The organism is Pantoea leporis (assembly GCF_028048155.1).
GTDB lineage: Bacteria > Pseudomonadota > Gammaproteobacteria > Enterobacterales > Enterobacteriaceae > Pantoea > Pantoea leporis.
In genome coordinates this window covers 918,284-975,954 of sequence record NZ_JALMEU010000001.1, presented here as the reverse complement: position 1 = coordinate 975,954, position 57,671 = coordinate 918,284, and the positions used below count along the sequence as shown (strand labels likewise).

Below are 57,671 nucleotides of genomic sequence, written 5' to 3'. Positions count from 1 at the left end.
CTTCAATTTCAAAGTCTACCGCTAGACCATCTTCATCACGGATGGTTTTCACTTTGGCGTATTTGATGGCAGAAAGTGAGTCAGCCGCAACAGACAGACCCGCGATACCACAGGCCATGGTGCGATAAACGTCACGATCGTGCAGCGCCATCAGTGAAGCTTCGTAGCTGTACTTATCGTGCATGTAGTGAATGATATTCAGGGAGGTGACGTACTGCTTAGCCAGCCAATCCATGAAGTGATCCAGGCGCTCCATCACGATGTCGTAATCAAGAATCTCGTCAGTGATTGGTGCTTCTTTCGGACCCACCTGCATTTTCAGTTTTTCATCAACGCCACCGTTGATTGCGTACAGCAGGGTTTTTGCCAGGTTGGCACGCGCACCGAAGAACTGCATCTGCTTACCGACAATCATTGGGCTAACGCAGCAGGCGATAGCATAGTCATCGTTGTCGAAGTCAGGACGCATCAGGTCATCATTCTCATACTGCAATGAGGATGTATCGATAGACACTTTTGCGGCGTATTTCTTAAAGTTAACCGGCAGTTTTTCTGACCACAGGATGGTCATATTTGGCTCCGGAGATGGCCCCATGGTGTAAAGCGTATTCAGGAAACGGAAGGTGCTTTTAGTCACCAGAGTACGGCCATCGACGCCCATACCCGCCAGTGATTCTGTTGCCCAGATTGGGTCACCGGAGAACAGCTCATCGTATTCAGGCGTACGCAGGAAGCGCACCATACGCAGTTTCATCACCAGATGGTCAATCAGTTCCTGTGCTTCTTCTTCAGTCAGTTTTCCGGCCTGAATATCGCGCTCGATATACACATCAAGGAAGGTGGATACGCGACCAAAGGACATTGCCGCACCGTTCTGAGATTTCACCGCCGCGAGATAGCCATAGTAAGTCCACTGAACGGCTTCTTGAGCATTGGTAGCGGGCAGCGAGATATCTGAACCATACTTCGCAGCCATCTCTTTGATCTGACCCAGTGCGCGGTGCTGTTCAGAGATCTCTTCACGCAGGCGAATGGTGGCTTCGAGGTCAACGCCATTCTCCATATCGCTCTGCAGAGAATTGAACTGCGCAACTTTGTCTTTCATCAGAAAATCGATGCCGTACAGCGCAACGCGGCGATAGTCACCGATGATACGACCGCGGCCATAGGCATCCGGTAAACCCGTCAACACGCCTGATTTACGGCAGCGCATGATGTCAGGGGTGTAAACATCGAACACGCCCTGGTTATGGGTTTTGCGGTAATCAGTGAAGACTTTTTTCAGCGCGGGATCAAGTTCGCGGCCATAAACCTTGCAAGAACCCTCAACCATTTTGATGCCGCCAAACGGGATGATGGCACGTTTCAAAGGTGCTTCAGTTTGCAGGCCAACGATTTTTTCCAGCGATTTGCTGATGTAGCCGGCATCGTGAGAGGTGATGGTTGAAGCCAGATCGGTGTCAAAATCTACCGGCGCGTGGGTGCGGTTCTCGATTTTGATGCCTTCAAGTACGCTGTCCCACAGCTTAGTTGTGGCCGGCGTCGCGCCAGCGAGGAAGGATTCGTCGCCTTCATACGGTGTGTAGTTTTTCTGGATAAAGTCACGGACGTTGACGCTGTTCTGCCATTCGCCGGCGCTAAATCCTTCCCAGGCTGACGCCATTTTTTCATTCAGTTCGGACATGATATACCTGCCTTATTTAGGGAGACTTTGACGTATGGCGCGCTGACTCAGCACGCCCGTACCAATTCATTAATGCACCGGCTCATCGCCACGCAGATAGATTACCCAGTAGGTCAAACCGACTAATAATCCGCCGCCAATAATGTTGCCGATGGTCACGGGAATCAGGTTGTTAACAATAAAGTCACTAACGCTTAGTGATGGGAACTGTGCTGCGCTTGCACCAGCCATTTGCCAGAATTCCGGGCTGGAAAAATCACGGATAACGATGGCCATCGGGATAAGGAACATGTTGGCAATACTATGTTCAAAACCGCAGGCAACAAACATCGCCACCGGTAGGATCATCGCAAACATTTTGTCCATCAGACTGCGGCCGGAATAACTCATCCATACCGCCAGGCAAACCATCAGGTTGGCGAGCGTGCCGAGACTCACTGCTTCAATAAAGGTGTGATGCATTTTATGGTCAGCGGTTTGCAGGACATTCAAACCCCAGGCACCATTCGCCACCATGTGTTCACCGGCTAACCAGATCAGCGCGACAAAGAACAGCGCACCAAACAGGTTACCGATATAGACCGTCAACCAGTGTCGACCGAGTTGCAGCCAGGTGATACGGCCGCTGGCTTTTGCCACCACGATCAAAACAGTTGAGGTGAACAGGTCAGCACCGCACACCACGACTAACATTAAACCGAGCGAGAAACAGATACCGCCGATCAGTTTTGCTATGCCGTAGGGCATTGCTCCACTTCCGGTGGTCGCAGTGATATAGAAGACAAATGCGATTGAGATAAATACGCCAGCAGTGATGGCAAGGAAGAAGGTGGTTAAAGGACGTTTAGTAGCTTTATATATGCCGGCTTCTTCTGCAACTTTCGCCATTGCCGCCGGTAATAATGAATTAAAAGGGTTGTCAGCTTTCACACTAACGCTCTCCAAAAATTGCCTGTAAAGATATTAACAAAGGAGTATAGGTCAGAAATTGATGTGGATCATATTTGACCGGAAGGTCGCTGATAAGCGAAGCGTAAATGCGTCTGAGTGCTGCTTAAATTATTGAATTTATTGTAATAAATAATTTTTAATTTATGCAAAATAAGTTGAAGGTGGCTGCGGGCAAGACTAGATTTTGTTAAATATCATTAACGATTAAAGCTGAATTGTTATTTAATAATGCACTTAAATCTCTTTGTATGATCAATATAAAAAAATGGCACTGATTTTTTCAGTGCCATTGACCAATACCCTAATTTCTATAAATGGAAATTTAAGCGTTAAGGCTATTTTTGTGACCAATAACGACGTTTAGCTGTCTGCAGCTTTTCATAGGCAGCGAGTAATGATTGATGCGCAGGGAAAGCTTTCAGATCCAGATCGACCGCTTGCAATCCATAGAAGGGCGCTTCGCCACTGATTGCCGCTGAAGCAGCCTCAACAGCAGCCTGGCCGTACATACGAATAAAGGCGCGATGATATTGTAGCGGATCGCGTTCCTCTTCCATTGCCAGCAGCAGCAAGGTTTGCAGACAGCGGTAGTAGTTTGCGCGCTCTTCACTAAAGATGGACTGATTAAACTCCATCGTCCATTCAGTCCAGATCAGAGCCTGATCCAGGTCGCCGCCGGCCAGCGCCAGCATAGCTTTCAGCTCGCCAATACGTAGCGTGTACCAGCCATTATCTTTGCCTGATGCCAGACCCAGCAGCTCGCGCACGCGAGTAAAGTCATCATGACCTTCCTCATCCAGTTGCACAATCAGCTCGAGATAGGCTTCGGGTTCCCATTGGCTGTCTGGCAGCGCCAGCAGGGTTTTGCGCAGTGGTGCGCCCATGCTGTTATTTGCCAGCAGCAGATCTTCTGCTGGATAAATATCAGACATGCCCGGCACGATAATGCGGCAAGCGTAAACACTCAGATGTTCATAGTCAGCGATATAGACTTCTTTATCTTCCGCACGGAAGATCGCCATTAGCGTATCAAACTCTTCGTGAGTGGTACCCGCAAAGCTCCAGTCGACGAAAGGATAATCGGCATCGTCTTTAAACATATCCCATGAAATCAGACCGCTTGAATCGATGAAATGCGTTTCCAGGTTAGCGTGTTCCGCTACCTCTTCATCATCGAACGTCGGCGGTGTGAACACGTCGAGATCTTTCAGACCACGGCCCTGCAGCAGTTCAGTAACGGTTCGCTCAAGTGCGACGCCAAAGTCCGGATGTGCGCCAAACGAAGCGAAGCAGGTACCATTTGCTGGATTGAACAGCACAACGCAGATAACCGGGTATTTGCCGCCGAGTGACGCATCGTATGAGAAGATTGGGAAACCTTCTGCTTCCAGACGTTCAATTGCTTCAATTACGCCAGGATAACGCTGCATCACCTCTGCTGGAATTTCTGGCAGGCTGATGGATTCGGCGATGATGCGATTCTTAATATGACGCTCAAATACTTCAGAAAGACCCTGTACACGCGCTTCGTTCGCGGTGTTACCGGCAGACATACCATTCGAAACGTACAGATTACCGATGATGTTCATCGGGATATACACTGTTTGCTGGTCAGATTGACGGGTAAATGGCAGGCCACAAATTCCACGCTCGTCATTGCCGGATTGCAGATCAATCAGCTCAGAAGCACCCAGGCTCTCATCAGCATCATAGAACTTGCGCAGGCGCGCATCCAAAATGCCTTCTGGCAGGCTGTCGTCCTCAGTGAGCGGGAACCATTTTTCATTCGGATAGTGAACAAAATCACCATTAGCGATGGATTCACCCAACCAGAAATCGGCGAAGAAATAGTTAGTAGAGAGGCGCTCAAAATATTCGCCCAGCGCTGAAGCCAGAGCGGCTTTTTTGCTAGCACCTTTGCCATTTGTAAAGCACAGCGGGCAGTCGCGATCGCGAATGTGTACTGACCAGACGTGTGGCACCGGATTCAGCCAGGAAGCTTCTTCAATGTTGAAACCAAGGTCTTGCAGTTTCTGCTGAAAGCGAGCAATGGAATCTTCCAGTGCGGCGTCTTTTCCGGGGATAAACGTTTGCGTCATGGTGGCGCTCTCTTAAGTCAATGGGGTGGGCGTAAAGCGCGCAATAATACGGGTTTTATGCGTGCTTCGCTATTCAGTCAGCCAAATTTATCTCAGACTGGTTAAGGTTGTTACGCCATTCCGCTTGCCGATTTTTCTTTCTGGAACAACCTCACAAAATTCCATGGCTTAATGCATTTATGACATAAGCTGCGGTGAAGCTGGCTCTGGAAATGTGATCGCTGCCGGATTAATGATTGCAGCCATCTGGAGGCAATGATAAAACCGGTTGGGTATTCATAACCGTTCGATATGACAGTGGTGAGGGGAAATGACTCAGGTTTATAATTTTAGCTCTGGCCCGGCTATGCTGCCGGTAGAAGTGCTCCGTCGCGCAGAACAAGAACTGACAAACTGGCACGGATTAGGCACCTCGGTGATGGAGATCAGTCACCGCAGTAAAGAGTTTATTGCTGTTGCAGAAGCGGCAGAACAAGATTTTCGCGATCTGCTGAAGATCCCAGCCAACTACAAAGTTTTATTCTGCCATGGCGGTGCGCGTGCGCAGTTCGCGGCCATTCCCGGCAACTTGCTGGGTGATGCAAAAAACGCGGATTATATTGACGGCGGTTACTGGGCTCACAGCGCAATTAAAGAAGCCGAGAAATTCTGCTCGCCAAATACCATTGATATTAAAACTACGCGTGATGGTAAGCGTGCTTTATTACCAATGCGTGAATGGCAGTTAAATGATGATGCGGCTTATGTCCATTTCTGCCCGAACGAAACGATTGATGGTATTGCTATCGATGAAGAGCCGGATTTTGGCGATAAAGTCGTAGTTGCCGATCTCTCTTCTACTATTCTGTCTCGTCCAATCGATGTGAGTCGCTATGGCGTGATCTACGCTGGCGCGCAAAAAAATATCGGCCCGGCGGGCTTAACCTTAGTGGTTGTGCGCGAAGATCTGCTAGGCAAAGCACAACGTTATGTGCCTTCTATCCTTGATTACAAGGTGCTGGCCGAAAATGAATCGATGTTTAACACTCCGCCGACTTTCGCATGGTATCTCTCTGGCCTGGTATTCAAATGGCTGAAAGAGAAGGGCGGCGTGGCTGAGATGGACAAGCTGAATCAGGCAAAAGCCGACTTATTGTATGGCGTGATTGATAACAGTGCGTTTTATCGCAACGATGTCGCAAGCGAAAACCGTTCACGTATGAACGTGCCATTCCAGTTAGCCGATTCCTCATTGGACAAAGTGTTCCTGGAAGAGTCTCTCAAGGCTGGGCTGCACGCGTTGAAAGGCCATCGCGTGGTTGGCGGTATGCGTGCATCGATCTACAATGCGATGCCGCTGGAAGGGGTTAAAACGCTCACTGAGTTCATGGTCGACTTCGAACGTCGCCACGGCTAATTGCTTTTTCATGCCAGCTTGTCTGGTATCAGACCCCGTCACATGATGGGGTCTCGTATTTTCTGGAGATTTGGTTTCACATGCAGGACTCCCTGACTCTACAACCGATTGCTCGCGTTGACGGCACGGTAAACTTACCGGGTTCAAAAAGCGTCTCGAACCGCGCACTCTTGCTGGCCGCGCTGGCAAAGGGCACCACCCGCCTGACTAACTTGCTTGATAGCGATGACGTTAAGCACATGCTGAATGCCCTCAAAGCGCTGGGTGTCAGCTATACGCTCTCAGACGATCGCACCGTATGCGAAGTAGTAGGTAACGCGGGCCCTTTACATGCTGAAAAACCGCTTGAGCTGTTTCTCGGTAACGCAGGTACAGCGATGCGACCTTTGGCTGCCGCGCTCTGTTTGGGCGAGCAGTCAATCGTTCTGACTGGCGAGCCACGCATGAAAGAGCGTCCGATTGGTCATCTGGTTGATGCACTGCGTCAGGGCGGAGCAAAGATTGACTATCTCGAACAGACCGATTACCCGCCAGTGCGTCTTAATGGTGGTTTTGTTGGTGGGGAAGTCAGCGTCGATGGCAGTGTATCCAGCCAGTTCCTCACGGCATTGCTAATGACCGCGCCACTGGCGCAGCAAGACACCATCATCACCATAAAAGGCGATCTGGTTTCTAAGCCTTACATTGATATCACCTTGTACCTGATGCGTTGCTTTGGTGTGGATGTTGATAATCAGGACTATCAGCGTTTTGTGGTTAAAGGGCAGCAACAGTACCAGTCTCCGGGCGATTATCTGGTGGAAGGTGATGCGTCTTCTGCATCATACTTCCTCGCTGCCGCTGCCATTAAAGGGGGTACCGTACGTGTAACCGGTATTGGCCGCAACAGCGTGCAGGGCGACATCCGTTTTGCTGATGTGCTGGAAAAGATGGGCGCAGTGATTGAGTGGGGAGATGACTATATCTCTTGCACACGCGGATCGCTGACGGCAATCGATATGGATATGAACCATATTCCCGATGCGGCAATGACAATTGCAACTACTGCACTCTTCGCTCAAGGCACCACGTTGATGCGCAACATCTATAACTGGCGCGTAAAAGAGACCGACCGCCTTGCTGCGATGGCGACTGAGTTACGCAAAGTGGGGGCGGAAGTAGAAGAAGGGCAAGACTTTATTCGTGTCACACCGCCGGCTCAGTTGCAACATGCGGACATCGGTACTTACAACGATCACCGTATGGCAATGTGCTTCGCACTGGTGGCTCTGTCCGATACGCCGGTAACCATCCTTGATCCAGGCTGCACTGCGAAAACCTTCCCGAGCTATTTCCAGCAGTTGGCGAAAATCAGTCATACTTCCTGATCGTCTAACCCGGTGCACAGCGCCGGGTTTCTTTGCTCTCTTCTGGCCTTATCAGGCGGAAATTCTTCTGAATCTGTCTATATTTCTAGCGCTGTCTACGCTAAAGGGTACTAACCCGACGCAGGCAGCGTATAATGCCGCGCAATCCAGGCGGCCTGGAAGGGCTGACAATAAGCACGCAGCAACAGGAGAGAACAATGACGGCAATCGCCCCGGTTATTACCATCGATGGGCCAAGTGGCGCGGGTAAAGGGACTTTATGTAAAGCGATGGCGGAGTCGTTGCAGTGGCACTTACTGGATTCTGGCGCTATTTATCGCGTTTTAGCATTGGCCGCACTTCACCATCAGGTGGATATTGAGTCCGAGGAAGCATTAGTACCGATGGCTGCGCATCTTGATGTGCGTTTTCTATCGGTTGACGGTGAAATGCAGGTGGTTCTTGAAGGTGAAGATGTCACCGGTGAAATCCGCACGCAAGAAGTCAGCAACACCGCATCGCGCGTTGCCGCTTTTCCGCGGGTGCGTGAGGCATTGCTTCGACGCCAACGCGCATTCCGCGAAGAGCCCGGTTTAATCGCCGATGGACGCGATATGGGAACCGTGGTTTTCCCTGATGCGCCAGTGAAAATATTCCTCGACGCTAGCTCGGAAGAGCGTGCGCATCGCCGTATGCTACAGTTGCAGGAGAAAGGCTTTAATGTTAACTTTGATCGCCTTTTATCCGAGATAAAGGAACGCGACGACCGCGATCGTAATCGTGCCATCGCCCCTTTAGTGCCTGCCACAGATGCTCTGGTACTGGATTCAACCAGTATGTCGATTGAGCAAGTGATTGAAAAGGCGCTTGATTATGCTAAGCGTAAGTTGGGCATTTAATCTTTCGGCAACCGAATTGCTGTAACCCTGTACCAAGGACCCGGTGCAGGGCATGTGAAACAACCCCATCCGACAATGAAGTCAGGTGGACGTTAAATTGAAGAATCCTAAGATTATCAATATGACTGAATCTTTTGCTCAACTCTTTGAAGAGTCCCTGAAAGAAATCGAAACCCGTCCGGGTTCCATCGTTCGTGGCGTTGTTGTCTCTATCGACAAAGACGTAGTTCTGGTTGATGCGGGTCTGAAATCTGAATCTGCAATTCCTGCAGAGCAGTTCAAGAACGCAGCCGGCGAACTGGAAATCCAGGTAGGCGACGAAGTTGACGTTGCGCTGGACGCAGTAGAAGACGGCTTCGGTGAAACCCTGCTGTCCCGTGAGAAAGCTAAACGTCACGAAGCTTGGATCACGCTGGAAAAAGCTTACGAAGACGCTGAGACTGTTACCGGTGTTATCAACGGCAAAGTTAAAGGTGGCTTCACAGTTGAGCTGAACGGTATTCGTGCGTTCCTGCCAGGTTCACTGGTAGACGTTCGTCCGGTTCGCGATACTCTGCACCTGGAAGGCAAAGAGCTTGAATTCAAAGTAATCAAGCTTGATCAGAAACGTAACAACGTCGTGGTTTCACGCCGTGCAGTTATCGAATCTGAGAACAGCGCTGAGCGCGATCAGCTGCTGGAAAACCTGCAGGAAGGCATGGAAGTTAAAGGTATCGTTAAGAACCTCACTGACTACGGTGCATTCGTGGATCTGGGCGGCGTTGATGGCCTGCTGCACATTACCGATATGGCTTGGAAACGCGTTAAGCATCCGAGCGAAATCGTCAACGTGGGCGACGAAATCACTGTTAAAGTGCTGAAGTTCGACCGCGAGCGTACCCGTGTATCTCTGGGCCTGAAACAGCTGGGCGAAGATCCTTGGGTTGCTATCGCTAAGCGCTATCCAGAAGGCACTCGCCTGACTGGTCGTGTAACCAACCTGACTGATTACGGCTGCTTCGTAGAAATCGAAGAAGGCGTTGAAGGTCTGGTACACGTTTCAGAAATGGACTGGACCAACAAAAACATCCATCCGTCTAAAGTTGTAAACGTAGGCGATGTGGTTGAAGTAATGGTTCTGGACATCGATGAAGAGCGTCGTCGTATCTCCCTGGGTCTGAAGCAGTGCAAATCTAACCCATGGCAGCTGTTCGCTGAGACCCACAACAAAGGCGATCGCGTTGAAGGTAAAATCAAGTCAATCACTGACTTTGGTATCTTCATCGGCTTGGACGGTGGCATCGACGGTCTGGTTCACCTGTCTGACATCTCCTGGAACGCGACTGGCGAAGAAGCCGTTCGCGAGTACAAAAAAGGCGACGAAATCGCTGCCGTTGTACTGCAGGTTGATGCAGAGCGCGAGCGCATCTCTCTGGGCGTGAAGCAGTTGGCTGAAGATCCATTCAACAACTACATCACCCTGAACAAGAAAGGCGCTATCGTGACTGGTAAAGTCACTGCAGTTGACGCGAAAGGTGCTACAGTAGAACTAGCTGATGGCGTAGAGGGTTACCTGCGCGCTTCTGAAGCTTCTCTGGACCGCATCGAAGACGCAACACTGGTTCTGAGTGTTGGCGACGACGTTGAAGCTAAATTCACCGGCGTTGACCGTAAGAACCGCGTTGTGAGCCTGTCTGTTCGTGCTAAAGACCAGGCTGATGAGAAAGAAGCTATCAACACTGTTAACACCAAACAGGATGAAGGCAGCAACTTCTCTAGCGCGATGGCTGAAGCGTTCAAAGCGGCTAAAGGCGAGTAATCGACCTAAGGCACCGGACGATGAAAATCGTCCGGTTTCGGTAAAAGCTGTCATACCTTTCCAAATAAGGATTAACCGGAGGTTACATGACCAAGTCAGAACTAATTGAGAGACTTGCTGGCCAGCATACTCATATTCCGGCGAAAGTCGTTGAGGATGCGGTCAAAGAGATGCTTGAGCACATGGCCACTACGTTGGCCCAGGGCGAGCGCATTGAAATCCGGGGATTCGGCAGCTTTTCTTTGCATTACCGTGCACCGCGTACGGGTCGTAACCCGAAAACGGGCGACAAAGTGGATCTGGAAGGTAAATACGTTCCCCACTTTAAGCCGGGCAAAGAATTGCGTGACCGTGCGAACATCTACGGCTAAGCCGTTACCGAACGACAAAAACGACACTTTAGGGTGTCGTTTTTTTTTGCTTAGAGTATGCGGAATTGAGATCTGCTTTCCAAAATGAAGTCTCATCAATGTAATCTCTGCAAAAGTCTCGGAATCCATCGCGACACACTCTCTTTTCAATGAAGTCAATCCCTGCTTTTCTCGGCACACTCTTCCGCCAATGAGGGAGAGTAATAATGCATATGAACTGGATTGTTCTGGCCAGATTGATGATTGCCTCGGCATTGCCGTTGGGCATATTGCCGCACATACCCGCTGCCAACGGAATAGTCATCATGGTTGTATTCGCTGTGGCGCTTAGGTTGATGCCAATCACGTTGCTACGGCTTGCAGGAATTGCTCTCTTAATGGTGGCCTGGACATTGACTGAAGCCCGCCAGATGGTCAGTGCCATTGGGGATCTGACTGCCGCCTCAATTGAAGCCACTGTACGTGTGACTGAAGTTCGTGAACAGAAGCAGCAATTAACCGTGCAAATCTTGCGTGTCGGTCAGCGTTATCAGTTTCCACCTCTCTTTGTCACGCTCAATAATGCTTTGATGGAGCAATCGTACTGTGCCGGTCAGCGCTGGCAGATGAAACTGCGACTGCGTGCCGTCCACGGCAGATTAAATGAAGGCGAGTTCGATCTGCAGCGCTTTGCCTTGTCTAATCACACGCCGCTGCAAGGGCGCATCATCAGTCAGCAGGTGGAATCGCTAACTTGCAACTGGCGGACGCGTTTAATTAATCATCATCTACCCGCATTCGATACGCTCAAACAACCGGCAATTATGCAGGCTTTAGCGTTTGGTATACGTATCAACATGACTGAAGAGCAGCGACAGTTGCTGCGGGAAACAGGTACTGCCCACTTGATGGCAATCTCGGGAATGCATATTGCATTAGCTGCCAGCGTTGGATGGCTGTTGGCGCGTACTATCCAGGTAATTTTGCCGGGTCATTTGATTGGTCATTTATTTCCGCTGCTGGTTAGTGTTATGACCGCAGCGACTTACACGTGGGTTTCTGGCAGTCATGCACCGGCCCAGCGCGCGATGATCGCGCTCATATTATGGATAGGGATGCGCAGCGCCGGTTGGCAGCTCAGTGGCTGGCAAGTCTGGACGTTATGTATCGGCGCTTTGCTGGTACTGGATCCATTAACTGTGCTGTCAGAAAGCTTTTGGTTGTCGGCACTGGCGGTCGCGATGCTGATTACCTGGTATCAATGGTTTCCATTAACACATCGCTTTCGCGCAAAGCGTCGATGGCTGTTATTGCAATTGCTACATCTGCAGTTAGGAATGATGATCCTCATGGCTCCACTACAAATCTTCCTGTTTCAGGGAATAAGCCTGAGTGCGTTATTAGCAAATCTGATCGCGGTGCCGGTTGTGTCTTTTGTCACGGTGCCACTAATATTGCTGGCAATGCTATTGCCAGTGCCGCTGATTTCAACGGGATTATGGTCTCTGGCGGATCTTTCCATAAGCCAGGTCATGCTCCTGCTGCAGTGGTTACCCGCTGGCTGGTGGGCATGGAGCGATACGTTACCTGCTGTCGTGCTGCTGTGGGTAGGATTAGTTCTCTGGCGCAGCAAGCTGATTTATCGCAGTGTGATGCCGTGTTTTAGCCTGATACTCGCAATCATCCTCTGGCGCAGCACTGCACAGCGTGATGACTGGCAAATCGACATGATTGATGTGGGGCATGGCCTGGCGATTGCCATTACACAGGGCAATGAAGTGGTGTTATATGACGTTGGACCGGGTTGGAAACAGGATGATGCCGGATCGCGCGTCATTCTGCCATGGTTGCAGTATCACGGCAGAAGCCTCCATTCTTTGATACTAAGCCACAAGCATCTTGATCACCGTGGTGGGCTACACTCATTGCTCAAAGTTAATCCAGCGGTAGCAATTCGTAGTGCCCTGGCGGAAGACGGACACCTGCCATGCTTCCGTGGTCAGCGGTGGCAGTGGGGCAAATTGCAATTTACCGCTTTGTGGCCGCCGGAGAATCAGACCCAGGGACAAAATAACGATTCCTGTGTGGTGCGAGTCGATGACGGGCTCGTTAGCGTGTTACTCACCGGGGATATTGAGTTAGAAGCCGAGAGAAAAATTGTCGCGCTGGAAAAAGAGGCTCTGAACGCGACAATTTTGCAGGTTCCGCACCATGGTAGTCGGACTTCATCAGGCGCATTACTGTTACGTAATGTTGCTGGGAAAGCAGCATTTGCTTCGGTGGCGCGGTATAACGCCTGGCGTATGCCTGCGCCAGCCGTGGTGCAACGCTATCGTCAGCAAGGCTATATGTGGTACGACACGGCACAATCGGGTCAGATTCATGTGGGTATCAGACAAGGTCATTGGCAAATTAAGGGCTTAAGAGAGCAAATAATGCCTCGATGGTACCATCAGTGGTTTGGCGTCAAACGCGATTCCAGGTAGAATGAGCGGCTATTTCAAACAGCGTGAATAAATAATGCATCAAGATAAAGATCTCTCAACGTGGCAGACATTCCGTCGACTCTGGCCGATGATTGCGCCCCACAAGGCTGGCCTGTATGTGTCAGCGGTGGCGCTGATACTCAATGCGGCAGGCGATACCCTGATGCTCTCTCTGTTGAAACCTTTACTGGATGATGGCTTCGGTAAAGCAGACAGATCCGTAATGCTGTGGATGCCGCTGGTGGTAATTGGCCTGATGCTGGTACGTGGCGTGACCAGCTACATCTCCAGTTACTGCATCTCATGGGTGTCCGGCAACGTGGTCATGAATATGCGTCGCCGCCTGTTCGGCCATATGATGGGCATGCCGGTAACCTTCTTTGATCAGCAATCAACGGGGACGCTGCTGTCACGCATCACCTACGATTCTGAACAGGTGGCCTCTTCCTCTTCCAGTGCACTGGTTACGGTGGTGCGTGAAGGGGCCTCGATCATTGGCCTGTTCATCATGATGTTCTATTACAGCTGGCAGCTGTCTTTGATTCTCATTGTGCTGGCACCGATCGTCTCCTTTGCTATTCGCACTGTTTCCAAACGTTTCCGCAGCATCAGTAAGAACATGCAGAACACCATGGGACAGGTCACCACCAGCGCCGAACAGATGCTAAAAGGGCATAAAGAAGTGCTGATCTTTGGTGGCCAGGAAGTGGAGGCCAAGCGTTTTTCTCAGGTCAGTAACAGGATGCGCCAACAAGGCATGAAACTGGTGTCAGCATCTTCAATCTCTGATCCGGTAATCCAGTTGATTGCCTCGCTGGCACTGGCATTTGTGCTTTATGCCGCCAGTTTCCCAAGCGTGATGGAAACGCTGACAGCCGGTACCATCACCGTGGTGTTCTCATCAATGATCGCCCTGATGCGTCCGCTCAAGTCACTGACCAACGTGAATGCGCAGTTCCAGCGTGGTATGGCGGCTTGTCAGACGCTGTTCTCGATTCTTGACAGTGAGCAGGAAGTGGATAACGGCAAGCGTGAAATGGATCGTGCTAAGGGTGATGTGGAATTCCGCAACGTGACTTTTACCTATCCAGGCCGTGAAATTCCTGCGCTGCGTGATATCAACCTGTCGCTGCCTGCCGGTAAAACCGTTGCACTGGTCGGCCGTTCTGGCTCTGGTAAATCCACTATGGCCAGCTTGCTGACGCGCTTCTACGACATTGATAGCGGTGAAATTCTGCTGGATGGCCACGATCTGCGCGAATACACCCTGCGTTCACTGCGTAATCAAGTGGCATTGGTTTCCCAGAACGTTCATCTCTTCAACGACACCGTCGCCAACAACATTTCTTATGCCCGTAATGGTCAATACACGCGCGAGCAAATCGAGCAGGCTGCGACCATGGCGCATGCAATGGACTTCATCCAGAAGATGGATAATGGCCTTGATACCGTGATAGGTGAGAATGGCGTGCTGCTTTCCGGTGGTCAGCGTCAGCGTATTGCGATTGCGCGTGCGTTACTACGCGACTGCCCGATTTTGATTCTCGATGAAGCCACATCAGCGCTCGATACCGAATCTGAGCGGGCGATTCAGGCCGCACTTGATGAGCTGCAGAAAAATCGCACCTCACTGGTGATTGCGCACCGTCTGTCGACCATTGAGAAAGCCGATGAGATCGTCGTAGTTGAAGATGGTCGCATTGTCGAACGCGGTACTCACAGCGTGCTGCTTGAACAGAAGGGCGCCTATGCGCAGCTTCACAAACTGCAGTTCGGTCAATGATTGAACGCATCTGGAGCGGGCGTTCGCCGTTATGGCTGCTGCTATGGCCGCTGAGTCTGCTTTATGGGGCGATCACCCTATTGATTCGCCTCAGCTTCCAGCGCGGTTGGCGAAAAAGTTGGCGTGCGCCTTGCCCTGTGATTGTGGTGGGGAACCTCACCGCAGGTGGGAATGGTAAAACGCCCGTAGTGATTTGGTTGGTGCAGGCGCTGCAACAACGTGGAGTACGTGCTGGCGTGGTGTCGCGGGGTTACGGCGGAAAAGCTGAACGTTATCCGCTGCTGGTTACCGCTGAAACGTCCACAGCGCAGGCCGGCGATGAACCTGTGCTGATCGCTCAACGCACGCAAGTGCCGGTCGCCGCTGCGCCACGGCGGCGTCTGGCGGTAGAAGGCTTGCTCGCTGCGCACGATCTGGATGTGATTATCACCGATGATGGCCTGCAGCATTACGCGCTGCAGCGCGATCGCGAAATCGTGGTGGTGGATGGGATGCGTCGTTTTGGCAATGGCTGGTGGTTACCGGCCGGGCCGATGCGTGAACGCGCCTCACGACTTAGCACCGTAGATGCGGTGATCGTTAACGGCGGCGATGCGCAGGCGGGCGAAATTGCGATGTCATTGCAGCCCGGTCTGGCGGTCAACCTGATCAACGGTGCAAGCGTGGCGTTAGCGCAATTGCCGGAAATTGTCGCGATGGCCGGCATAGGTCATCCGCCGCGCTTCTTCAACACACTTAAGCAGCAAGGCATCAAGCCAGTGGCTGAAATTGCCTTCGCCGATCACCATGCTTACAGCGAAGACGAATTGCGGCGTCTGACTCAGGCAGATCAGTGCTTGCTGATGACGGAAAAAGATGCGGTAAAATGCCGTAGTTTTGCTCGCCCAAACTGGTGGTATTTGCCGGTTGATGCGCATCTGCAAGGCGCGGCGGTGACAACCTTGTTAGACGATATCACCCATCTTTGCACTACCGCGCGCGACGCCCGTTCGCGCTAACCACCGAAAAGGGAATGGAGTTATGAACCTCGTCGCTTCCCTCTCGTTGCAAACTGCTCGTCATCTGCATCTGGCTGCTCAGGGACTGTTACGTCCTTTAGGCCGACGTGCGCGCTTTGCTGATATACACGCGACTGTGCGTCAGATGTCTTTGCTGCAAATTGATACCATCAATGTGGTGGCACGCAGTCCTTATCTGGTGCTGTTTAGCCGCCTTGGCGCGTATCAGACCAACTGGCTGGAAGAGGCGCTGGCCTCGGGCGCATTATTTGAATATTGGGCTCATGAAGCCTGTTTTATTCCTTCCGAAGATTACCCGTTGCTGCGCCACCGCATGCTGGAACCGCAGCGACTGGGCTGGAAGTACAACCAGCGATGGGTTGAGGAACATCAACAGGAAATCACTGACCTTCTGCAACACATCTCCGCCAACGGCCCAGTGCGAGCAGCCGATTTCAGTAATGATAAACAGACCAAACCGGGCTGGTGGGCGTGGAAGCCGCATAAGCGTCATCTGGAGAATTTGTTCAGCGCGGGTCAGTTGATGGTGGTGGAGCGGCGCAACTTCCAGCGGGTTTACGATCTGCACAGCCGCGTGATGCCGGACTGGATTGATGAACAGCATGCGTTAAGTGAAGACGAAGCGGTGTTACAGATGCTGAGTCACAGCGCATGCAGTCTCGGCATTTTCCGTGGCAGTTGGTTAGCCGATTATTACCGGCTCAAACGCGCACCGCTCAAGTCATGGCTTGAGGATGCGGCTGCGCGCGGAGAAATTGTGCGTGTTGAGGTCGAGCAACTGGGCGAAATGTGGTTACACCACGCATTATTGCCGCTGCTGGAAAAGCCACTCTCTGCCACGCATACCGCGCTGTTGTCACCCTTTGATCCAGTGGTTTGGGATCGTCGTCGCGCGCTGGAGCTGTTTAATTTTGATTACCGCATTGAGTGCTATACGCCTGCGGAAAAGCGCAAATATGGTTATTTTGTCCTGCCGGTCCTGCATCGCGGATTATTGAAAGCGCGCATTGATGCCAAAATGGAGCGTCAGGCGCAGCAATTAGTGGTTCGTGCATTCTGGCTGGAAGAGGGCACACGCATCAGTAACGCTTTCCTTAATGACGTCCAAAAAGCCATTAATCGCTTCGCCGCGTGGCAAGGCGCCAACCAAGTGATTATCGAAAATGCGCCGGCAGAACTGCTGGCTGCCTGGTCAACTCGCTGGTCGATTGGTGAATAAAGCTGCCATTTGTCCGGCTTGAGTGCGTCATTCACGCGCGCGCTATTATGCTATGCTACCCGTCTGAATCGGTCCTGAATGGAGAAGATTATGGATCACCGTTTACTCGAAATCGTTGCTTGCCCGGTATGCAACGGAAAACTCTATTTCAACAAAGAGCAGCAAGAGCTGATCTGTAAACCGGATGGCCTGGCTTACCCGGTACGTGACGGTATTCCAGTGCTGCTGGAAGTGGAAGCGCGTACGCTGTCTGTTGAAGAGATCCATCCATGAGTTTTGTTGCCATTATTCCTGCGCGTTATGCTTCAACCCGTCTGCCCGGCAAACCGCTAGTGGATATTCAGGGTAAACCGATGGTGCTACACGTTATGGAACGCGCCCGTGAATCGGGTGCCGATCGCGTAATTGTCGCCACCGATCATCCGGATGTTGCTGCGGCGGTAACGGCGGCTGGCGGCGAAGTGTGCATGACGCGGGTCGATCATCAGTCCGGAACTGAGCGTTTGGCCGAAGTGATCGAAAAGTATCAGTTTGCCGACGACACGATCATCGTTAACGTGCAGGGCGACGAGCCGATGATCCCGGCGGAGATTGTACGTCAGGTGGCAGGTAATCTGGCGCAATCTGAAGCCGGGATGGCGACGCTGGCGGTGCCGATCACCGATGCAGAAGAAGCCTTTAACCCGAACGCGGTGAAAGTGGTGATGGACGCCAAAGGTTATGCGCTCTACTTCTCACGCGCCACCATTCCCTGGGATCGCGAGCGTTATGCGCGTTCGCGCGAGCAGATTGGCGACACGCTGCTCCGCCACATTGGTATCTACGCCTATCGCGCCGGTTTCATCCGTCGCTACATTGCGTGGGAACCTTGCCCGCTGGAGCACATTGAGTTGCTCGAACAGCTGCGCGTGCTGTGGTACGGTGAAAAGATTCACGTCGCGGTGGCAAAAACTATCCCAAGTGTTGGGGTGGATACGCCGGAAGACCTTGAGCGGGTTCGTCTCGCTATGCAGGGTTAATCTCCGACCGGCCAGCGGCTCTCGCTGGCCTGAAAGTTTGATCTGGCGCTAAGCTTTGCGCCGCCATCACCTCCAGCATATTCCAGCCCTTTGACGTCGGAGGATATTGCATGGAACAGCTCCGTTCAGAACTCGCGTTGGTGCTTGGTGAAAGCATCAGTCGTCTCGAAACCATTAGCGAGCAGGCGCACACGCGGCTGTATGCGCTTTACGATAACACCGGTAAACCGATGCCGCTGGTGGCAAAGTATTTTCGTCATCAGGGACGCGCTGCGCTGGAAGCTAAAAAACTGACCATGCTCGGCCATGATGGCTTGATCGCCGTGCCTGCCGTGTTTGGTCTGGTGCTTAGCCAGCAAAAGCCGGTACATGAAATGTTGCTGATGGCACGCTTTAACGGTGTTTCTGCGGAAGCTCCGGCCCGCAGCGCAGCACGCTGGGAACAGCTGTGCGAACAGATCGTCGAAGGCGTGCTGGCGTGGCATCGTATCGACAGCCATGGCTTAGTCGGCAGCGTGGACAGCGTGCAGGAAAATAACTGGCCCGCATGGTATCGCCAGCGAGTGGATGTGTTGTGGTCAACGCTGGGTTATTTGTCACCGCCGTTTTTTACACTGGAAGATCGTCAGATTCTGTTTCGCAGCCGTCAGCTATTACCGCGTCTGTTCAACGGATTTGACGATCCCTGCGTATTGATGCACGGCAACCTGCGCTTAGCCAGTATGTTAAAAGATGCGTATAGCGATCAGCTTATTGCCATGATGCAGCCGGGCAACATTCTCTGGGCACCGCGCGAATACGATCTGATGCGCCTGGCGGATAGCGGCGCAGAAGCGTCACTGCTGCAGCACTATCTGCAGCGCGCGCCCGTGGCGGAAGGTTTCCTCTGGCGGCGCTGGTTGTATCAGCTGTGGGATTGCGTCGACACGTTGGTCAGCAGCGGACAGTTTGACCGTCCGCGCTTCGATCACGCCCGCGCGCAATTACTCCCCTGGCTGGGTTGAGGTGAGATCGTCACCGCGCAGCTTCTGCCAGGTTTGTCCCAGCATTTCATAGATCGCACGCTCACTGTGTGCCAGCCACAGCGGTGACGGAATAACGCGTTCCCACCAGTTTAGCGGCGAGGTCACCGCCAACTGATTTGCCGGTGCGGCCAGCGGATTCATGCCGGCACGTTGAAAGAAATGCATGGCACGCGGCAGATGGTTGGCGGAAGTCACCAGTAAGAACGGGTGTTCACCAATCGTCTGTTTCACCGCGCGTGCTTCACCAATCGTATCCCTTGGTTGATCCAACTGAATAATCGCTGCTGATGGCACGCCCAGACTTTCCGCCACTTCGGCCGCCACGCTAGCGCTGCTGCGTGGGTTTTCGCCGGCTGCTGCGCCCGTAAAGATCATTTTGGCCTGCGGATAGCGCCGCCACTGACGCACGCCTTCGGCCACGCGCGGCAGACTGTTATTAATCAAGTTGGAACTCGGTGCCCAATTCGGATTGAAGGTATAGCCGCCGCCGAGCACCACGATATAATCGACCGGCTCGTTACCGTTCCAGGTGGGATAATGATTTTCCAGCGGTGACAGCAGGCGATCGGCAACCGGCTGCAGGCTCAAAATCAGCAGCAGCAGCCAGCTGCAAGAGATGAGGATTTTGCCGCTTTTTTGCCAGCGGCTGAACCAGAGCAGCAAAAGTCCTGCCGCCATCAGTAATAACAGCAGCGGCAAGGGAAGCAACATCCCGCCAATGACTTTTTTAAATGCGAAAAACATCGAATATGGCCTCTTTTGTCCAAAAAAACAGCTGCCAGACGGTTACTGCGGCATGAAAGGTTCATTCTTGTTGAGCCTGTGACAAAATAGCACAAGTTGAATGCAGCAAAGCGGAGCCATCATCATGCAGGATCGTAACTTTGACGATCTGGCGGACAAATTCTCACAGAACATTTATGGCACGCGCAAAGGGCTAGTGCGCCAGGCGATTGTCTGGGACGAACTGGAAGCTCTGTTACCGACATTGCCTGCCGGATCCTTGAAGGTGCTGGATGCCGGCGGCGGCGTGGGACAAGTCTCAAGCGGCCTGGCGGCGCGCGGTCATCAGGTTGTGCTGTGCGATCTCTCTGCTGAGATGCTGAAGCTGGCGGAAGCCCATGCGCTTGCCGCGGGTGTGAGCCACAACATGCAATTCAAACAAATTAGCGCCCAGCAGGTGGGCGAACATTTGGATACGCAGGTTGATCTGGTATTGTTTCACGCGGTGTTGGAATGGGTCGCGCATCCGGAAGAGGTGCTGCAAGCGCTGTGGCACACGCTCAACCCCGGTGGCGTGCTGTCGTTGATGTTTTACAACGCGCACGGCTTAACCTTCCGCACCCTGACGCTTGGCAACTTCGGCTATATGCGCGCCAATATGAGCAAACGTAAAAAGCGCACGCTGTCGCCCGATTTCCCGCGCGATCCGGATGATGTGACGCGCTGGCTGACAAACTGCGGATTTGAAATTGAACGGCGTGCGGGCATTCGCGTCTTCTGTGATTACATGAAGCCGCAACCCGGCGCAGGGAAGAGCGTTGAGGAAATCATTGAGATGGAACGGCGTTTCTGTCGCCAGGAGCCCTTTTTAAGCTTAGGGCGCTATATCCACGTGACCGCGCGCAAACCCAGCCAGAAGGATCAACTATGAGCGAATTTTCCCAGACGGTCCCCGAATTGGTGGCATGGGCGCGCAAGAACGATTTTTCGCTTGCGCTGCCGGTAGAACGTCTGGCCTTTTTGCTGGCCATCGCCACCTTAAACGGTGAGCGCATGGACGGCGAGATGAGTGAAGGCGAGCTGATTGACGCGTTTCGTCACGTTAGCAAAGCATTCGAACAAACCCACGAAACCGTGCAGGTCCGTGCCAATAACGCCATTAACGACATGGTGCGTCAGCGCTTGCTGAACCGCTTTACCAGCGAGCTGACGGAAGGGCACGCCATCTATCGCCTGACGCCACTCGCCATCGGCATTACCGACTATTACATTCGCCAGCGCGAGTTCTCCACGCTGCGCCTGTCGATGCAGCTGTCGATTGTGGCGCAGGAGTTGAAACGCGCCGCGGATGCCGCCGAAGAAGACGGTGATGAATTCCACTGGCATCGTAACGTGTTTGCGCCGCTGAAATATTCGGTGGCGGAAATCTTCGATAGCATCGACATGACGCAGCGTCTGATGGATGAGCAGCAGCAAGCGGTGAAAACCGATATTGCCGATCTGCTTAACAAAGACTGGCGCGCGGCGATTTCCAGCTGTGAAATGTTGCTGTCGGAAACGTCCGGTACGCTGCGTGAACTGCAGGATACGTTGGAGGCGGCCGGCGATAAGCTGCAGGCCAACCTGCTGCGCATCCAGGATGCGACGCTGAGCAGCCCGGATCTGGGCTTTGTCGATAAGCTGGTGTTTGACCTGCAAAACAAGCTCGATCGCATCATCAGCTGGGGCCAGCAGGCTATCGATCTGTGGATCGGCTACGACCGCCATGTACACAAGTTTATTCGTACCGCCATCGACATGGATAAGAACCGCGTGTTTGCGCAGCGTTTACGCCTGTCGGTGCAAAACTATTTCGATCAGCCGTGGGCGCTGACCTACGCCAATGCCGATCGTCTCTACGATATGCGCGATGAAGAGATGACGCTGCGTAATGACGAGGTGATGGGCGAGCTGCCGCCGGAAATGGAATACGAAGAGTTTAATGAGATTCGCGAGCAGCTGGCCGCGATGATCGAAGAGGCGCTGCAGATTTATAAGCAGGAGCAGAAGCCGCTCCATCTGGCCACGGTGATGCGCGACTATCTGTCGCAGTATCCGCGCGCGCGCCACTTTGATCTGGCGCGTATCGTCATCGATCAAGCGGTGCGACTCGGCGTGGCCGAAGCTGATTTAGCCGGTCTGCCTGCGCAATGGCAGGCCATTAATGATTACGGAGCCAAGGTGCAGGCACATGTCATCGACAAATATTGAACAAGTGATGCCAGTCAAACTGGCATTGGCTCTGGCAAACCCGATTTTCCCGGCGCTCGATAGCCAGTTACGCGCGGGTCGCCACATTGGCATTGAAGAGCTGGATAATCACGCCTTCCTGATGGATTACCAGGAATATCTCGAAGAGTTTTACGCGCGCTACAACGTTGAGCTGATCCGCGCGCCGGAAGGCTTCTTCTATCTGCGTCCGCGTTCAACCACTTTGATTCCGCGCTCGGTGTTGTCCGAGCTGGATATGATGGTGGGCAAAATTCTTTGCTATCTCTATCTCAGCCCGGAACGTCTGGCGAATGAGGGGATTTTTACCCAGCAAGAGCTGTACGACGAACTGCTGTCGCTGGCCGATGAGAGCAAACTGCTCAAGCTGGTCAATCAGCGTTCTACCGGTTCCGATCTTGATCGCGCCAAGCTGCAGGAAAAAATGCGTGCGTCGCTGAGCCGCCTGCGTCGTCTCGGCATGGTGTGGTTTATGGGCAACGACAGCAGCAAATTCCGCATCACCGAATCAGTGTTCCGCTTTGGCGCCGACGTGCGCAGCGGTGACGATGCGCGTGAAGCGCAGCTGCGCCTGATTCGTGACGGTGAAGCGATGACGCTGGAAAGCGCGCCGGCTGCGGCTGAAAACGATGAAGCAGATAACGATATTGACGCTGAGAGCGACGCGAGTGATAACGCGGAGGATGAACAAGCATGATTGAACGCGGTAAATTTCGTTCGCTAACGCTGATCAACTGGAACGGCTTCTTTGCCCGTACTTTTGATCTTGATGAACTGGTCACCACGCTTTCGGGCGGTAACGGTGCGGGTAAATCCACCACCATGGCCGCCTTCGTGACGGCGATGATCCCTGACTTAACCTTGCTGCACTTCCGTAACACCACCGAAGCCGGTGCAACTTCCGGTTCGCGTGATAAAGGTTTGCACGGCAAGCTACGCGCCGGCGTCTGTTATTCGGTGCTGGATGTGGTCAACTCACGCCATCAGCGCGTGATCGTTGGTGTACGTCTGCAGCAGGTGGCGGGACGCGATAAAAAGGTCGATATCAAACCATTCAGTATTCACGGCTTGCCGAGCGATTCACAGGCTACGGATATGCTGACCGAAATCCTTAATAACCGCCAGGCGCGCGTGTTGCCGCTGACGGAAGTAAAGGAGCGCGTGGAAGCACAGGAAGGCGTGCAGTTCAAACAGTACAACTCGGTCACCGATTACCATGCGGTGCTGTTCGAGCTCGGTGTGGTGCCGCGTCGTCTGCGTAACGCCAGCGATCGCAGTAAGTTTTATCGCCTGATTGAAGCTTCGCTGTACGGCGGTATCTCCAGCGCTATCACCCGTTCACTGCGCGATTACCTGCTGCCAGAAAATGGCGGCGTGCGTAAAGCCTTCCAGGATATGGAAGCTGCACTGCGGGAAAACCGCATGACGCTGGAAGCGATTCGCGTCACCCAATCCGATCGCGACCTGTTTAAGCATCTGATCTCGGAAGCCACCAACTACGTTTCCGCCGACTACATGCGCCACGCCAACGAGCGTCGTATTCACCTCGACGGCGCGCTGCAGCTGCGTAATGAGCTGTTTACCAGCCGCAACCAGCTGATTTCCGAGCAGTATCGCCACATTGAAATGGCGCGCGAGTTGGCCGAGCACAGCGGTGCTGAGAGCGATCTGGAAAGCGATTATCAGGGCGCTAGCGACCATCTGAATCTGGTGCAAACCGCCATGCGCCAGCAGGAAAAAATCGAGCGTTACGATGCCGATCTGGAAGAGCTGACCTATCGCCTCGAAGAGCAGAACGAAGTGGTTGCCGAAGCGCGCGAAGTGCAGGAAGAGAATGAAGCACGCGCCGAAGCGGCTGAAGTGGAAGTCGATGAGCTAAAAAGCCAACTCGCCGATTTCCAGCAGGCGCTCGACGTGCAACAGACGCGGGCAATCCAGTATCAGCAAGCCTTGCAGGCGTTGGAAAAGGCGCGTACGCAGTGTCAGCTGCCTGATTTAACTATCGATAACGCGGCCGAATGGCAGGAAACCTTCCAGGCGCGTGAAGAAGAAGCCACCGAGCGCCTGCTGCGTCTGGAACAGAAACTGAGCGTCGCCGAAGCGGCACACAGCCAGTTTGAGCAAGCGTTAGCGTTAGTTACCAGCATCGCCGGTGACGTCAGTCGTCAGGATGCGTGGCAAGTGGGGCGCGAATTACTGCGCGACGCTGGCAATCAGCGCCACCAAGCCGAACAGCTTTCCTCGCTGCGTCTGCGCCTCAATGAATTAGAAACCCGTCTGCGTGAGCAGCATGATGCTGAGCGTTTGCTGGCGGATTTCTGCAAACGTCAGGGCCAGCAATACGATGCGGATGCGCTGGACGGCTTGCAGCGTGAACTCGAAGCGCAGATTGAGCAACTGAATAGCAGCGTTGCCGATGCCGGTGAACGCCGCATGTTGATGCGTCAGGAGCTGGAGCAGCTGCGTGAACGCATCACTGCGCTGACCGCGCGTGCGCCACACTGGCTGGCGGCGCAGGAAATCCTGACGCAGCTGAGCGAGCAAACCGGTCAGGAGCTGACCAGCAGCCAGCAAATCACCGAATTTATGCAGCAACTGCTGGAGCGCGAGCGTGAAACCACGGTTGAGCGCGACGAGCTGGCCGCGCGTAAGCGCGAAGTTGAACAGCAGATTGAACGTCTGAGCCAACCGGGCGGTGCGGAAGATGCGCGCCTGACGCAGCTGGCGGAACGTTTTGGCGGCGTGCTGCTGTCGGAAATTTATGATGACGTTACGCTGGATGATGCACCGTACTTCTCGGCGCTATACGGTCCATCGCGCCACGCCATCGTGGTGCCAGATCTGTCGCTGGTGCGCGACCTGCTCGACGGTTTAGACGAGTGCCCGGAAGATCTCTATCTGATTGAAGGCGATCCGCAAGCCTTTGACGACAGCGTATTTAGCGTCGAAGAGCTGGAAAAAGCGGTGGTGGTGAAAGTGGCTGAGCGTCAATGGCGCTACTCCCGCTTCCCGAAAGTGCCGCTGTTTGGTCGCGCGGCGCGTGAAAACCAGCTTGAGTTGCTGAACAACGAACGTGAACAGCTGGCTGAACGTTATGCCACGCTGTCGTTTGATGTACAGAAAACCCAGCGTCTGCATCAATCCTTCAGCCGCTTCATCGGTAGCCATTTAGCGGTGGCGTTTGATGAAGATCCGGAAGCGCAGATTCGTCAGCTTAACAGCCGTCGTGGCGAGCTGGAGCGGGCGCTGGCGCAGCATGAAAATGACAATCAGCAGCAGCGCGCGCAGTTTGAGCAGGCAAAAGAGGGCGTCAGCCAGCTGAACCGCCTGTTGCCACGCGTTAATCTGCTGCTCGACGACACGCTTGGCGATCGCTGTGAAGAGATCCGCGAGCGCGTTGAAGAAGCACAGGAAGCCGCGCGTTTCCTGCATCAGCACGGCAGCAAACTCAGCAAGCTGGAGCCGCTGATTGCGGTACTGCAAAGCGATCCGCAGCAGCACGATCAGCTGCAGCGCGACTATCAGCAGGCACAGCAGCAGCAGCGTGATGCGCGTCAGCAAGCCTTTGCGCTGACCGAAGTGGTGCAGCGCCGCGCGCACTTCAGCTATGAAAGTTCGGCTGGCATGTTGGGTGGCAACAGCGATCTCAACGAGCAGTTGCGTCAGCGTCTGGAACAGGCGGAAGGCGAGCGCAGCCGCGCGCGCGAACGTCTGCGTGGACATCAGGCGCAGCTGACGCAGTATTCGCAGGTGCTGGCTTCGCTAAAAAGTTCATACGATGCCAAACGCGACATGCTGAAAGAGTTGCAGCAAGAGATGCAGGATATCGGCGTGCATGCCGATGCCAGTGCAGAAGAGCGCGCGCGCATTCGTCGTGATGAGCTGTATAGCGCGCTAAGCCACAACCGTGCGCGTCGCAACCAGCTGGAAAAACAGATCACCTTCTGTGAAGCCGAAATGGACAGCCTGCAGAAAAAACTGCGCAAGCTGGAACGCGATTATCATCAGATTCGTGAGCAGGTGGTCAGCGCGAAAGCGGGCTGGTGCACGGTATTGCGTCTGGTGAAAGAGAATGGCGTTGAACGTCGTCTGCATCGTCGCGAGCTCGCCTATCTCAGCGGTGATGAGCTGCGTTCGATGTCGGATAAGGCGCTGGGTGCGCTGCGTCTGGCGGTGGCGGATAACGAACATCTGCGCGATGTGCTGCGTATGTCTGAAGATCCGAAACGTCCGGAACGTAAGATTCAGTTCTTTATCGCGGTGTATCAGCATCTGCGCGAACGTATTCGCCAGGACATCATTCGTACCGACGATCCGGTTGAAGCCATCGAGCAGATGGAGATTGAGCTGAATCGTCTGACCGAAGAGCTGACGGCGCGTGAACAGACGCTGGCAATCAGCTCACGCAGTGCGGCGAACATCATTCGTAAAACCATCCAGCGCGAGCAAAACCGTATTCGCCAGCTGAACCAGGGGTTGCAGGCGGTGAGCTTTGGTCAGGTGCGCAGCGTGCGCCTCAACGTGAACGTGCGTGAAGCGCACTCAACGCTGCTGGATACGCTGTCGGAAGAGCATGAACAGCATCAGGATCTGTTTACCAGCAACCGATTAACCTTCTCGGAAGCGCTGGCGAAACTTTATCAGCGCCTGAATCCGCAGATCGATATGGGCCAGCGCACGCCGCAAACCATCGGTGAAGAACTGCTCGACTACCGCAACTATCTTGAGATGGAAGTGGAAGTGAACCGTGGCACTGACGGCTGGCTGCGTGCAGAAAGTGGGGCGCTCTCTACCGGTGAAGCGATCGGTACCGGGATGTCGATTCTGGTGATGGTGGTACAGAGCTGGGAAGAGGAATCACGTCGTCTGCGTGGCAAAGATATTTCGCCGTGTCGTCTGCTGTTCCTCGATGAAGCGGCACGTCTTGATGCGCGTTCGATCGCCACACTGTTTGAGCTGTGCGAACGTCTGGAGATGCAGCTGATCATCGCGGCGCCAGAGAACATCAGCCCGGAAAAAGGCACCACCTACAAACTGGTGCGTAAAATGTTCAATAACACCGAACATGTGCATGTGGTTGGGCTGCGCGGCTTCTCGGCAGATCCTGCACCGAGCAAGGATCAAAGTCCTAAGGTCGGTCTTGAATATGAGAATTCATAGCGCTTAATCTGGTTAAAAAACAGCACTACGTTTAATCTGTATGCGGCATCTGCACTGAGAGGCAGATGCCGTTTTTTATTCGTATACTCAACATTATGAGTATGGCTGTACATGGCGATCACAGGGCGCTATGTCATTGGTGAGAAGGGGGCAGGGATGTTGCTAAACAATAAGAGCAAAATGAGTCGTGCTGCAGTAGCACTCGGTTTGTCACTGGTACTATCGCCGCTGGCTGTGAGCCATGCGGCCATCACCTCCACGCTACCCAATTCAACGCACCACAGTTCGATGTCGGTTGCTGCCAGCCAGCAGCAGATTCAGCAGGCGTTCAGCGCCACTGAACAACCTTTCTATTTGCCCGGTTTAGCCGGTATTTATGCGTCGCGCGATATGGCTCCGCTATGGCAAGACCCGCAAGCGGTGCAGGCTTTCCAGCAGCAATTGGCGGAAGTGGCGCTCTCTGGCGTGCAGCCGCAATTCACCCGCTGGGTTGAGCGTCTGACCAATCCGAACATCAAAGGCCTGGCGCGCGACATCGTGCTCAGTGATGCGATGCTTGGCTATCTGCAGTTTGTTGCCAATGTGCCGACACAGGGCGAAACCTGGCTCTACAGCAATGTGCCTTACAAGCTGACCATGCCATCTCTGGCGGCCATCAATCAATGGCAAAATGCGGTGAACGGCGGCGGCAGCCGGACTTTTGTGGTCTCGTTGCAACCGCAGCATCCGCAATATGCGCCGATGCATAATGCGCTGAAAACGCTACTCACCGACGATCGCCCATGGCCACAGCTGCGTGATACCGTTACGCTACGCCCAGGGCAGATCAGTAATGATGTGCCTGCGCTGCGTGAGATTCTGCAACGCACTGGCATGTTGACCGCCAGCCATAGTACTACGCCAACGCCGGCGGAAGACGCGGTGCCAACCGCGCCGGTTCCGGTGAGCCAAAGCAATCAGCCGGTGGCGGTGAGCCCATCTGCGGCAAACTTTGATGATATTGATGCGGCTCCGGCACTCGCTGCGACGCCTGAAGTGTCCAATAATGTGGCTGCCAATCCTACAGCAACCGGACCCAACGTGTATGACGCTACGCTGGTGGAGGGCGTTAAACGCTTCCAGCACTGGCAGGGATTGGCCGATGACGGCGCGATTGGTCCACGTACCCGTGAATGGCTGAATGTGCCGCCGCAGATGCGTGCTTCGCTGCTGGCGCTCAACATACAGCGCCTGCGTCTGCTACCGGATGATATGCATAACGGCATCATGGTGAACATCCCAAACTATTCGCTTACTTACTACAACAACGGCGCCACCATTTTGTCATCACGCGTGATTGTGGGTCGTCCTGACCGCAAAACGCCGCTGATGCGTAGCGCGCTGAATAATGTGGTGCTCAATCCACCGTGGAACGTGCCAACCACGCTGGTGCGCCAGGATATTGTGCCGAAGGTGAAACAGGATCCGACTTATCTGTATAAGCACGGTTATACGCTGTTGTCGGGCTGGAGTGCGGATGCGGAAGTGATCGATCCTTCGATGATTGATTGGCGTATGGTGTCGGCCGCGAGCTTCCCGTATCGCATTCGACAGGCGCCGGGCGCAACCAACTCACTGGGTCGCTACAAATTCAACATGCCGAGTTCGGATGCGATTTATCTGCACGATACGCCAAACCATAACCTGTTCCAGCGCGATATTCGTGCGCTCAGTTCGGGCTGTGTGCGCGTGAATAAAGCCTCAGAACTGGCCGATCTGCTGTTGCAGGATGTGGGCTGGAACGACGGTCGTATCTCAGACACCTTGAAAGAGGGAAATACTCGTTACGTGCCGATTCGCCATCGTATTCCTGTGAACCTTTACTATTTAACCGCATGGGTCGCAGATGACGGCCAGCCGCAATATCGTACAGATATTTACAATTATGATAATCCCGCCCGTTCCGGTAGTCAGGTACTGCATAAAGCCGGTCAGTTGTTACTCTAGTAATTGATTTGGCTGTTTTCTCTTCACATGAATTTAACCAAGACCAGTCTCGAAAATTTGATTTTGAGCTGGTTTTGGTCTTCTGCAACATATTCTGGGTTGACTGAGTCTTAGGCGGACGTTAATGTTCGGCCTTGTGTACTTTTCGCACATATTTTATCCGCTTTAGATTAGGTAACCTCGCTTCATGGCTAATATTGATTCTCAACGTCGTCGATTACTCTTGATTGGAGGCGCAGCAGCAGGATTATCACTGCTTCCTGGCTCCGCTCTGGCTTCGCTTTCCACCGCCCGCCCACGAGTATTGACGCTTAGTAACCTTCACACCGGTGAAACCCTTAAAACGGAGTTTTTTAACGGTAAGCGTTATGACAAGGATGAGTTAGCCCGCTTAAATCACTTCTTCCGTGATTACCGCGCCAATCAGGTGAAGACCATCGATCCCCATCTTTTTGACCAGCTTTACCGCCTGCAAACATTGCTGGATACGCGCAAGCCGGTGCAGTTGATCTCGGGTTACCGCACCTTAGCCACTAACACCATGCTGCGTGAATCGGGCCCGGGCGTGGCGAAAAAAAGCTATCACACTAAAGGACAAGCGATGGATTTCCACATTGAGGGAATTTCGTTGAGCAATGTTCGCAAAGCGGCGTTATCTATGCGCGCCGGTGGTGTAGGATATTACCCGCGCAGCAACTTCGTACACATAGATACCGGGCCCGCAAGGCACTGGTCCTGATACCGGCAGCGCTGCGTGTGTCGGTCATGGAGCGCTATGAACTACCAAATTATTCCGGTTACGGCTTTTTCCCAAAACTGTTCAGTTATATGGGATGACGAAACCCAACAAGCCGCACTGGTCGATCCCGGCGGCGATGCGGAAACCATCAAAGCCGTGCTGGCAGAACGTGGTTTAACGCCGTCGCAGATCCTGCTCACGCATGGACATCTTGATCACGTTGGTGCCGCTGCCGAGCTAGCGGCACATTATCAGGTGCCCATTGTCGGTCCGCATCCGCTCGATGCTTTCTGGTTAGATAATCTGCCCACACAAAGCCGCATGTTCGGTATGCCCGAGTGCGCGCCGCTCACGCCCGATCGCTGGCTGGAAGAGGGTGAAACTGTGCAGGTTGGCAATGTCACGCTGGAAGTGCTGCTTTGTCCGGGCCATACGCCGGGACATATTGTGTTCTTTGATCGTGTAGGGCGTCTTCTGATTTCGGGAGATGTGATTTTCAACGGTGGCGTTGGACGCACCGATTTCCCGCAGGGCAGCCACAGCGACCTGATCGATGCGATTAAAACCAAGCTGTTGCCGCTAGGCGATGATGTGACTTTCGTGCCGGGGCACGGGCCTATCTCGACGCTAGGCCGCGAACGCATCAGCAATCCGTTCCTGCAAGAATAAAAAAATGGGCCCTTTTGGCCCATTTGTCGTTATTTGCCGCCTGATTTATAAAACTGCGACAATCGCCTCACACAGCGCCGACATATTATCTGGCGTCATGCCTGCCACATTAACGCGACCCGAGTTCACCGCATACACGCCAAACTCTTCCCGCAGACGCACTACCTGATCTTTGGTCAGGCCGCTGAATGAGAACATGCCGTTCTGCTTGATGATGAAGCTAAAGTCTTGATTAGCGCCTTTCTCCGCCAGTGTGTTCACAAACAGCTGACGCATGCGCTGGATGCGCTGACGCATATCGGCCAGCTCCTGAATCCAGATGGTGCGCAGCGCGTCATTGCTGAGGATGGTGGCGACGACCGCCGCGCCGTGTGACGGCGGGTTAGAGTAGTTGGCGCGAATGGTGTATTTCACCTGGCTAAACGCAGTTTTGGCCACGTCGCTGCTCGCTGCAACCAGCGTTAATGCACCTACACGCTCATTATACAAACCGAAGTTCTTCGAGTAAGAGCTGGCAACAATCAGTTCCTGATGTGAAGCGGCAAAAATACGCAGCCCTTGCGCATCTTCATCCAGACCGCGAGCAAAGCCTTGATAAGCAAAATCAAACAGCGGCAGCCATCCTTTCTCTAGCGAAAGTTGCGCCAGCTGTTGCCATTGCTCTGCAGACGGATCAACGCCAGTTGGGTTGTGGCAGCAGCCGTGGAACAGCACTACATCGCCTGCTTTGGCTTCCTGCAGCGATGCCACCATGGCGTCGAAATCAAGGCTGTGGCTCGCTGCATCGTAATAATCGTAATCGCACACTTCGAGGCCAGCGGCGTTGAACACATTGTTATGGTTCGGCCAGCTTGGGTTGCTCACCCAAACGCGCTTGACGCTGGTCTGATTTGCCAGAAAATCTGCCGCTACGCGCAGGGCGCCGGTGCCGCCTGGCGTTTGTGCGGTGCATGCGCGACCCGCAGAAATCAGCGCGCTCTCTTTGCCGAACAGCAACTCCTGCGTGCATCGTGCGAAATCCGCCAGACCATCAATGCTCAGGTAGTTCTTGGTGGTTTCATTTTCCAGCAAATACTGCTCAGCTTTTTTAACACTGGTGAGGACCGGCGTTTTACCGGTTTCATCTTTATAAACACCAATGCCAAGATTGATTTTATTCGGCCGGTCATCGGCACGAAAAAGGTCAGCCAGTCCCAGAATAGGATCGGCGGGTGCGGCAGAGATCGATTCAAACATGAGTCAGTTCCGTTTAGGTGAACTTTAGCGAAATGAGCTATCAGGTTAACGTCAGTCGGCACGCTTGCCAACCGCTGATATAAAAAAGAAATATGTCGGTGAGATAAAGTAGATAAGCTAATTGCGAAGCCGATCACTGAAATGCAAAACGGAGCCCGAGGGCTCCGTTTTTAGGTATTACGCAATGCTAATCGGGTGATTAGAACTGGTAAACCAGACCAACGCCAACGGTGTCATCAGTAGAGATGCCAGCCGCGCGGGTGAAGTCGTTTTCGTCCATCAGGTTGATTTGATAATCAACATAGGTAGACATGTTTTTGTTGAAATAGTAGTACGCACCAACAGAAACATATTTGTAGATGTCTTGATCACCCCAGGTCTCGATGTCCTTACCTTTAGACTGGACGTATGCCAGGGATGGACGCAGACCGAAGTCGAACTGGTACTGAGCAACTGCTTCGAACTTCTGCTCTTTATTGATTGCGCCGCCTCGGGCTGGAGCAATATCGGTAGCATCAGTTGAAATCCAGGTTGAATTACGGGTTTCACCGTACATTGCTGCCAGGTACAGGTTGTTCGCATCATATTTCAGAGCGGTTGACCATGCGTCAGCTTTTTTGCTGCCGTTGCCATAGAAGGACGCTTCCTGGCCATTGGTACGGTCTGAAGAGGTGTATGCAGCAGAAACGCCAACACCGATGTCAGAGGTATAGGTCAGAGAAGAACCCCAACCGTCGCCATTGGCGCGACTCAGGCTGCGGCTGTTAGCGTTAGTGCCTTCTTCATTTTTACCCTGATACTGAACAGCAAACGCCAGTCCATCAACCAGACCGAAGAAATCGTTGTTACGATAAGTCGCCAGACCATTCGAACGACCAACCATGAAGTTATCAGAGTAACCAGAGTCACCACCGAATACTGGCAGAACGTCGGTCCATGCCAGCGGATCGTAACCTACACCGTAGTTACGGCCGTAGTCGAACGAACCGACATTGGCAATTTTCAGACCGGCAAAGCCCAGACGGGTTTTGTTGCCATTTTGAGCATCGCTAGCGCCTTCAGAGTTGTTAGCCTGAATGTTGTATTCCCACTGGCCGTAACCGGTCAGTTGGTCATTAATCTGAGTTTCACCCTTGAAGCCGAAACGCACATAAGTCTGGTCGCCGTCTGAACCTGAGTTATCAGAGAACTGATGACGCGCATCGACTTTACCGTACAGGTCCAGCTTGTTGCCGTCTTTATTATAAATTTCTGCTGCGTTTGCTGCACCAGCAGCCAACAGAGCTGGGATAACCACTGCAAGAATGTTGCGCTTCATCATTTTTTATTACCCTCATTGGAGTTATTTGGACATCTGCCACTGCTGCCAAGAAATCTTTACAGAACCTTGAAAGAAGTTTGATGTCTCCTGTGTCTGCACGCATCTTTCCATCACAGGGTTGCTAATTCTAGCCCGAAGATGATTCAAATCTCGCAATTAAGTATCAAAAGGAAAAATTGTATGACAATTTGTAAAAATTCGGGAACTTTGTGAGAGAACTCAAAATTTACAAAAATAAAAAAAGGCCGGCTAGGCCGACCTCTTTATATATATGAATTACTTATAATTAATCGCTAAATTTAGAAATTCGCGTTGCGAGGGGTACGTGGGAAGGGGATAACATCCCTTACATTTTGTACGCCGGTGACATAGGCGATTAATCGTTCGAAACCTAATCCAAAGCCGGCATGTGGCACGGTGCCGTAACGGCGCAGGTCACGATACCACCAATAATCTTCTTTATTGAGGCCCATTTCTGCCAGACGTGCATCCAGCACATCCAGACGCTCTTCACGCTGTGAACCCCCGATGATTTCGCCGATGCCCGGCGCGAGAACATCCATCGCCGCCACGGTTTTGCCATCTTCGTTCATGCGCATATAGAAGGCTTTAATGTCTTTCGGGTAGTTTTTCACTACCACCGGCGCCTTGAAGTGCTGCTCTGCGAGATAACGCTCGTGTTCGGATGAGAGATCCACGCCCCAGGAGACAGGGTTCTCAAAGCTCTGGCCGCTTTTCAGCAGGATTTCAACCGCATCGGTGTAATCCACCTGAGCAAAGTCGGTCTGTACGAAACGCTCCAGACGCGCAACCGCATCCTTGTCTACACGCTCAGCAAAGAACGCCATGTCGTCGGCGCGCTCGTTCAGCACAGCCTGGAACACATATTTCAGCATGGATTCTGCCAAAGCGGCCGCATCATCCAGTGTCGCGAACGCCACCTCCGGCTCCAGCATCCAGAATTCCGCCAGGTGACGGCTGGTGTTGGAGTTTTCGGCGCGGAAAGTCGGACCAAAGGTATACACCTTAGACAGCGCACAGGCGTAAGTCTCGGCGTTGAGCTGGCCCGATACGGTCAGGAACGCTTCTTTACCGAAGAAGTCTTTATCGAAATCGATTTTGCCCTGCGGATCGCGCGGCAGGTTTTCCAGGTCGAGCGTCGAAACGCGGAACATCTCGCCAGCACCTTCGGTATCCGAAGCGGTGATCAGCGGAGTCGAAACCCAGAAATAGCCGTTTTCGTGGAAGAAGCGATGCAGCGCCTGCGCCAGCGTATGACGCACGCGCGCCACGGCGCCTACAAGGTTGGTACGCGGACGCAGATGCGCCACTTCTCGCAAATATTCGATGCTGTGACGTTTCGCCGCCATCGGATAGGTATCCGGATCGTCAACCCAGCCAGTAACTTCAACGTTAGTCGCCTGCAGCTCGAAAGCCTGGCCTTCGCCCGGCGATTCGACCACTTTACCGGTAATGATTACCGAGCAACCGGTGGTCAGACGCAGCACTTCATCCTGATAATTATTCAGAGAGTTATTGACGACGGCCTGAACGGGATTAAAGCAGGAACCGTCGTAAACGGCGATAAAGGAAAGACCAGCTTTGGAATCTCTTCGGGTACGCACCCAACCACGTACGGTGACTTCACTGTCAACCGCGACACGGCCGTGCAGTACATCCGCTACAGGCACAACGCTCATAAAGTTCTCTCTATATATAAAAGAAGGTGGATAAAAGCCCTTATTCAGGGTTTTGCTATGTTACTTGCGAGCCCACAGGAAACAAGCAAAATTGCCGGGTAAACAGGAGATTTGTTGCGTGAGAGCAGGGCGCAAGCGCCCTGATATAAGAATCAGCTGGCTCTTTTGACCAGCGGCAGATCGAAGGCTTTGCGTAAGGCGCGCACGAAGGCTTTATCCTGGCAAATGGTTTTGCCGGGGCTGTCGGAGAGTTTTGCCACCGGTTTGCCATTGCAGCTCACCAGTTTGATCACGATATTCAGCGGCGTCACGCCCGGAATATCGCAGGACAAGCGTGTTCCGATACCGAACACCACGTTGGCACGTTGGCCAAAGTGGCGATAGAGCGCTAGCGCTTTGTCCAGATTGAGGTTATCCGAGAACACCAGCGTTTTGCTTTTGGGATCGATATCCAGCCGCTGATAGTGCGCAATGGCTTTTTCACCCCATTCCAGCGGATCGCCGGAGTCATGGCGCAGGCCTTGATAACGATGCGCAAAGCCCGGGCCAAAGTCGCGCAGGAAAGCATCCATGGTAATGCAGTCGGTTAAAGCAATACCTAACTGAGCGTCATACTCATCCAGCCAGGATTGCAGCGCCGCACGTTGGCTGTTCGCCAACACCGGGCTGATTTGCTGGTGCGCCTGGAACCATTCATGCGCTTGTGTACCCACCGGATTAAGCTGCAGGCGACGCGCCAAATCGTAGTTGCTGGTGCCCACCAGCCACGGAAACTCCGCTTTAAGCGTAGCGACAATTGCTTCCTGTACCGCTTTGGAGTAGCGGCGACGCGTGCCGAAATCCATTAGCTGGAAGCGCGACATATCCCAATCGCCGACCTGCTGACGGAAATTCGTAAGCTTGTGCTGCAAGTGCGCAACCGCCTGAGCCACCCCCATCTGTGGCGTGCGATGGCGATGCACCACTTCACTGATCAGCGCCAGCAACGGCACTTCCCACAAAATCACTTCACGCCACGGCCCGCTGATCTGAATGGTCAGATGGCCGTTGTTGTTACGCACGTTGACTTGTGAGGGATCGAGGCGGAACTGGCGCAGCCAGTCAAGGTAATCGCGTTGGAAGAAAGGCAGCCCGCTGAGGTAGTGATACTCATCGTCGCTCAGGGCGAGCGTTTGCAGGGTTTCAATTTGTGCGCGGATCTCGTCTGCATAAATACCGAGCAGTTCGTCGCCACGGCAGCGAAATTCCGCCGTAACCGGGACATCATAATAGCGATGATAGACGGCCTGCTGCATGTGAAGCTTATACGCATCGGTATCAAGCAGCGTGGTCAAAATCGGGGAAGCATGTCCAGTCATGGTGCGTTTCAGCATCCTCTTCCGCGGAGCAGAGCCCGGTGTTCAACAAAGTCATAAAGACGCAGGAGTATAAAACAGTAATGACCGCGATCACACCATAATTGCGGGTGGCAGGTCGAGGGTCATTTGTGCCATTGTTAATGAATTGTAGCCTTTTCAACGAACGCACGCATAGACCGTGGCAACCGAGGCACAACCCGCTTAGACTTTGACGGGTCAACATATTAACGAATAACGATGCGAGAAGGACTTATGACGCAACAGCCGCAAATTAAATATCGCCACGATTACCGTGCGCCGGATTACACCATCACCGATATCGACCTGACTTTTGATCTTGATGCAGCTTCGACGCGCGTCACGGCAGTCAGTCAGGTGAAGCGTATTGGCGCTGCCAATGCGGAACTGCGTTTAGATGGCGAAGATCTCACGCTAGTATCGCTGGCGGTGGATGGCAATCCGTGGTCGCATTACCGCGAAGAAGAGGGCGCGTTGTTCATTAGCCAGTTACCGGACAACTTCACTCTGACCATCATTAATGACATTCATCCGGATAAAAACACCGCGCTAGAAGGGTTATACCAATCCGGCGATGCGCTTTGTACCCAATGTGAAGCCGAAGGTTTCCGTCATATTACGTGGTATCTCGATCGCCCAGACGTGCTGGCGCGCTTCACCACCACCATTATTGCCGATGCCGCGCGTTATCCTTATTTACTCTCCAACGGCAACAAGCTGGAGAGCGGTCGCCATGAAGATGGCCGCCATTGGGTGAAGTGGCAAGATCCGTTCCCGAAACCGTGCTACCTGTTTGCGCTGGTGGCGGGTGATTTCGACGTATTACGTGATAGTTTTACTACGCGTTCAGGCCGCGATGTGGCGCTGGAGATCTTTGTCGATCGCGGCAACCTTGATCGTGCTGATTGGGCGATGACCTCGCTGAAAGCCAGCATGAAGTGGGATGAAGAGCGCTTTAACCTTGAGTACGACCTCGACATCTTTATGATCGTCGCGGTGGATTTCTTCAATATGGGGGCGATGGAGAACAAAGGCCTTAACGTCTTCAACTCCAAATATGTGCTGGCGAAAGCCGAAACCGCCACCGACAAAGATTACCTCGGCATTGAAGCGGTGATCGGTCACGAATATTTCCACAACTGGACCGGTAACCGCGTGACCTGCCGCGACTGGTTCCAGCTCAGCCTGAAAGAGGGGCTGACAGTGTTCCGCGATCAGGAGTTCAGCTCCGATCTCGGTTCGCGCGCGGTGAACCGTATCGATAACGTACGCGTGATGCGCGGTGCGCAGTTCGCGGAAGACGCCAGCCCAATGGCGCATCCGATCCGTCCGGATCAGGTGATCGAAATGAACAACTTCTACACCTTAACGGTGTATGAGAAAGGGTCAGAAGTGATCCGCATGATGCACACCTTGCTGGGCGAAGAGAATTTCCAGAAAGGCATGCAACTCTATTTCGAGCGTCACGATGGCAGCGCCGCCACCTGCGATGATTTCGTGCAGGCGATGGAAGATGCCTCGAACGTCGATCTGTCGCAGTTCCGCCGCTGGTACAGCCAGGCGGGCACGCCAGTCCTGACGGTGCGCGATGACTACAATCCAGAGCTGGAACAGTACACGCTGCACGTCACCCAGCGCACGCCGGCCACCGCCGAGCAGAAAGAGAAGCTGCCGCTGCACATTCCGCTGGATATCGAACTGTACGATAACGAAGGCAAGGTAATCCCGCTGCAGCATAACGGTCATCCGGTGCATCACGTGCTGAACGTCACCGAAGAGTTCCAGACCTTTATTTTCGATAACGTTTACTTCCAGCCGGTGCCATCGCTGCTGCGTGAATTCTCTGCGCCCGTGAAGCTCGACTACAAATGGAGCGATGCGCAACTCACCTTCCTGATGCGCCACGCGCGTAACGACTTCGCGCGCTGGGATGCGGCGCAAAGCCTGCTGGCAACCTACATTCGCCTCAACGTCGCACGTCATCAGCAGGGCCAGCCGCTATCGCTGCCGCTGCATGTGGCTGATGCGTTCCGCGCGGTGCTGCTGGAAGAGCAGGGCGATCCGGCGCTGAAAGCGTTGATTCTTTCGCTGCCGTCTGAGAATGAAATCGCTGAATTGTTTGATGTCATCGATCCGCTGGCGATCTCAGCGGTGCGCGATGCGCTGGTGCGTACGCTGGCTAAAGAGCTGAGTGACGAATTCTTTGCGCTCTATCTGGCCAGCCAAAGCAGCGAATACAAAATTGAGCACGCGGAGATTGGTAAGCGCACGCTGAAAAATGTCTGCCTCGGTTACCTGGCCTTCGCCGATGCGGCACAGGCGGACAAGCTGGTGCAGGCGCAATATCAGCAGGCAAACAACATGACCGATGCATTAGCGGCGCTGTCTGCCGCGGTGGCAGCGAACCTGCCATGTCGCGATACGCTGCTGGCGGCCTATGATGAGCGCTGGCATCAGGATGGTCTGGTGATGGATAAATGGTTTGTGCTGCAAGCCACCAGTCCAGCGGCGGACGTGCTGAGCAACGTGCGTGAGCTGCTGAATCACCGTTCGTTCACCATGGGCAACCCGAACCGCATCCGTTCACTGATTGGTGCGTTCGCGTCTGGTAATCCAGCAGCGTTCCACGCTAAAGATGGCAGCGGTTATCAGTTCCTGGTGGAGATGTTGACCGATCTCAACACGCGCAACCCGCAAGTGGCTGCACGCATGATCGAGCCGCTGATTCGCCTGAAACGCTACGATGCCGATCGTCAGGCGCTGATGCGTAAAGCGCTGGAAACGTTGAAAGGGCTGGATAAGCTGTCGGGCGATTTGTACGAGAAAATCAGCAAGGCGTTAAACGCGTAAGAAAACCATGCGCAATAAATTGCGCCGCTACCAATAAATGTATGCATTCGTAGCGGCGCGATTTATCGCGCGTCTTTAATTAACTCTGCTGCGCAAACTTCAACGGCTGTTCTGACGAGCCGCGCTTCATCACCCGATCCAGCACTTCCGCTTCCAGCTCTGCCAGACGTGCCGATCCGCGACGGCGTGGGCGCGGTAAGTCGACGATCAAATCCAGGCCAATCTGACCTTCCTCAATCAACAATACGCGATCGGCAATAGCCACCGCTTCGCTGACATCGTGCGTCACCAGCAGCACGGTGAAGTTATGCTGCTGCCACAGCGACTCAATCAATCCCTGCATTTCGATACGCGTCAACGCATCCAGCGCCCCGAGCGGCTCATCGAGCAGCAGCAAACCTGGGCGGTGAATCAGCGCACGCGCCAGCGCCACGCGCTGTTTCTGCCCGCCAGACAACGCGGCAGGCCACTCGTTGGCACGATCCGCCAATCCCACGGCTTCGAGTGCTTCCAGCGCGGCGGTGCGCCATTCGCGGCCTTTCAGTCCCAGTCCAACGTTATCAATCACCTTTTTCCACGGCAGTAAGCGTGAATCCTGGAACATCAAACGCGTATCTTCGCGTGCCTCGGATAACGGCGCATTGCCCGCCAGCAACGCCCCGCGCGTGGTGGATTCCAGACCCGCCAGCAGGCGCAGCAAGGTACTTTTCCCGCAGCCGCTACGGCCGACCACGGCGACGAACTGCCCGGAGGGAATATGCAGATCGATATTATTCAGGATGGTGCGATCGCCATATTGCTTGCTGACGCCATTCACGCCAACCGGTGTACCGCGATTTAAGCGCGCCGGATTTAGGGTTGCGTTGCTCATGCGTTCTCCTTCACTTGGTAGGCCGGATGCCAGCGCAGCCAGACGCGCTCCAGCAGTTGTGCCGCGACGTCGGCGAGTTTGCCGAGCAGGGCATAGAGAATGATGGCCACCACCACCACGTCGGTTTGCAGGAATTCACGGGCGTTCATCGCCAGATAACCAATGCCAGAGTTAGCGGAAATGGTTTCGGCGACAATCAGCGTAAGCCACATCAGGCCAAGGGCAAAACGTACGCCAACCATAATCGAAGGCAGCGCACCCGGCAGAATCACCTGAATGAACAGGCTCCAGCCAGACAAGCCGTAGCTGCGCGCCATCTCGACTAAACCCCGATCAATATTACGAATGCCGTGATAAGTATTCAGGTAAATCGGGAACAGCGTGCCCAGCGCCACGAGGAAAATCTTGGCGGATTCGTCGATGCCGAACCATAAAATCACCAGCGGAATCAGCGCCAGATGCGGCACGTTACGCAGCATCTGCACCGAGGTATCCAGCAAGCGTTCGCCGACGCGCGAGGTGCCGGTAATCAAACCCAGAATCAAACCAATCGAGCCACCAATAGAGAAACCGATGGCGGCACGCCAGCTGCTGATCGCCAGGTTTTGCCACAGTTCTCCGCTCACCGTCAGCTTCCAGAAGGTGATGAGGATGTTTTCCGGCGACGGCAAAATGCGCGTCGACAGCCAACCCACTTGCGATGCCAGTTGCCACAGTGCAATCAGCACCACCGGCAACACCCACGGCAATACAGCATTGGTCAGCCTGGTTTTAACGTTCGCCATCATCTGCTCCTTTAGCTCTGCGACACTTTTTGCGGCGTGAAATCGTTGGCCACCGCTTCACCGTGCGCTTGCACCACGCGCGGCTTCGGCACTTCCGGAATCGCCAAATCGAGGTGCGGGAACAGCAACTCACCCACGCGATAAGCCTCTTCCAGATGCGGATAGCCGGAGAGAATAAAGGTCTCGATGCCGAGATCCTGATACTCCTGCATGCGCGCCGCCACGGTTGGGCCATCGCCCACTAACGCGGTACCTGCGCCGCCGCGCACCAGGCCGACGCCGGCCCACAGATTCGGGCTGATCTCCAGCTTGTCGCGACGTCCACCGTGCAGTGCGGCCATGCGCTGCTGGCCTACCGAATCGGTGCGCGCAAACGCGGCCTGCGCTTTGGCAATGGTGGCATCGTCGAGATGGGCAATCAGGCGATCCGCCGCTTGCCACGCTTCTTCATTGGTTTCGCGCACAATCACATGCAGACGAATCCCGAAGCGCACGGTGCGGCCTTGTGCCGCCGCTTTGGCGCGCACTTGCTCAATCTTCTCTTTAACTAACGCCGGCGGTTCGCCCCAGGTGAGATAGACATCGACCTGTTCAGCGGCCAGATCCTGCGCGGCATCTGATGATCCGCCAAACCACAGCGGCGGACGCGGTTCCTGCACCGCTTTAAACATCAGACGCGCACCGCGCACCTTCACATGCTTGCCTTCGTAATCGACGGTTTCGCCTTCGCTTACCCGCCGCCAGACGCGGGTAAACTCAGCGGACTCTTCATAGCGTTCACGGTGATCGAGGAACACGCCATCGCCGGCTAACTCTTCCGGATCGCCGCCGGTGACCAGATTAAACAGCGCGCGACCATTTGACAGACGATCCAGCGTGGCGGCCTGACGCGCCGCCTGCGTCGGTGAAATCACGCCCGGACGCAGTGCGACGAGGAAACGCAGACGCTGCGTAACCGGAATCAATGACGCCGCCACCAGCCAGGCATCTTCACAGGAGCGGCCGGTAGGGATCAGCACGCCGCCGAAGCCAAGGCGATCCGCTGCCTGCGCAATCTGTTGCAGATAACCATGATCAACCGGGCGCGAACCTTCCGCGGTGCCAAGATAGTGGCCATCGCCGTGCGTCGGGAGAAACCAAAATACGGATACGCTCATGATTAATTTCCTTTAGGCTGGGCGGATTGTGGATGCCAGATGCGGTCAGCAATATTCACTTTTACCGGCATCAGATGATTGGCATAAAACAGATCGGCCGTTTGCTGTTGGGCCTGCGCGGTATGGGCGCTGACCGGCGTAATGGTGGTCGGTGGACGATGGTCGAGATAGCTGGCAATTACCGGTTTTGGTAAGCCCATCGCATTCGCCAGCAGATCGATACTCTGGTCGCGCTGGCTGCGCGTTAGCGCATCGGCTTCGCTGAAGGTATTCAGTACCTGCTGCACGAAGGCGCCGTTCGTCTCGGTGTATTTGCGCGTGGCTAAATAGAAGGAGCCGGTTTGATTGAGTTTGCTGCCGTCGGCCAGCACGCGCACGTTGCCTTGCAGCAGCGCGGCAGAGTAGTAAGGATCCCAAATCGCCCAGGCATCAACGTCGCCTTGCTGAAATGCGGCGCGCGCATCGGCGGGCGTCAGATAGGTTGGCTGAATGTCTTTAAAGCTCAGTCCGGCCTGTTCCAGCGCACGCAGCAGCAGGTTGTGCGAGCTGGAGCCTTTCTGGAACGCCACTTTATGGCCTTTCAGTTCGGCCACGCTGTGAATTGGGCTATCTTTCGGCACTAAAATCACTTCGGCTTGCGGCTTGGGTGGCTCCGAGCCGACATAAAGCAGATCGGCACCTGCGGCCTGAGCAAACAGCGGCGGGATGTCGCCGGTGCTGCCCAAATCGATGCTATCGACGTTAAGCGCCTCGAGCATCTGCGGGCCCGCCGGGAATTCCACCCACTTTATGTTGGTGCGCGGGAAGCGCTGCTCCAGCAGCTTGTGGGTTTTCGCCAATACCATGCTCACCGAACCTTTCTGGTAACCGATACGCAACTGTTCTGGTGCGTCGGCGGCCTGCGCGCTCACGCTCAAGGTGAGCAGCGCCGCGACGGCTGGCATGAGTAAACCCGTCAATATCCTTTTCATCTCTCTTCCTTTATACCGCTTGTGCGTAAGGTGGGTGGCGACGATGCAGCGCGTGCCAGAAGGTATCCAGCGCTTCATCAATGCGTTGCGACAGCAGCGGATCGAGCAGCGGCTGGCGGTCGTAATCGGTAACCTGGCCGTCAGTGGCGAACACGCCGTGCAACACTTCCTGTGCCTTTAGCGCGTTGAGTACCGGCTTCAGCGCGTAGTCCACCGCCAGCAGATGTGAAGCACTGCCGCCGCTGGCCAGTGGCAACACCACTTTGTGTTCCAGCGCGCGCTCGGGCAGCAGATCGAGCAGGGTTTTCAGTGCGCCGGAAAACGAAGCCTTATAAATAGGCGTGGCGACAATTACGCCATCCGCCAGCGCCAAATCGGCTTTCAACGCGGCCAATGCGGGAGAATCGAAGCGTGCATAGAGCAAATCTTCAGGCTGGAAGTTGTGAATATTCCATGGAATCACTTCGACACCGCGTGCTTCCAGCGCGTGCTGGCACAGGCTCAGCAGCGCAGTAGAGCGTGAAGGGAAGCGAGGGCTGCCCGCCAGCGTAATAACCCGCATGGTCACTCCTTATAACTGAAAGTTATTGATTATCTGATATTCAGAACTGATGTGTTCAATACTGTCAGAGCAGGCAGCGAGGCTTAAATGATTTATCTGGTAATCCTAAGTCGCAAAATGGGATAGCCAGTGACATATAAATAGGGGATGAAAACGCAGGTTTCAGGCGCTTAGGTATAATCTGAAAAGCGAGGCTGCAAGGGTGCGGTTATATAAATCCTGCGGCCTCAGTGAATGACGTTAATGATTAAAGGGCGTAATGCATGGGTAAAACAGAGTAGTAACCAGAGAAATATATTTATACAGACCGCGCAGTTACCGATTGCATGCAGTGCTTGATATTGAAAGTTATGGAAAAAGATAAACAATTCTCCACTATTCACTCCCTCATGAATCGGATAAAACTGAGCATCAGTTGTTTATTTCCTAATTTACCGTGGTTTTTATTTCACGAAATTTATGTCTAAACGCGAATAAAGGTTAATAAAATACGCACTATTCAATCCGCTTGTTACAAGTCATGCAAATTTTCGCCGATCAACATCACACTTCATGTAGCCGCGCTGAACAATTAATTTCGTAAGTTACATGTTAATGCTAATCGTGGTTGGAATTACAATTCCAGGCCTGTTTATAATTGGTTGAGCTAATTTCCGCTAGAACACGATAACGATATTTCACTTATTTATTTACGCCCGCGTTTTGTGGCGTGAACTGCCGTTGCGGCAAACCAATTTATTTTTAGGGAGATATATATGGGTAGTTCTTCATTTGCTCAGGATTTAACTGAGCAGCGGGTCGCGCCTGCCACCTTCAATTGCATCTCACCTTCGCCTAACGCTGCAGAAGAGCTGGTATGTTACTGGCTGCAACCCGATGCTGCGGGATCGCATCTCACCTCGTCATTGCTGCCGACCTTTCCGCACAGCACGCCGGCTGAAGATGATTTCCTGCTGTTCAGCGCGGAACGCAGCGCCTTGCCGGCCAACCTGCTGCAGGACGTGGCAAAGCTCAGTGACCAGCGTCCCGAGCTAAACTGTTTTGTGGTCTCACTGGCGAAGCGCGAGCTGGCGAACGGTTTACACTCCTCTCTGCAGCTGTTCCAGCAACTGCATGCGCAGCGCTGGTGGCAGCAGGGCGGCTTTGTGGTGATCTTGCGTGCTGGACTGGCCCGCGCGGTTGGTCCGCTGACGCGTATTCAGGATGTGATGCTGGCCGGATTACTGCATACGCAAACGGCGTGGGTGCTCGATTACGCCAGTGAAGCGTCGCTGACCACTCAGGTAGAAGCCTCGCCGCGCTTAACCTATCAGCAATTTATTACCGATTATGAAAAACTCACGCGATTGTCACACTATATTCCGGAGCGAAACCGCTATCGGGAAAGTTATTTACGCAGCGGCTTATTACAATTAGTCCAGCACGAGTTAAGTGGTGCCGATAAATTCTCAGATAATACCCGCCATGCATTAACCTACTTTGCGGAAAACTTCCCGGCCAAAGGTGCAATGGAAAAACTCATGTTGAAACAACCTGACATCTATTTCTCCATGATGAAAATGAGAAAAAAGCTGGGCGCTTAGCACCAACGTTAATTTTAAGAATAACTCCGGTGTGCGCGTGAATACTTTTATGTCACGCTTAAGGCCACTGAGATAATCCCCAGATGCCAAAACACCTATGTCTATAAAACGTAACGCGATTGCCAACTATGTTGGTCAAATCTATCTGACGCTGTCAGGTATTTTGGTTGTACCACTTTATATTCAACACTTAGGTATGGAAGCCTACGGTTTAGTGGGCTTCTTTTCGATCTTATTAACCTGGCTGCAATTACTCGATGCCGGTGTTTCGACCACCTTGATGCGGGAAGCGGCGCGCTATCGTGCTAATCAGGCGGAATTTGTCTGGTTCCCGGCGCTGTTTGCCACGCTGACCAAATTCTTCTTGTTCTCCACGATTGTGCTGGTGGTGTTGGGTTGGCTGGCGACGCCGTGGATTGCCACGCACTGGCTGGATGCGCGTCATCTTCCGGCGGGCGATGTGGTGATTGCCGTGGCGATTATGGTGATCACTGCGGCGATACGCTGGCGCACCAGTCCGTATCGCAGCGTGATTGTGGGCTTCGAACATCAGGTGTGGCTGAACGGCGTCAACCTGATTATCACCACCTTGCGCACCTTTGGCGCGGTGCTGGTGATTCAATTCTTCTCTAATGCGGTATTGGCGTTCTTTGTCTGGCAGTTGCTGGTGTCGATTGCCGAAGCGGCCTGTTGTATCTACAAATCCTGCCAGCTGATCCCCAAAGCGGCGCGCAAAGAGAAGCGCGGCGATCTGAAAGAGGTGCTGAAACCTTTTATTCGTTTTGCGCTCAGCGCAGCATTTTCCAGTGCGGTGTGGACCTTTATTTCGCAAATTGACCGACTGGTGCTCTCCAAGACGCTGCCGCTAAGTGAATACGGTTCGTTTACCGTGGTGGCGACCGCCGCGACCGGCATTCTGCTGCTGAGTAGCCCGATCATGCAGGCCATCGTGCCACGCATGACCGGCATGAAAACCCGCAAAGAGGGCGATGCGGAGTCCTTGAAACTTTACCGCTACACCACGCAGGCGGTGGCGATCTTTATGGCGCCGCTCAGTATCACCATCGCCTGTTACGCCGGCCCGCTGCTGTGGACGTGGACGCAGAAAAGTCAGATTGTTGATGAGATGTCATTTGTCCTTAGCCTGTACGCATTAGGCAGTGGCATTCAGGCGATCTGCGGTTTGCTCTATCACCTGCAATACATCAACGGCAACCTCAAGCTGCACATGAAAGGCTTCACCTGCTTTGCCGTGCTGCTGGTGCCGCTCAACATCTGGTGCGCCATTCATTACGGCGCACTCGGCACCGGTTGGCTGTGGCTGGGCCAGAACATCTTCTATCTGGTGGGCTGGGCGTGGCTGGTGCATCGCCGCTTTGCGCCGGGCATTCATTTCACCTGGTTAACCCGCGACGTGATGCTGATTTGGGCGGTTTCTGCCGTCGTCGCCTGGCTGAGCACCTTGCTGCCGATCGAGTGGAACCAAAATCGCTGGCTCAACCTGCTGTGGCTTGGCTTGATTGGCGCGTTCAATCTCGGCGTCTGCTGTCTGCTGCATAGTGTGGTGTTGAAGCGTCTTAGAATTCCGTTGTTTAACGTTGAGGAAAGAGGATGAGCATGATGTCATCTCACCGTATCCCTTCGGTTTCGGTCATCATACCGAACTGGAATTGCGCGCCCTGGCTGCCAGAAGCGATGGGTTCATTGTTGCGTCAGTCATCGCCGCCGGAACAGATCATTGTTATCGACGATGGTTCCAGTGACAGCAGCGTAGCCTGGCTCACGGCGTTTGCGGCCCAGCATCCGCAGGTGATCCTGCTGAGCGGTGAGCGCGGCGGCGTCAGCGCCGCGCGTATGAAAGGGCTCGCTGTCGCAACCGGTGATTTTGTTTACTTCATGGATGCGGATGATTTTGTCTCCACCGATTTGTTCGCCGACTTCCGTCGCGTGCAGGCGCGCCATGAAGATATCGATCTGTTCTGCTTTGGCGCGAAAATGTTTTTTGATGTGCCTGCCGCGCAGCGCCACTATCAAACCATTCACCAGCGTCATGTCAGTGGATTGCTGCCCGGCGGCAGCACCAGTTTACGTACGCTGATGCAGCATCAGTCGGCGCATCGCGTCGTGTGGAGCAGCATCATTTCGCGTCGCTTGATTGATCAGCTAGCGCTGCAGTTTCTGCCGATTCAAAACCATGAAGATGCGCCTTACATGTTTGCGCTCTATCTGCAGGCGCGTAACATTTATTGCACCAGCCAAAGCTACTACTACAAACGCTTTATGCTAACGTCGCTGTCGCAAAGCACGCGCGATTTTTCCTATGTGAAAAATTACTTTATTGCGCGTGAAAGCAGCGAACAGTTCCTGCGCGATCGGCAACTGCCGGTGGATGCGGCGTTGCTGGATAGCTATTACCAAACGGTGATGCACAGCTGCCTGGCGCAGATGCGCAAAAATCATATGGTGATCCCAACGGATTGGCAACCGCAGGTGAATCAGCTGGTGCGCAATGTATTGCAACATAGCGCGCGTCTGAAGCTGATGTGGTATTGCCCGACGATTTACAGTGGCTTGCAGGCGTGTCGCGAACAGCTTGGCCGCTATTCTGCACGACGCTGATAACGATCAAATTGTGATGCTTTAGAACAATTTACTTTTGCGCCAGCGCACCTTACCATTCTGGCGCACATTTTCCCGTGCACCCCGACTTCCCTGGTTTCCGTCATTGAGGAGAGTGCATGTTATATCCTATCGTCCGGCCAGCGCTGTTTAAGCTTGATCCTGAGCGTGCGCACGAACTCACCTTTCAACAACTGCGTTTTATTAGCGGCACCCCGCTGGAAGGGCTGATTCGCCAGTCGCTGCCATCACGTCCGGTAACCTGCATGGGATTAACCTTCCCGAACGCGCTCGGCTTAGCGGCCGGTCTCGATAAGAATGCCGAGTGCATTGATGCCTTCGGCGCGATGGGCTTTGGTTTTGTCGAAGTGGGAACGGTAACGCCGCTGGCGCAACCGGGAAATGATAAACCGCGTATGTTCCGCTTAGTGCCTGCCGAAGGGATTATTAACCGCATGGGGTTTAATAATCTCGGCGTTGATCATCTGATTGCCAACGTTAAAAAGTCGCGCTTTAAGGGCATTCTCGGCATCAATATTGGCAAAAATAAAGATACGCCGGTCGAGAAAGGCAAAGACGATTATCTGATCTGCATGGAAAAGGTATATGCCCACGCCGGTTATATCGCCATCAATATTTCGTCACCCAACACGCCAGGATTACGCACGCTGCAATATGGCGAAGCGCTGGACGATCTTCTTTCTGCCATCAAATTAAAACAGCAAGAACTCCAGGCAAGGCACCTTAAATATGTGCCGGTGGCGGTAAAGATCGCGCCGGATCTGACTGAAGAAGAATTGATCCAGGTTGCCGACAGTTTGGTGCGCCACAATATTGATGGTGTGATTGCCACCAATACCACGCTTGATCGTTCGCTGGTCACCGGCCTTAAATATGCCGAAGAAATGGGCGGATTAAGTGGTCGTCCGGTGCAGTCACGCAGCACCGAAGTGATTCGCCGCCTGGCGCAAGAGCTGCAGGGCCGCTTACCTATTATCGGCGTCGGTGGTATTGATTCGCTGGTTTCTGCGCGTGAGAAAATTGCCGCGGGTGCAACATTAGTGCAGATATACTCTGGATTTATTTATAAAGGCCCAGGCTTAATTAAAGATATCGTGACCCACCTCTAAGACATTTCCCACTTTACTGCGCCGAGGGGTTTATTTATCCCTTCGGCTCGTTTATATTTTGTCCTGCTGCTGGATTTTTCAGCTTTTTCTCAGATTTATTTTTTTAATTAAGCGCCGTTTAGCGCAGCGATAAACCACAGGGCAGATCATGAAAATCAAACCTGATGACAACTGGCGTTGGTATTTCGACGCTGATCATGACCGCATGATGCTGGATTTAGCCGACGGCATGTTATTTCGCTCGCGCTTCTCGCGCAAAATGCTGACGCCTGATGCCTTTAATGTCAGCGGTTTTTGCGTTGATGACGCCGCGCTCTATTTTAGCTTTGAAGAACGTTGCCGTCAGAGTGGATTAAAAGGCGATCAGCGTGCGGAATTAGTGTTAAACGCGCTAGTGGCCAGTCGTTTTCTCAAACCCCTGATGCCAAAAAGCTGGCACTTCACCAATCATGCGCACAGCTGGCAGCCCGCTGCGGGCGATATGGTGGCGGTGACGCTGGCTGATAGCGGCGAACAGGCGCAACTGTTTGTGGTTGAAAGCGGTGAAAATGCCGCGCTGTGCTTATTAGCGCAAAACGCGTTAACCGTGGCGGGTAAAGGTATGCAGTTGGGTGATGCGATAAAGATCATGAACGATCGTCTGCGTCCACAGCAGCAGGAACAAACCGCCCACTTTGCGCGGGCGGTGTAATCGGCTTACGCCAGTTCGATATCGCCTGCCGGAATACAGCTGCAGCTTAAGATGGTACCATCGGCGCGCACCGCGCTTTTCTTCAGTGCCTTCACTTCACCCGCCACCAACGTCACTTTGCAGCTGCCACAAATCCCGGCGCGGCACGAGTAGGGAATGCGGAAACCCTGCATTTCCAACTGTTCCAGCAGCACTTGCTGATTGTCGCCGCTAAAGCTCGTCCCCTGATAATCGATGCTCACCGTGCTGTGGCTGCTAGCGGCTGGCGCCAGCGTTTCGACCACGGCGCCCGCACCGTAAGTGCGAGGCGTTTGCTTCTCGAGAATGGTCACAGCATCGCCGACGCGAATAATGCCGCTATTAAGGGCGATCAAATTCAGGCCGAAATCGATATCGCCGCTGCCATCCTGCGCGCTGCGAAAACCCTGCAAGGTCGAGAGCGGTTCGCCATCAGGATGTTTACGGCCGCTTTCGGTACCGACGGTGGTAAACACGCAGCGGCTGCACGGCTTCGGCATCTCAAAGGTGATCTCGCCAATTTGCAGGCGTTTCCAGCTATCTTCTTCCCAGGCAGCGGCGCCGCTCACCACCAGATTGGGACGGAACTGCTCAACGCGCACGCTGGCCGGACAGCGTTGTTGCAGATCCTGCAACGAGGCCATATTCACCAGCAGGTAAGGAAAACTGTCGGCAAAGCTTAGCGGCACATGATCAAAACGCTTCACGCGGCGCGTCGGTTGCACGCCGGTCCAGCGCAGCTGCACCGGACGCGGGAAGAAGGTGCTTAACCAGCTGTTGATCGCGTCAGGTGCAACGCACGCGGTGAAATGGTTGCCCCAGACTTCGGTGGGTGACTGCTCAGCAGTGAAATCAGCGAAGCGGATCAGCGCCTGCGAACCATCCGGTGCCTGCAGAAACAGCCCGTCCGGCAGCAGCGCCGGGGTAAAGCGCACCATTTCCGGAAACTGGCGGGCGGTCACGAACGTGCCGTCCCGTTCGGTCACCATAAAGATGCGATCAAAGCCCAGACCGCTTTCCAGCACCTGCGCATGTGACAGTTGCAGACCGCGCATAGATTTAACGGGATGGATGTAAAGGCGTGAAAGCGTAATCATCACCACTCCAAAAAAGGGGTCATAAGTTTTAAAGAAGCTAACTTTATGACATAGCACGCTGATTCGCTATAATGCGCAGCAATTTAAGCAAGAGTAAAAAGTGACGATATGAATTCTCTGTTTGCCAGTACGGCGCGTGGGCTCGAAGAGCTGTTGAAAAGTGAGCTAGACGCGCTGGGTGCGCAGGATTTGCAGGTGGTGCAGGGCGGCGTCCACTTCCAGGCCGACGACCATGTAATGTATCAAAGCCTGCTGTGGAGCCGTCTGGCTTCGCGCATTTTGCTGCCGCTGGGAGAATTTGGCGTCTGGAGCGATCTCGATCTTTACGTGGGTGCGCAAAGTATCCCGTGGACCGAGATGTTCGACAGCAACACCAGTTTTGCCATCCATTTTAGCGGCACCAACGAGGTGATCCGCAACAGCCAGTTCGGTGCGCTGCGCATTAAAGATGCCATCGTCGATAGTTTTACCCGCCAGAATCTGGAGCGCCCGAACGTTGATCGTGAACAACCGGGCATCCGCATCAATGCGTGGCTCAACAAAGATCGCGTCAGCATCGCGCTGGATCTAAGCGGTGATTCACTGCATCAGCGCGGCTATCGCCAGCAAACCGGCGCAGCGCCGCTAAAAGAAACCTTAGCGGCAGCCATCGTGATGCGTTCCGGTTGGCAGAGCAGCACGCCGTTGGTCGATCCGATGTGTGGTTCCGGTACGCTGCTGCTGGAAGCGGCGTTGATTGCCTGCGATCGCGCGCCTGGCCTGCTGCGTACCCATTGGGGCTTCAATCGCTGGAAGAAACACAATCAGGCTGCGTGGCAGGAAGTTCATGCTGCCGCGAAAGAGCGCGCACGCGTGGGTACAGCCGCTGCGACCGCCCGTTTCTTTGGCTACGATAATGACAGTCGCGTGCTGGAATCAGCGCGCGCCAACGCCCGTCGTGCAGGCGTGTTCGAGCTGTTCACCTTTGCGCAGCAGGATGTGATTAAGCTGAAGAATCCGCTGGCGGGCAAAGAGATTACCGGCACGGTATTGAGCAATCCGCCGTACGGTGAGCGTCTGGAAAGCGAACCGGCGCTGATTGCGCTGCACAGCCAGCTGGGCCGCATCATGAAGCAGCACTTCGGCGGCTGGAATCTGTCGCTGTTCAGCGCCTCGCCAGAGCTGCTGAGCTGCTTGCAACTGCGTGCCGATCGTCAGTTTAAAGCCAAAAACGGTCCGCTGGAGTGCGTGCAAAAAAACTATCAGCTGGCTGCAACCAGTGCAGAAGGCGGCGCGCAGATCGCCGAAGATTTTGCTAACCGTCTGCGCAAGAACCTGAAGAAGCTGGATAAATGGGCGCGTCAGTCGAATATCGATTGCTATCGTCTGTATGACGCCGATCTGCCTGAGTACAACGTAGCGGTTGATCGTTACGCTGATTGGGTGGTGATTCAGGAGTATGCGCCGCCGAAAACCGTGGACGCCAACAAAGCGCGTCAGCGTCTGTTCGATGTGATCAGCGCTACGCTGAGCGTGCTGGAGATCCCGGCCAATCGTCTGGTAATGAAGACCCGCGAGCGCCAAAAAGGCAAAAGCCAGTATCAAAAGCTGGGCGAGAAGGGCGATTTCTTCGAAGTGCAGGAATTTGATGCGCGTCTGCTGGTGAATCTCACCGATTATCTGGATACTGGTTTGTTCCTCGATCACCGTATCGCGCGCCAGATGCTGGGCAAAATGAGCGCAGGCAAAGATTTCCTCAATCTGTTTGCGTATACCGGTACCGCCAGCGTACACGCCGGTTTAGGTGGCGCGAAAACCACCACCACCGTGGATATGTCGCGTACTTATCTGGAGTGGGCCGAGCGCAACCTGCGCCTTAACGGTTTAACCGGCCGTAATCATCGCCTGATGCACGCCGATTGCCTGAGCTGGTTGCGTGAGAGTGACGAACAGTTTGATTTGATCTTTATCGATCCGCCGACGTTCTCTAACTCTAAGCGCATGGAAGACGATTTCGACGTGCAGCGCGATCACATGATGCTGATGCAGAACCTGAAACGTTTGCTGCGTCGCGGTGGCACCATTATGTTCTCCAACAACAAGCGCGGCTTCAAAATGGATCTCGACGGCTTAGAACGTCTGGGTCTGCAGGCGCAGGAAATTACCCAAAAAACGCTGTCGCAGGATTTCGCGCGCAACCGTCAAATTCACAACTGCTGGCTGGTTAGCCACGCCGGTAAGGAATAAGTTTTATGTCACTGATCAGTATCCATGGCGCTTACCTCTCGTTCAGCGATGCGCCGCTGTTGGATAACACCGAACTGCATATCGAAGAGGGCGAACGCGTCTGTCTGGTTGGCCGTAACGGCGCCGGTAAATCGACGCTGATGAAAATCATCAACGGCGAACAGCCGCTGGATGACGGCCGCATCATTTATGAGCAGGATTTGGTGGTGGCGCGTCTGCAACAGGATCCGCCACGCAATATTACCGGTTCTGTTTATGACTTCGTTGCCGAAGGCGTGGCCGAGCAGGCGGAGCATCTCAAGGCTTATCACGCGATTTCCCATCTGGTGATGGAAGATCCGAGCGAGAAGAACCTGAACGAGATGGGCCGTTTGCAAACCATCCTTGACCATCAGAATCTGTGGCAGCTGGATAGCCGCATCAACGACGTGCTGCAGCAGATTGGTCTGGATGCGGATACCGAGTTGTCTTCGCTGTCTGGCGGCTGGCTGCGTAAAGCGGCGTTGGGCCGCGCGCTGGTGAGCAACCCGCGCGTACTGATGCTCGACGAACCGACCAACCACCTTGATATCGAAACCATTGATTGGCTGGAAACGTTCCTCAAGACATTCACTGGCAGCATCATCTTCATTTCGCATGACCGTTCGTTTATTCGCAACATGGCGACGCGCATTGTCGATCTTGATCGCGGCAAGCTGGTTTCCTGGCCGGGCAACTACGATCTGTTCCTGACCGGCAAAGAAGAAGCGCTGCGTGTCGAAGAGATGCAGAACGCCGAGTTTGACCGCAAGCTGGCGCAGGAAGAAGTGTGGATCCGTCAGGGCATCAAAGCGCGCCGCACGCGTAACGAAGGCCGTGTACGTGCCTTGAAAGCGCTGCGTAACGAGCGCTCTGCACGTCGTGAAGTGATGGGCAAAGCCAATATGCAAGTCGGCGAAGCGGCACGTTCAGGCAAAATCGTGTTTGAGATGGAAGATGTCAATTACAGCGTGGGTGGCAAAACCCTGGTGAAAGACTTCTCTACTCAGGTGCAGCGCGGCGACAAAATCGCCCTGATTGGCCCTAACGGTTGCGGTAAAACCACCTTGCTGCGTCTGATGCTGGATCAGCTGAAAGCCGACAGCGGCCGCGTGCATTGCGGTACCAAGCTGGAAATCGCTTACTTCGATCAGCACCGCGCTGAGCTGGATCCAGATCGTACCGTGATGGATAACCTCGCTGAAGGTAAGCAGGAAGTGATGGTTAACGGCAAACCGCGCCACGTGCTCGGTTACCTGCAGGACTTCCTGTTCCATCCGAAACGCGCCATGACGCCGGTGCGCGCCTTGTCCGGCGGTGAGCGTAACCGCCTGCTGCTGGCGCGTCTGTTCCTCAAGCCAAGCAACCTGCTGATTCTTGATGAACCGACCAACGACCTCGACGTCGAAACGCTGGAATTGCTGGAAGAGCTGGTGGATGGTTATCAGGGCACCGTGATGTTGGTGAGCCACGACCGTCAATTCGTCGACAACACCGTGACCGAGTGCTGGATCTTTGAAGGCAACGGCGAAATCGGCACCTTTGTCGGTGGCTATCACGATGCTCAGCAGCAGCGCGCAGCCTATAAGCAGGGCAAAGCCTCGCAGGCTAAACCGGCTACACCGGTGAAAACCGCTGAGAAAAGTGACTCCGCCAAACGTCCGGCCAACAAGCTAAGCTATAACCTGGCACGTGAGCTGGAACAGCTGCCACAAAAACTGGAGCAGCTGGAAACCCGCATCGGTGAGTTGCAGGCTAAAATGAGTCATCCAGATTTCTTCAGCCAGCCACACGATAAAACCCAGCCGGTTCTGGATGCGTTAGCGCAAACCGAGCAGGAGCTGGAAGTGGCGTTCGAACGCTGGGAAGAGCTGGAAGCACTGAAAAACGGCGCGTAATCGGAAGGAGTCAGCATGTGTGCAGCGGATCAAGCGCATCAGTGGAGTCTTTGTCCACAGTGTGATTTAACAGTAAAGCTGCCCGCTGTACCGGTTGGCAGCCGTGCGCGTTGCCCGCGTTGTCACACCACGCTGCAAGCCAACTGGCAGGAGCCGCGTCGACGTCCGACCGGCTACGCCTTTTCGGCGCTGTTTATGCTGGTGCTGGCCAATCTGTTTCCTTTCATCAATATGCACGTCGCGGGATTGAGCAGCCAGATATCGCTGCTGGAAATCCCCCAGGTGATGGATCGCGAAGATTACCGCAGCCTGGCAACGCTGTTTCTGCTGTTTGTGCAGGGCATTCCTGCCTTCTGCATGATCACCATTATTCTGCTGGTCAATAACGTCCGCATGCCGCACAACCTGCGGCTTGGGTTGGCGCGCGTGCTGTTTCAGCTGCGTAGCTGGGGCATGGCGGAAATTTTTATGGCTGGCGTGCTGGTCAGTTTCGTTAAGCTGATGGCGTATGGTGAGATTGGCCTCGGCAGCAGTTTTTGGCCGTGGTGTCTGTTCTGCGTGTTGCAATTGCGCGCTTTTCAATGTGTTGATCGCCGTTGGGTGTGGCACCGCATCAATCCGTTACCGCCGCTGCCGAAAACGCCGCTGGCCGGTGTTAGCGGCCTGAAGCAAGGTTTGCGTAGCTGTCCGTGTTGTACCGCGATTCTGCCCGCTGACCAACTGGCGTGCCCGCGTTGTGGTGTGAAGGCGCATGCGCGCCGCAAGCACAGTCTGCAGTGGACGCTGGCGCTGCTTATCACCTCGGTGATGCTCTATATTCCCTCGAATATTATGCCGATCATGGTGACCGAAACGCTCGGTTCGCAATATCCTTCGAACATTATGGCCGGGGTAATTTTGTTGTGGAGCGACGGTTCGTGGCCGGTGGCGCTGGTGATCTTCATCGCCAGTATCATGGTGCCTTCGCTGAAAATGCTGGCGATTGCCTGGCTGTGCTGGCACGGCAGCGGACGCGGTGGGCGCGATGATGAAAAGATGCACGTGGTTTATGAGGTGGTTGAATTCGTTGGCCGTTGGTCAATGATTGATGTGTTTGTAATCGCCGTTCTCTCTGCGCTGGTGCGGATGGGTCGGCTGATGAGCGTGTATCCTGCGCCGGGCGCGCTGCTGTTTGCCATGGTGGTCATCCTCACCATGTTTGCCGCAATGACCTTTGATCCGCGCCTGCTGTGGGATCGACAACGAGAAACTGAACGTAAGGAGCCGCGTCTTGACGGACAACCATCACGGGACTGCTAAGGTCGACCAGATTAAACGCTGGTCGCCGGTCTGGATTGTACCTATTGTCACGCTGTTAATCGGCGGATGGATTCTTTTTTATCACTTCAGCCATCAGGGCCCGGAAGTGACGCTGATTACCGAAAATGCGGAAGGCATCGAAGCCGGCAAAACCACCATTAAGAGCCGCAGCGTCAACGTCGGTGTGGTGGAAAGCGCGGTTCTGACCGACGATTTGCACCATGTAGAAATTAAAGCGCGTCTTAATTCGGGCATGGAAAAGTTGCTACAGGGCGACAGCGCATTTTGGGTGGTGAAACCGCAAATTGGTCGCGAAGGCATTACCGGATTGGGCACGCTGCTTTCCGGTGCCTATATCGAGCTGCAGCCGGGCGCGAAGGGCGATAAGCCGGAACGTTATCAACTGCTGGATGCACCGCCGCTGGCGCCGCCGGATGCCAAAGGCATTCGCATAACGCTCGACAGCAAAAAAGCCGGTCAGCTTAATGCGGGCGATCCGGTGCTGTTCCGCGGTTATCGCGTAGGTTCAGTGGAAACCAGCACCTTTGATACCGATAAACGCATGATGACTTATCAGCTGTTTATCTCGGCGCCTTACGATCGCCTAATCACCACCAACGTGCGTTTCTGGAAAGACAGCGGTATTGCCGTCGATATGTCTGCATCAGGCATGCGCGTAGAGATGGGATCGCTCACTACGCTATTCAGCGGCGGCGTCAGCTTTGATGTGCCGGACGGCGCTGAGCTGGGCCGGGCGGCGGAGAACAAGGCGGAATACCATCTGTACGACGATCAGCGCAGCATCCAGGATTCGCTCTACAGTGCTCATACCGATTTCCTGCTGTTCTTCACCGATTCAATTCGCGGCTTGCAGGTTGGCGCACCGGTTGAGTTCCGCGGCATTCGTTTGGGTACGGTGTCACAAGTGCCTTATATGATTCCGGGCGTGAATCAGGCGCTGAATACGGATTATCGTGTGCCGGTGCTGATTCGCATTGAGCCGGATCGGTTTGTTAATCGCCTGGGCGGAGATTTCAATCTTGAGCAGCATCTGCAGGATGGCAAAAAACGCGGTCTGCGTGCGACGCTGAAAACCGGCAACCTGCTGTCTGGCGCGCTATTTATCGACCTCGATTTCTACGATAACGCACCGGCGTATCAAGGCCCGAATCAGGTGGCTGGCCTGGAAGTGATTCCAACCGTCAGCGGCGGCCTGGCGCAGATTCAGCAGAAACTGATGGCGGCGCTGGATAAGATCAACGGCTTGCCACTTAATCCAGTGCTGAATGAAGCCACAGGTACCTTGAAAGAGAGCCAGCGCACCCTGCAGCGGCTGCAGAAAACGCTGGATAACCTTAATCAGATCACGGCGAATCCGGCGATGAAAACCCTGCCTTCAGACATGCAGCAAACCTTGCGCGAACTGAACCGCAGCATGAAAGGGCTGCAGCCAGGTTCACCGGCTTACAGCAAGCTGGTGGGCGATATGCAGCGGCTTGATCAGGTACTGCGAGAACTGCAGCCGGTGCTGAAAACGCTGAATAGCAAAAGTAACGCGCTGGTGTTTGAGGCCAAGCCGGGCCAGGATCCACAGCCAAAGAGGGCGAAACAGTGAAAAAAGGGCTAATTATCGGGGCGCTGTTG

44 protein-coding genes (2 of these 44 running past the window's edge) are annotated in these 57,671 nt (G+C 53.9%); 30 read left to right on the top strand and 14 right to left on the bottom strand.

The annotated features are described in order from the left end of the window. From pflB to ycaO, 3 genes are all read right to left on the bottom strand, one after another. A protein-coding gene (pflB, locus tag MWH02_RS04610; RefSeq protein WP_101760962.1) for a formate C-acetyltransferase crosses the window boundary here: on the bottom strand, nt 1-1,684 show its 5' portion. The gene continues 599 nt to the left of window position 1, outside the view; 1,684 of the gene's 2,283 nt are visible here — the first part of the coding sequence; the start codon lies at nt 1,682-1,684; its stop codon lies off the left edge, out of view. A gap of 69 nt (nt 1,685-1,753) precedes the next feature. After that, nucleotides 1,754-2,614 carry a formate transporter FocA gene (gene focA / locus MWH02_RS04605; RefSeq protein ID WP_101760961.1) on the bottom strand — a complete coding sequence of 287 codons (861 nt, stop codon included), beginning with the start codon at nt 2,612-2,614 and terminating at the stop codon, nt 1,754-1,756. Between the two features lie 356 nt (nt 2,615-2,970). Continuing rightward, nucleotides 2,971-4,734: a 30S ribosomal protein S12 methylthiotransferase accessory factor YcaO gene (gene ycaO / locus MWH02_RS04600; RefSeq protein ID WP_271459979.1), complete on the bottom strand. Its 1,764-nt coding sequence runs from the start codon at nt 4,732-4,734 to the stop codon at nt 2,971-2,973. 310 nt (nt 4,735-5,044) lie between these two features. Here ycaO and serC point away from each other — a divergent pair, with 310 nt between their 5' ends. From serC to MWH02_RS04540, 12 genes are all read left to right on the top strand, one after another. Beyond that, nucleotides 5,045-6,130 (top strand): 3-phosphoserine/phosphohydroxythreonine transaminase, encoded by a 1,086-nt coding sequence (serC, locus tag MWH02_RS04595; RefSeq protein WP_192413866.1) that lies wholly within the window; start codon nt 5,045-5,047, stop codon nt 6,128-6,130. Between the two features lie 80 nt (nt 6,131-6,210). Continuing rightward, nucleotides 6,211-7,497, top strand: coding sequence for a 3-phosphoshikimate 1-carboxyvinyltransferase (gene aroA, locus MWH02_RS04590; RefSeq protein WP_217547080.1), 1,287 nt, complete (start codon nt 6,211-6,213; stop codon nt 7,495-7,497). A gap of 197 nt (nt 7,498-7,694) precedes the next feature. Further along, complete coding sequence (gene cmk / locus MWH02_RS04585) at nt 7,695-8,375, top strand: (d)CMP kinase (protein ID WP_101760957.1); 681 nt, start codon at nt 7,695-7,697, stop codon at nt 8,373-8,375. A gap of 121 nt (nt 8,376-8,496) precedes the next feature. After that, nucleotides 8,497-10,173 carry a 30S ribosomal protein S1 gene (gene rpsA / locus MWH02_RS04580; RefSeq protein ID WP_052025984.1) on the top strand — a complete coding sequence of 559 codons (1,677 nt, stop codon included), beginning with the start codon at nt 8,497-8,499 and terminating at the stop codon, nt 10,171-10,173. Between the two features lie 86 nt (nt 10,174-10,259). Further along, nucleotides 10,260-10,544, top strand: coding sequence for an integration host factor subunit beta (gene ihfB, locus MWH02_RS04575; protein WP_003849360.1), 285 nt, complete (start codon nt 10,260-10,262; stop codon nt 10,542-10,544). A gap of 206 nt (nt 10,545-10,750) precedes the next feature. Beyond that, nucleotides 10,751-13,009: a DNA internalization-related competence protein ComEC/Rec2 gene (locus MWH02_RS04570; protein WP_217547078.1), complete on the top strand. Its 2,259-nt coding sequence runs from the start codon at nt 10,751-10,753 to the stop codon at nt 13,007-13,009. Between the two features lie 34 nt (nt 13,010-13,043). After that, nucleotides 13,044-14,792: a lipid A ABC transporter ATP-binding protein/permease MsbA gene (gene msbA, locus MWH02_RS04565; protein WP_101760956.1), complete on the top strand. Its 1,749-nt coding sequence runs from the start codon at nt 13,044-13,046 to the stop codon at nt 14,790-14,792. Further along, nucleotides 14,789-15,790, top strand: a complete 1,002-nt coding sequence (lpxK, locus tag MWH02_RS04560; protein WP_271459978.1) for a tetraacyldisaccharide 4'-kinase — start codon at nt 14,789-14,791, stop codon at nt 15,788-15,790. Before msbA ends, lpxK begins: the two co-directional genes overlap by 4 nt. A gap of 22 nt (nt 15,791-15,812) precedes the next feature. Continuing rightward, nucleotides 15,813-17,030, top strand: coding sequence for a winged helix-turn-helix domain-containing protein (locus MWH02_RS04555; RefSeq protein WP_271459977.1), 1,218 nt, complete (start codon nt 15,813-15,815; stop codon nt 17,028-17,030). A 90-nt stretch (nt 17,031-17,120) separates the two neighbouring features. Then, entirely contained in the window at nt 17,121-17,303 is a 183-nt protein-coding gene (locus MWH02_RS04550) for a Trm112 family protein (RefSeq protein ID WP_007887424.1), read from the top strand. Then, nucleotides 17,300-18,049, top strand: coding sequence for a 3-deoxy-manno-octulosonate cytidylyltransferase (gene kdsB, locus MWH02_RS04545; protein WP_049851021.1), 750 nt, complete (start codon nt 17,300-17,302; stop codon nt 18,047-18,049). Before MWH02_RS04550 ends, kdsB begins: the two co-directional genes overlap by 4 nt. A 110-nt stretch (nt 18,050-18,159) precedes the next feature. Continuing rightward, nucleotides 18,160-19,053: a YcbJ family phosphotransferase gene (locus tag MWH02_RS04540; protein ID WP_271459976.1), complete on the top strand. Its 894-nt coding sequence runs from the start codon at nt 18,160-18,162 to the stop codon at nt 19,051-19,053. Here the strand turns inward: MWH02_RS04540 and elyC are convergent. Further along, a complete protein-coding gene (elyC, locus tag MWH02_RS04535) occupies nt 19,033-19,818 on the bottom strand; it encodes an envelope biogenesis factor ElyC (RefSeq protein ID WP_271459975.1) in 786 nt (261 codons plus the stop codon). The genes MWH02_RS04540 and elyC overlap by 21 nt on opposite strands. Before the next feature lie 124 nt (nt 19,819-19,942). Between elyC and cmoM the strand changes: the two genes are divergently transcribed. The 7 genes from cmoM (at nt 19,943) to MWH02_RS04500 (ending at nt 30,619) form a co-directional block, all read left to right on the top strand. Then, on the top strand, nt 19,943-20,728 hold the full coding sequence (gene cmoM / locus MWH02_RS04530; protein ID WP_271459974.1) for a tRNA uridine 5-oxyacetic acid(34) methyltransferase CmoM: 786 nt from the start codon (nt 19,943-19,945) through the stop codon (nt 20,726-20,728). Continuing rightward, nucleotides 20,725-22,047, top strand: a complete 1,323-nt coding sequence (gene mukF, locus MWH02_RS04525) for a chromosome partition protein MukF (RefSeq protein WP_007887410.1) — start codon at nt 20,725-20,727, stop codon at nt 22,045-22,047. The genes cmoM and mukF overlap by 4 nt, the downstream gene beginning before the upstream one ends. Then, a complete protein-coding gene (gene mukE / locus MWH02_RS04520; protein ID WP_097094359.1) occupies nt 22,028-22,762 on the top strand; it encodes a chromosome partition protein MukE in 735 nt (244 codons plus the stop codon). Before mukF ends, mukE begins: the two co-directional genes overlap by 20 nt. Next, nucleotides 22,759-27,225, top strand: coding sequence for a chromosome partition protein MukB (mukB, locus tag MWH02_RS04515; RefSeq protein WP_137385497.1), 4,467 nt, complete (start codon nt 22,759-22,761; stop codon nt 27,223-27,225). The genes mukE and mukB overlap by 4 nt, the downstream gene beginning before the upstream one ends. A gap of 156 nt (nt 27,226-27,381) precedes the next feature. Further along, nucleotides 27,382-29,211: a L,D-transpeptidase gene (gene ldtD, locus MWH02_RS04510; RefSeq protein WP_137385498.1), complete on the top strand. Its 1,830-nt coding sequence runs from the start codon at nt 27,382-27,384 to the stop codon at nt 29,209-29,211. Nucleotides 29,212-29,398: 187 nt separating this feature from the next. After that, on the top strand, nt 29,399-29,950 hold the full coding sequence (mepK, locus tag MWH02_RS04505) for a peptidoglycan L,D-endopeptidase MepK (RefSeq protein ID WP_101760946.1): 552 nt from the start codon (nt 29,399-29,401) through the stop codon (nt 29,948-29,950). Nucleotides 29,951-29,986: 36 nt separating this feature from the next. Further along, nucleotides 29,987-30,619, top strand: a complete 633-nt coding sequence (locus tag MWH02_RS04500; RefSeq protein ID WP_217547061.1) for an MBL fold metallo-hydrolase — start codon at nt 29,987-29,989, stop codon at nt 30,617-30,619. Between the two features lie 45 nt (nt 30,620-30,664). On the opposite strand, the gene MWH02_RS04495 is transcribed toward MWH02_RS04500, so the two are convergent. The 4 genes from MWH02_RS04495 to pncB form a co-directional block, all read right to left on the bottom strand. Then, the gene (locus MWH02_RS04495; protein WP_192413848.1) at nt 30,665-31,855 is read right to left on the bottom strand and encodes an amino acid aminotransferase; all 1,191 of its coding nucleotides are present in this window, start codon (nt 31,853-31,855) and stop codon (nt 30,665-30,667) included. A gap of 199 nt (nt 31,856-32,054) precedes the next feature. After that, nucleotides 32,055-33,176, bottom strand: coding sequence for a porin OmpC (gene ompC, locus MWH02_RS04490; RefSeq protein WP_271459973.1), 1,122 nt, complete (start codon nt 33,174-33,176; stop codon nt 32,055-32,057). A 299-nt stretch (nt 33,177-33,475) separates the two neighbouring features. Continuing rightward, the gene (gene asnS / locus MWH02_RS04485) at nt 33,476-34,876 is read right to left on the bottom strand and encodes an asparagine--tRNA ligase (RefSeq protein ID WP_101760942.1); all 1,401 of its coding nucleotides are present in this window, start codon (nt 34,874-34,876) and stop codon (nt 33,476-33,478) included. 152 nt (nt 34,877-35,028) lie between these two features. Further along, the gene (pncB, locus tag MWH02_RS04480; RefSeq protein ID WP_271459972.1) at nt 35,029-36,234 is read right to left on the bottom strand and encodes a nicotinate phosphoribosyltransferase; all 1,206 of its coding nucleotides are present in this window, start codon (nt 36,232-36,234) and stop codon (nt 35,029-35,031) included. A 252-nt stretch (nt 36,235-36,486) separates the two neighbouring features. Here pncB and pepN point away from each other — a divergent pair, with 252 nt between their 5' ends. Beyond that, the gene (gene pepN / locus MWH02_RS04475) at nt 36,487-39,102 is read left to right on the top strand and encodes an aminopeptidase N (RefSeq protein ID WP_271459971.1); all 2,616 of its coding nucleotides are present in this window, start codon (nt 36,487-36,489) and stop codon (nt 39,100-39,102) included. 79 nt (nt 39,103-39,181) lie between these two features. Here the strand turns inward: pepN and ssuB are convergent, their stop codons facing one another. The 5 genes from ssuB to ssuE are packed head-to-tail and all read right to left on the bottom strand — an operon-like array spanning nt 39,182 to nt 43,448. Then, nucleotides 39,182-39,973, bottom strand: coding sequence for an aliphatic sulfonates ABC transporter ATP-binding protein (ssuB, locus tag MWH02_RS04470; RefSeq protein ID WP_192234391.1), 792 nt, complete (start codon nt 39,971-39,973; stop codon nt 39,182-39,184). After that, nucleotides 39,970-40,758: an aliphatic sulfonate ABC transporter permease SsuC gene (gene ssuC, locus MWH02_RS04465; RefSeq protein WP_101760938.1), complete on the bottom strand. Its 789-nt coding sequence runs from the start codon at nt 40,756-40,758 to the stop codon at nt 39,970-39,972. Before ssuC ends, ssuB begins: the two co-directional genes overlap by 4 nt. A gap of 11 nt (nt 40,759-40,769) precedes the next feature. Next, the gene (gene ssuD / locus MWH02_RS04460) at nt 40,770-41,915 is read right to left on the bottom strand and encodes an FMNH2-dependent alkanesulfonate monooxygenase (RefSeq protein ID WP_008102354.1); all 1,146 of its coding nucleotides are present in this window, start codon (nt 41,913-41,915) and stop codon (nt 40,770-40,772) included. Nucleotides 41,916-41,917: 2 nt separating this feature from the next. After that, a complete protein-coding gene (locus MWH02_RS04455) occupies nt 41,918-42,886 on the bottom strand; it encodes a sulfonate ABC transporter substrate-binding protein (protein ID WP_271459970.1) in 969 nt (322 codons plus the stop codon). Nucleotides 42,887-42,896: 10 nt separating this feature from the next. Continuing rightward, nucleotides 42,897-43,448, bottom strand: a complete 552-nt coding sequence (ssuE, locus tag MWH02_RS04450; protein WP_101760936.1) for an NADPH-dependent FMN reductase — start codon at nt 43,446-43,448, stop codon at nt 42,897-42,899. Nucleotides 43,449-44,203: 755 nt separating this feature from the next. On the opposite strand from ssuE, the gene MWH02_RS04445 reads away from it, so the two are divergent. The 5 genes from MWH02_RS04445 (at nt 44,204) to MWH02_RS04425 (ending at nt 49,471) form a co-directional block, all read left to right on the top strand. Further along, on the top strand, nt 44,204-45,031 hold the full coding sequence (locus MWH02_RS04445; protein WP_271459969.1) for a hypothetical protein: 828 nt from the start codon (nt 44,204-44,206) through the stop codon (nt 45,029-45,031). Nucleotides 45,032-45,128: 97 nt separating this feature from the next. Then, the gene (locus MWH02_RS04440) at nt 45,129-46,646 is read left to right on the top strand and encodes a lipopolysaccharide biosynthesis protein (protein WP_271459968.1); all 1,518 of its coding nucleotides are present in this window, start codon (nt 45,129-45,131) and stop codon (nt 46,644-46,646) included. Between the two features lie 2 nt (nt 46,647-46,648). Continuing rightward, nucleotides 46,649-47,650, top strand: a complete 1,002-nt coding sequence (locus tag MWH02_RS04435) for a glycosyltransferase family 2 protein (RefSeq protein ID WP_271459967.1) — start codon at nt 46,649-46,651, stop codon at nt 47,648-47,650. 119 nt (nt 47,651-47,769) lie between these two features. After that, nucleotides 47,770-48,780 (top strand): quinone-dependent dihydroorotate dehydrogenase, encoded by a 1,011-nt coding sequence (gene pyrD, locus MWH02_RS04430; RefSeq protein WP_271459966.1) that lies wholly within the window; start codon nt 47,770-47,772, stop codon nt 48,778-48,780. A gap of 148 nt (nt 48,781-48,928) precedes the next feature. After that, nucleotides 48,929-49,471 (top strand): cell division protein ZapC, encoded by a 543-nt coding sequence (locus MWH02_RS04425; protein WP_101760931.1) that lies wholly within the window; start codon nt 48,929-48,931, stop codon nt 49,469-49,471. 5 nt (nt 49,472-49,476) lie between these two features. Here the strand turns inward: MWH02_RS04425 and MWH02_RS04420 are convergent, their stop codons facing one another. After that, nucleotides 49,477-50,586, bottom strand: coding sequence for a YcbX family protein (locus MWH02_RS04420; protein ID WP_271459965.1), 1,110 nt, complete (start codon nt 50,584-50,586; stop codon nt 49,477-49,479). A gap of 108 nt (nt 50,587-50,694) precedes the next feature. Between MWH02_RS04420 and rlmKL the strand changes: the two genes are divergently transcribed. The 5 genes in view from rlmKL to pqiC are tightly spaced (at most 15 nt apart) and all read left to right on the top strand, a layout consistent with a single transcriptional unit that may run on beyond the window. Then, the gene (gene rlmKL / locus MWH02_RS04415; protein WP_192234381.1) at nt 50,695-52,812 is read left to right on the top strand and encodes a bifunctional 23S rRNA (guanine(2069)-N(7))-methyltransferase RlmK/23S rRNA (guanine(2445)-N(2))-methyltransferase RlmL; all 2,118 of its coding nucleotides are present in this window, start codon (nt 50,695-50,697) and stop codon (nt 52,810-52,812) included. A 5-nt stretch (nt 52,813-52,817) separates the two neighbouring features. Continuing rightward, nucleotides 52,818-54,728: an ABC transporter ATP-binding protein gene (locus MWH02_RS04410; protein WP_217547044.1), complete on the top strand. Its 1,911-nt coding sequence runs from the start codon at nt 52,818-52,820 to the stop codon at nt 54,726-54,728. A gap of 15 nt (nt 54,729-54,743) precedes the next feature. Next, complete coding sequence (gene pqiA, locus MWH02_RS04405; protein WP_110865866.1) at nt 54,744-56,027, top strand: membrane integrity-associated transporter subunit PqiA; 1,284 nt, start codon at nt 54,744-54,746, stop codon at nt 56,025-56,027. Then, complete coding sequence (pqiB, locus tag MWH02_RS04400) at nt 55,999-57,642, top strand: intermembrane transport protein PqiB (protein WP_271459964.1); 1,644 nt, start codon at nt 55,999-56,001, stop codon at nt 57,640-57,642. Before pqiA ends, pqiB begins: the two co-directional genes overlap by 29 nt. Further along, a protein-coding gene (gene pqiC, locus MWH02_RS04395; RefSeq protein ID WP_101760925.1) for a membrane integrity-associated transporter subunit PqiC crosses the window boundary here: on the top strand, nt 57,639-57,671 show its beginning. It continues 534 nt past the right edge of the window; the window shows 33 of its 567 coding nt (coding positions 1-33); its start codon is at nt 57,639-57,641; its stop codon lies off the right edge, out of view. Before pqiB ends, pqiC begins: the two co-directional genes overlap by 4 nt.

Excerpts from the sequence above, each read along its gene's own strand:
- ycaO (WP_271459979.1), bottom strand. The coding sequence starts at position 4,734 with ATGACGCAAACGTTTATCCCCGGAAAAGACGCCGCACTGGAAGATTCC.
- serC (WP_192413866.1), top strand. The coding sequence starts at position 5,045 with ATGACTCAGGTTTATAATTTTAGCTCTGGCCCGGCTATGCTGCCGGTA.
- aroA (WP_217547080.1), top strand. The coding sequence starts at position 6,211 with ATGCAGGACTCCCTGACTCTACAACCGATTGCTCGCGTTGACGGCACG.
- cmk (WP_101760957.1), top strand. The coding sequence starts at position 7,695 with ATGACGGCAATCGCCCCGGTTATTACCATCGATGGGCCAAGTGGCGCG.
- rpsA (WP_052025984.1), top strand. The coding sequence starts at position 8,497 with ATGACTGAATCTTTTGCTCAACTCTTTGAAGAGTCCCTGAAAGAAATC.
- ihfB (WP_003849360.1), top strand. The coding sequence starts at position 10,260 with ATGACCAAGTCAGAACTAATTGAGAGACTTGCTGGCCAGCATACTCAT.
- MWH02_RS04570 (WP_217547078.1), top strand. The coding sequence starts at position 10,751 with ATGCATATGAACTGGATTGTTCTGGCCAGATTGATGATTGCCTCGGCA.
- msbA (WP_101760956.1), top strand. The coding sequence starts at position 13,044 with ATGCATCAAGATAAAGATCTCTCAACGTGGCAGACATTCCGTCGACTC.
- lpxK (WP_271459978.1), top strand. The coding sequence starts at position 14,789 with ATGATTGAACGCATCTGGAGCGGGCGTTCGCCGTTATGGCTGCTGCTA.
- MWH02_RS04555 (WP_271459977.1), top strand. The coding sequence starts at position 15,813 with ATGAACCTCGTCGCTTCCCTCTCGTTGCAAACTGCTCGTCATCTGCAT.
- MWH02_RS04550 (WP_007887424.1), top strand. The coding sequence starts at position 17,121 with ATGGATCACCGTTTACTCGAAATCGTTGCTTGCCCGGTATGCAACGGA.
- kdsB (WP_049851021.1), top strand. The coding sequence starts at position 17,300 with ATGAGTTTTGTTGCCATTATTCCTGCGCGTTATGCTTCAACCCGTCTG.
- MWH02_RS04540 (WP_271459976.1), top strand. The coding sequence starts at position 18,160 with ATGGAACAGCTCCGTTCAGAACTCGCGTTGGTGCTTGGTGAAAGCATC.
- elyC (WP_271459975.1), bottom strand. The coding sequence starts at position 19,818 with ATGTTTTTCGCATTTAAAAAAGTCATTGGCGGGATGTTGCTTCCCTTG.
- cmoM (WP_271459974.1), top strand. The coding sequence starts at position 19,943 with ATGCAGGATCGTAACTTTGACGATCTGGCGGACAAATTCTCACAGAAC.
- mukF (WP_007887410.1), top strand. The coding sequence starts at position 20,725 with ATGAGCGAATTTTCCCAGACGGTCCCCGAATTGGTGGCATGGGCGCGC.
- mukE (WP_097094359.1), top strand. The coding sequence starts at position 22,028 with ATGTCATCGACAAATATTGAACAAGTGATGCCAGTCAAACTGGCATTG.
- mukB (WP_137385497.1), top strand. The coding sequence starts at position 22,759 with ATGATTGAACGCGGTAAATTTCGTTCGCTAACGCTGATCAACTGGAAC.
- ldtD (WP_137385498.1), top strand. The coding sequence starts at position 27,382 with ATGTTGCTAAACAATAAGAGCAAAATGAGTCGTGCTGCAGTAGCACTC.
- mepK (WP_101760946.1), top strand. The coding sequence starts at position 29,399 with ATGGCTAATATTGATTCTCAACGTCGTCGATTACTCTTGATTGGAGGC.
- MWH02_RS04500 (WP_217547061.1), top strand. The coding sequence starts at position 29,987 with ATGAACTACCAAATTATTCCGGTTACGGCTTTTTCCCAAAACTGTTCA.
- MWH02_RS04495 (WP_192413848.1), bottom strand. The coding sequence starts at position 31,855 with ATGTTTGAATCGATCTCTGCCGCACCCGCCGATCCTATTCTGGGACTG.
- ompC (WP_271459973.1), bottom strand. The coding sequence starts at position 33,176 with ATGATGAAGCGCAACATTCTTGCAGTGGTTATCCCAGCTCTGTTGGCT.
- asnS (WP_101760942.1), bottom strand. The coding sequence starts at position 34,876 with ATGAGCGTTGTGCCTGTAGCGGATGTACTGCACGGCCGTGTCGCGGTT.
- pncB (WP_271459972.1), bottom strand. The coding sequence starts at position 36,234 with ATGACTGGACATGCTTCCCCGATTTTGACCACGCTGCTTGATACCGAT.
- pepN (WP_271459971.1), top strand. The coding sequence starts at position 36,487 with ATGACGCAACAGCCGCAAATTAAATATCGCCACGATTACCGTGCGCCG.
- ssuB (WP_192234391.1), bottom strand. The coding sequence starts at position 39,973 with ATGAGCAACGCAACCCTAAATCCGGCGCGCTTAAATCGCGGTACACCG.
- ssuC (WP_101760938.1), bottom strand. The coding sequence starts at position 40,758 with ATGGCGAACGTTAAAACCAGGCTGACCAATGCTGTATTGCCGTGGGTG.
- ssuD (WP_008102354.1), bottom strand. The coding sequence starts at position 41,915 with ATGAGCGTATCCGTATTTTGGTTTCTCCCGACGCACGGCGATGGCCAC.
- MWH02_RS04455 (WP_271459970.1), bottom strand. The coding sequence starts at position 42,886 with ATGAAAAGGATATTGACGGGTTTACTCATGCCAGCCGTCGCGGCGCTG.
- ssuE (WP_101760936.1), bottom strand. The coding sequence starts at position 43,448 with ATGCGGGTTATTACGCTGGCGGGCAGCCCTCGCTTCCCTTCACGCTCT.
- MWH02_RS04445 (WP_271459969.1), top strand. The coding sequence starts at position 44,204 with ATGGGTAGTTCTTCATTTGCTCAGGATTTAACTGAGCAGCGGGTCGCG.
- MWH02_RS04440 (WP_271459968.1), top strand. The coding sequence starts at position 45,129 with ATGTCTATAAAACGTAACGCGATTGCCAACTATGTTGGTCAAATCTAT.
- MWH02_RS04435 (WP_271459967.1), top strand. The coding sequence starts at position 46,649 with ATGATGTCATCTCACCGTATCCCTTCGGTTTCGGTCATCATACCGAAC.
- pyrD (WP_271459966.1), top strand. The coding sequence starts at position 47,770 with ATGTTATATCCTATCGTCCGGCCAGCGCTGTTTAAGCTTGATCCTGAG.
- MWH02_RS04425 (WP_101760931.1), top strand. The coding sequence starts at position 48,929 with ATGAAAATCAAACCTGATGACAACTGGCGTTGGTATTTCGACGCTGAT.
- MWH02_RS04420 (WP_271459965.1), bottom strand. The coding sequence starts at position 50,586 with ATGATTACGCTTTCACGCCTTTACATCCATCCCGTTAAATCTATGCGC.
- rlmKL (WP_192234381.1), top strand. The coding sequence starts at position 50,695 with ATGAATTCTCTGTTTGCCAGTACGGCGCGTGGGCTCGAAGAGCTGTTG.
- MWH02_RS04410 (WP_217547044.1), top strand. The coding sequence starts at position 52,818 with ATGTCACTGATCAGTATCCATGGCGCTTACCTCTCGTTCAGCGATGCG.
- pqiA (WP_110865866.1), top strand. The coding sequence starts at position 54,744 with ATGTGTGCAGCGGATCAAGCGCATCAGTGGAGTCTTTGTCCACAGTGT.